This is a genomic window from Microvirga soli, assembly GCF_016734765.1.
GTDB classification, from domain to species: Bacteria; Pseudomonadota; Alphaproteobacteria; order Rhizobiales; family Beijerinckiaceae; genus Microvirga; species Microvirga soli.
This window is the reverse complement of the sequence record NZ_JAERQE010000028.1, coordinates 1-56,541: the sequence shown is the minus strand read 5'-3', so window position 1 is coordinate 56,541 and position 56,541 is coordinate 1. Positions and strand designations below refer to the sequence as shown.

Genomic DNA, 56,541 nt, shown 5'->3' with positions numbered 1-56,541 from the left:
GAAGGTAAATCGAGGGTGGCGCGTCGGGCAGCCCGGCTCGATGTGTGATGGGAAAGGTGAGAGCCAGACTGCTCGTCACGCGCGGTTTGTTTTAGCGGACCTGGAGGCATGCCAGATCGGCCCCCTGCGATCACAGGCGTGCGAGGCCTGCGGCAGGACCGCTCCCCGTCCCACTCTTGCGACGCCTCGCGAGCGCGCCCCTCATCGGACGAGGATGTCCTTAGCTATAGCCGAGGTTAGGACCAAAGTCAAGAACAAAATAAGAACAAAGATCCTCTCGCGTCATGGCCGGGCTTGTCCCGGCCATCCACGTCTTGGGGACCACAGCGGTGCAAAGACGTGGATCCCCGGAACAAGTCCGGGGATGACGCGGGAGGGCTGTGGTACAATGTCATTTCCCCGGAAGCATGCGTCTCAAAGGAGATCCTCATGCAAGCCATTTCATCCCTGTCCCTCAACCTCGCCCTTTAGGGCATTTGCAGCACCCACGCGTCCCGGTATTGTCCCGCGCAATTCGCGCAGCCCTTCTCCGGACGAGGCCCCCATGGACGATCTCTCTCTCGCCGCCGACTTTCCGCAAGCGACCCGCGAGCAGTGGCTCAAGCTGGTCGAGGGCGTGCTGAAGGGCGCCGACTTCGAGAAGAAGCTCGTCTCCCGCAGTCATGACGGCATCGTCATTCAACCGCTCTATCCGAAGGCGGAAGGAGCGGCGCCGATTGCGCGCGAGCAGGCCGGACGCTGGCGCGTCTCGCAGCGCGTCGATCATCCCGATCCGGCCAAGGCCAATGAGCTGGCGATTGCCGATCTCGAAGGTGGCGCCGATGCCCTGACCCTCGTCACTCCAAAAGCGCTCGCGGCCCGGGGCTTCGGGGTAGGGATCAACTCCATCGAGGATCTCGAGCGGACGCTCGGCGGCGTGATGCTCGACCTCATCCATCTGCGCATCGATGCGGGCGGACACGGCCGCCAGATGGCCGCGCTGGTGCTGGCGCTCGCCGAGCGGCGGGGCCACAAGCTGTCCGAGCTTTCCCTCGATCTCGGCCTCGATCCAGTCGGCGCCATGGCAGCCCAGGGCCGGATGTCGGCGTCCTGGGACGCGATGGCGCAACGCATGGGCGACACCCTCGCCCATCTGACATCCAAGGGCTTTGCCGGCCGTGCTTTCCTCGCTGACGGGCGCGTCTATCACGAGGCCGGCGCGAGCGAGGCGCAGGAACTTGCGGCCGTGTCGGCGACCGGCTTGAGCTATCTGCGCGCCCTTGAGACTACAGGGCACTCGCTCGATGCGGCACGGCGAGCGCTGTCGTTCCTGCTCGTGGCCGATGCGGATGAGTTTCTTACCGTCGCGAAACTCCGGGCGCTGCGCCGCCTCTGGGCCCGTGTCGAGCAGGCCTGCGGCCTTGAGCCTATGCCGATCCGCCTCCATGCGGAAACCGCCTGGCGCATGACCACACGGCGCGATCCCTGGGTGAACATGCTGCGCAGTACGGTGGCGGCGTTCTCGGCCGGAATCGGCGGGGCGGATGCGATTACGGTGCTGCCTTTTACAGCCCCCCTTGGTCTGCCCGATACTTTCGCGCGCCGGGTTGCGCGCAACACGCAAGCCATCCTGCTCGATGAATCCAACCTCGCCCGCGTGGCCGATCCTGCGGCCGGCGCCGGCGGGTTCGAGGCGCTCACCGATGCGCTGTGCGAAAAGGCCTGGGGGCTGTTGCAGGAGATCGAGAGCGAGGGTGGCATTCTGGAGAGCCTGAAGGGCGAAACGCTCCAGGGTCGGATTGCGGCCGTGCGCGCCCAGCGGGAGAAAGCGGTCGCCACCCGTAAGGAACCGATCACCGGCACGAGCGAGTTTCCGAACATCAACGAAGCGGACGTGACGGTTCTGATGCCCATGCCGGGAGCTGAAGAGAGCAAAGGTTCTGCTCCGGCGCTTTCTTCCGCACCTATAACCGAAACCTCCTTCGCCTCCCTCGTGCAAATGGCGGCCGAAGGAGCGACGCTGCCGCAGCTTGCCATCACGGCAGCAGGCTCAAGCGCCGTGGCGGTCGCACCCCTGCCCTCGATCCGTGTTGCGGAAGCTTTCGAACGCCTGCGCGACATCTCCGATGCTTATCGGGCCAGAACGGGTGCAAGGCCGCAGGTCTTTCTCGCCAACCTCGGATCCGTTGCCGACTTCACCGCTCGCGCAACCTTTGCCAAGAATTTATTCGAGGCAGCCGGCATGGAAGTCATCATGAACGAGGGATTAACGGACCAAGATAGCCTGCAGAAAGCCTTCTCTGACAGTAACGCCAAGATCAGCTGCATCTGCTCTACTGACGAGATATACAAGCTGCACGCCCCTGCGACCGCAAGGACCTTGCGTGGGGCAGGCTCAAAACTTATCTTCCTGGCTGGCCGCCCCGGGGAAGATCAAAAAGATCTGTCCGAGGCTGGCATCACAACCTTCATTTTTTCCGGGTGCGACACCCTCAAGGTTCTCGGCGAAGCCCTCGATAAGGCTTGTGCCGAGGCGTGAGGCTTTCCTCCCGGCTATGGACCGGGAGGACCACGGTTATGACTTTCACGAAGATGACGGCTGCGGCCCTCAGCCTCGGCATGGTTTGCACCAGCGCGGCTCTGGCCGCCCCCAAGAACGCGCACGACGGCACCTGGCAGGTGCAGATGGTGACCGAATCCGGCATCTGCGGCACCAACAGCTACGCCATCACGGTCGAGCAGGGGAACGTCCGCTACCATGGCACTCCCGGCGAGACTCCAGCACAGATTAGCGGACAGATCGCCACCAACGGCTCCGTCAGCCTCGACATCCGCCGCAGCTCCGCCCAGGCCCAAGCCTCGGGCAGCCTGGCAGGCCAGTCGGGCTCGGGCGTCTGGAAGGTCGCTTCTTACGGCTGTTCCGGCCGCTGGAATGCCCAGAAGCGCTCCAGCGTCGCGCAGGGCTGACCGCCCTCGCTTCTCTCAAGCCGCCATCGTCGATGCAGCGGCTTTTTCGTGTCCGGCTGCGGCGGAACTCCACAGGAACCTCGCTTGAAACACCCACGTTGGTTCAACCGACTCATCATGTTCAGGAGTGTTTGATGCGTGTTCTTTCCTGGCTTGGCGGCGCCACCATGGCAGCCCTCGTGATGGCTCCCCAGGCCCAAGCCCAAACGAACCGTTTCGACGGCAACTGGAGCGTGGAGGTGGTCACCGAGCAGGGTGCCTGCGACCGGGCCTACCGCTATGCGGTCGTCGTCCAGAACGGTCAGGCGCGCTATGGCGGACCGGAGAACTTCAACGTGAACGGTCGCGTGCAGCAGAACGGCTCCGTCTCCGCCAGCATCTCACGCGGGCAGGACCGGGCCAACGTCTCGGGCCGCCTGTCCGGTGCTACGGGTCGTGGTACGTGGACAACCTCCGGCGGACGCGTCTGCTCCGGTTACTGGAATGCTGAAAAGCGGGGGTGACGGCTCCGACCTTGCGCCGATAGCCTCCAGCCAACGGATGCCCTAGAATGCACCTCATTCGATCCGTTTCCACCGGCAAGGGCATCCGCTTCATCCCATGACCAGCATCCCGGATTTCACGAGCGTCGCTTTTACCGATGCTCCCCTGGCATCCTCCGCAGCACAGAAGGCCGAGCCCTGGCTGACGCCGGAAGGCATTGCGGTGAAGGGATCGTACGGACAGGAGGATCGCGCCGGGCTCGACTTCCTCGACACGTACCCTGGCATCGCGCCCTTCCTGCGTGGCCCCTACCCTACCATGTACGTGAGCCAGCCCTGGACCGTGCGCCAGTACGCTGGCTTCTCCACAGCGGAAGATTCCAACGCCTTCTATCGCCGCAACCTGGCGGCCGGCCAGAAGGGCCTGTCGGTGGCCTTCGATCTCGCCACCCATCGCGGCTACGATTCCGATCACCCGCGGGTCTCGGGCGATGTGGGCATGGCGGGAGTGGCCATCGATTCCATCTACGACATGCGCACGCTGTTCGCCGGCATCCCGCTCGACCAGATGAGCGTGTCGATGACCATGAACGGCGCGGTGCTGCCGATCCTGGCGCTCTACATCGTGGCCGCTGAGGAACAGGGCGTGCCTGCCTCCAAGCTGTCCGGCACGATCCAGAACGACATCCTCAAAGAGTTCATGGTGCGCAACACCTACATCTACCCGCCCAAGGGGTCGATGCGCATCATCTCGGACATCTTCGCCTATACGTCGGCCAATATGCCGAAGTTCAACTCGATCTCGATCTCCGGCTATCACATGCAGGAGGCGGGCGCGACGCAGGATTTGGAGCTCGCCTACACGCTCGCCGACGGCGTCGAATACATCCGCGCCGGCATCGCGGCCGGCCTCACCATCGACCAGTTCGCGCCGCGCCTGTCGTTCTTCTGGGCGGTCGGCATGAACTTCTTCATGGAGGTGGCCAAGATGCGCGCCGCGCGCCTGATCTGGGCCAAGCTCGTGAAGGGCTTCAACCCGCAGAGCGAGAAGTCGCTGCCGCTTCGCACGCATTCGCAGACCTCCGGCTGGTCGCTCACCGCGCAGGACGTGTTCAACAACGTGACGCGCACCTGCATCGAGGCGATGGCGGCGACGCAGGGCCACACGCAGTCGCTGCACACCAACGCGCTGGACGAGGCGCTAGCGCTGCCGACCGACTTTTCGGCCCGCATTGCCCGCAACACGCAGCTGTTCCTGCAGCAGGAGAGCGGCACCACGCGCATCATCGATCCGTGGGGCGGCTCCTATTATGTCGAGCGCCTCACCTACGAGCTGGCGCAGAAAGCTTGGGCCCATATCCAGGAGGTCGAGGAGTTGGGTGGCATGGCGAAAGCCATCGAGGCTGGCATTCCGAAGCTGAAGATCGAGGAGGCCGCGGCGCGGACGCAGGCGCGCATCGATTCCGGCCACCAGAAGATCATCGGCGTGAACAGCTTCAAGTCGACGGACGAAGCCTCCATCGACATCCTGAAGGTCGACAACGCCGCCGTGCGCGCGAGCCAGATCGAGAAGCTGAAGCGCCTCAAAGCCGACCGCAATCAGGCCGATGTGGATGCCGCACTCGCTGCCCTGTCGCAGGGTGCTGCTGGCAACGGCAACCTGCTCGACCTCGCCGTGAAGGCGGCCCGCGCCAAGGCGACGGTGGGCGAGATTTCCGACGCGCTGGAAAAGGTCTGGGGCCGTCACCGGGCCGAGATCAAGGCGATCTCGGGCGTGTACAAACGGGAGGTCGGCATGGCGTCTCCTGCCGTGGAGAAGATCCGCACTCTGGTCGAGCAGTTCGAGCATGACGACGGACGCCGCCCGCGCATTCTGGTCGCCAAGATGGGCCAGGACGGGCACGACAGGGGCCAGAAGGTGATCGCCTCGGCCTTCGCCGATCTCGGCTTCGACGTGGACATCGGCCCGCTCTTCGCCACGCCGGGGGAGGCCGCTCGTCAGGCCGTTGAGAACGATGTGCATATCATCGGTGTTTCGTCCCTGGCGGCAGGACATCTGACCCTGGTGCCGGAGCTGAAAAGCGAACTCGCGAAGTTCGGCCGCGACGACATCATGATCGTGGTCGGCGGCGTGATCCCGCCGCAGGATTTCGACGCGCTGTATCAGGCTGGCGCCTCGGCGATCTTCCCGCCCGGCACCGTGATTGCCGATGCCGCCGTGAACCTGATCGATGATCTCAATCAGAGACTCGGCTACGGGCCGAAGCAGGCGGCGGAATAACCCCGCCTCACATCTCTCCTAGAAGGGGCATCGTGACGCCCGCAATCGACGCGGATACATGCCTGACCAATATTAGCTATGCATTAAGCATGGCGTTGAAATAGGTGGTTCTACGGATTGTGTCCGCCCTGCCGTACAGGAAACATCCCTCAAAGATCTTTTTCAGATAATTTCTTTGAGGATTGTTCATGACATTTAATCTGGACGACTACAGGCTCACCTTTTCTGACGAGTTCACCGGCATCTATCTCGACACTTCGATCTGGGGAACGAAATACTGGTGGGGCGGGCGCAGTCTCGCGAGCAATGGCGAGATGCAGTACTTTGCCGACCGCTCGACGGCAGTCATCCAGCGAAACCCGCATCTCGACCCGTTCAGAATTTCGGCCGATCCCTTCGGGGCCGGCGACGGCATTCTGACGATCACAGCCCAGCCCTCCCCTGACACGAGTCTGACGGACGGTCTCCCTTACGTGTCGGGGCTCATCAACACCCACGGCACCTTCTCGCAGACCTACGGCTATTTCGAGATCTCGGCCCAGGTGCCCTCGGGCCAGGGCCTGTGGCCCGCTTTCTGGCTGCTGCCGCAGAGTGGCAACTGGCCGCCGGAGATCGACGTGCTGGAGCTGCTCGGCCATGATCCTTCAACCTATTACGTCGGCTCGCATTGGACCGATGCGGCTGGCAGCCATGCCTTCGATACGCAGGGCATTTCAGCAGGCATCGATCTCTCCCTCGGCTTCCACAGCTACGGGACCCTGTGGACAGCGGATTCGATCACCTATTACCTCGACGGCATGGAGGTTTACTCCATGGAGACGCCCGCAGGCATGGACGAGCCGATGTATCTGCTCGCCAGCCTCACGGTTGGCGGCAACTGGCCGGGTGTGCCGGATGAAACAACGCAGCTTCCAGCAGAATTCCAAATCGACTACATCCGCGCCTGGGCGCTCGATGAAACTCCTGAGGTGGCGATCCCCCCGGCGATATCGGGCGGATTGAAGGCCGACACTCTCGTGGGTGACATCCGTGCGGGCATCGTCGATGACGCGATCTATGCCTATGACGGCAACGACACGCTCGAAGGGCTGAAAGGGAACGATACCCTAGTCGGCGGCAGCGGTGCGGATACCTTCATCTACCGGACCGGGCCGAGCGGCCACGACGTGATCCTCGACTTTGACCTTCTTGGCGGGGACGTGGTGCGCATCACGAAAGCGATTGCCGGCCAGAAAAACTTTGCCGGCCTCTACAAGCAGATCAAGGACGATGCCGCCGGCGATGCTGTTCTGAAGCTTGCTGACAGCGGCTCCATCACCTTCGACGGCATCAGCAAGGCGCAGCTCAAATACGACGACTTCGTCATCATCTGAGAACCCATGATCGAGCGGTTTATTTAGGACCGCTCGATCGCCCGCTTCACCACCTGCTGCACTTCCTTGTTCGATAGGAACAGGTCGTGGTTGATGATGCCGCCGCCGAACTCGGACGCATCGGCCACGCGCACGCCCAGAGCCTCCAGCCGCTCGCGATCCGCCGCCCCTGCCCGCACGATGCCGCCGGCGAGGCGGCTCGAGACGGCGAGCGCCCGGTCGTTGGTGGAGCTGATCACGGTGATCTTCCTCGCATCCGATCCGAGACGCTCCAGGCCGCGGGCGAACAGGTCGATGTCGATGTCGGGGGCTGCCAGCACCACCGCGCCGATGCGCTCCATGGCGCTCTCGCCGCCAGAGGCGCGCACCATGCGCAAGGTCTCCAGTGTCAGCAGCGTGCCCATGCTGTGCGCCACGATGTGGATGCGCCCGCCGCTCGGGGTCTTGGCGATGGCGGTCAGCAGATCCTCAAGGGAGTCGCGGGACCACATGGCGCTCTCGCGGTCGGCCACGTAGCTGAAGGTCGAGGCGGCGGACGGCCAAGTGAAGAGACCGGTCACGCCCGCGAACTTGATGCCCTCCGAGAGATCGACGGTCGAGGTCGCAGCCGTCTCGAAGCTCTCCTTGTACCCGTGGATGTAGAGCAGCAGGTCGCGGCCGAAGGCGGCCTGCGCGAAGGCCTGCGCGGCGTTGCTGCGGTCAACGTTCTCCACTTTGGCGATATTCCAGCTGCCGCTGCCGAGGAGCGAACCCGACGGCGGCGTCAGGCGCGCCTCCGCGAAAATCATGTCCGCCGAGCGTTCGCTGCTGAACCATGGCTTCTTGGGCGGATCGCCCACCGGGAGCCGCGTGGTCGCGACAAGCAGTTTCGGGTCCTTCTCCAGGCCGATCTTGAAGGCGGCGGGGCTGACGAGCGCCGAATCCTCTCCGACGCAGCCGGACAGGGCAATGCCGGCAAGGCACACGATGGCGAGGCGGGACAAGGAGAAGCGCATGAGGTCCGGGATTCGACAGGAGACAAGGAAGGTCATGCTGTTTTGCCCTCGATCATGGCAGGCGCAAGGCGAAAACCCTGCTGCAGACCCCAGTGGTGCCGGATTGCGGTAAAGCATTGGTGAACGTGAGCATAGGGCACGGTGCCTTGATGCCGGCGGGAACGGACCGTACCTTCAGCCCATGCTCGCCGCCCTCGCCCGGACTCTCCTTATCATCGTCGCCCTTTTCCTCATCCCCCTGGGGGCTCATGCCGCCTGGTGGGCCATGCGGGACGACGTCGCGCCGAACTGGGGGGCGGCCGACTGGTCGAGCGCAAAGCTCCTGCCGGCGGCGTCCGAGGCGCCTCAGGCCATCGTGGCGGTCTATGCCGCGCGGGTCGGGCGCTGGCGCGGCATCTTCGCCCACCACACCTGGGTGGTGGTGAAGGAGGCCGGCGCCCGCACCTATACCCGCTACGACAAGGTCGGCTGGGGCAGCCCCGTGCGCACCAACGGCTGGGCGCCGGACGGGCGCTGGTTCGGCAATGCTCCCCATCCCGTGGTGGTGATCGGGGGCCCCGAGGCCGAGCGGCTGATCCCGCAGGTGCGCCAAGCCGTGGCGAGCTATCCTTATTCGACCTTCGGGGCCTACAACGCCTGGCCGGGCCCGAACTCCAACACCTTCGTGGCCCACGTAATGCGCTCGGTCCCCGAACTCGCCGCTCCCCTGCCGCCCACGGCCCTTGGCAAGGACTGGCAGCCCTGGCGCGACATCGTGGGCCTCACCCCGAGCCGTACCGGCATCCAGATCTCGCTCGGCGGCTATGCCGGCATTGCAATCGGCTGGATCGAGGGCATCGAGATCGACTTCATGGGCCTCGTCGCCGGCCTCGACCTGCGCCGCCCCGCGATCAAGATTCCCGCCTGGGGACGATTCGGCATGGACCCGATCACGTGGTGAAAGCCCAAGAAGGCGAGATCGGGTTAGGAGAGCTCCGGCCTAGAAAGTTGTGAGATTCCTAGATTGAATCGGGCCGCACGTCCCGCAGGGTGTAGTACCGTTGCACTTTCCTCTTACAGATGGTGCTATGAGCGAATTGAAGATTGCCTTGGCGCAGACATTGGTAACGCCAGATGTCGAAGCGAATGCCTCTCGAATGCGGGAGCTCATGCATCGTGCCAAAGCAGAAGGAGCAGATCTCATCCACTTCACCGAAGGTGCCCTGTCCGGATACGGAAGAAAAGAAATAGTCCCCTTCGAGTGCTGGACTACCGCGGATTGGAACCGGCTTCACGCCAAGTCCCAGGATATCGCAGCTCTCGCCGGAGAATTAGGCCTTTGGACTGTATTCGGGAGCGTTCACCGACTGGATGATGGACAGCCACCGCATAATTGCCTTTACGTGATCGGATCTGACGGAAAGCTAATCACACGATACAATAAACGACTTTGCTCTCATTCGGAGATCAACGGCCTCTACACTCCTGGCTTCGACCCTGTGGTATTCACGGTGAACGGAGTTTGCTTTGGATGCGTAATCTGTATCGAGATACGGTTTCCTGAGATTTTCGAACAATATCAGGAACTCGGAGTCCAATGCCTTCTATTCTCAACCTTCACAGCGGGCCGGTATAGCGATCAGGATGCTCGACAGGATGCGATCTTTGGCATCACGGCCCAGGCCCACGCGGCCAACAACTCCTATTGGATCAGCATGGTGACTCCAGCAAACCCAGTCCAGGGCTCCTCCACGCAGTTCATTGATCCGCTCGGCAATGTGGTTGTATTAGCCACTCGTCATAACAATGAGATTGTCATTGGCCGCATTAGCTTAGAGGCTGGGAGTGCCTGGGCGGCAACCGAGCGAGCCCGCATAGGGCGGGAGGAAGCTCGCCGTGGCGATATTTACCGCTCGAGGGCAAGCAAGTCAGCACGGTCGTTCGCACGGGATGCTTTTTAGACCCATCGCTCTCTCAGGAGAGAAAGTAGGCGGTATAAGCGCTTCAAAAACTGAATCCACTTTTCCATACGATGCGCTAAAGCTCTCCTATGACCGGGGGCTCACAGAAGACAGCAGTTTCGGCCGAGACGGTCGCCAGCGGCGACCGGGCCGCGTTGGCGCGCGCCATCACGCTCATGGAATCGCGCCGCCCCGATCACCGGGAGGCGGCCCGCGCTCTCCTTCAGGAGTTGATGCCCCGCACCGGCAAGGCCGTGCGCATCGGCATCACCGGCGTTCCCGGCGTGGGCAAGTCCACCGCCATAGATACCCTGGGCTCCATGCTCACCGAGAAGGGGCACAAGGTGGCGGTGCTTGCCGTCGACCCTTCCTCCACCCGCACCGGCGGGGCGATCCTCGGCGACAAGACCCGGATGGCGCGGCTGGCAGTTGATCCCAATGCCTTCATCCGCCCCTCGCCCTCCTCCGGGACGCTCGGCGGCGTCGCGGCCAAGACCCGCGAGACCATGCTGCTCTGCGAGTCTGCCGGGTTCGACGTGATCCTGGTGGAGACCGTGGGCGTCGGGCAGTCGGAGACGGCGGTGGCGGACCTGACCGACTTCTTCCTCGTCCTCATGCTGCCCGGTGCGGGCGACGAGTTGCAGGGGATCAAGAAGGGCATCCTGGAGCTGGCCGACCTGATCGCCGTCAACAAGGCGGACGATGCGGGTGCCAAGGCGAAAGCCGCTGCTGCGGAGTACAAGGCCGCCCTTCACATCCTGGCCCCCGCCTCAGCCACCTGGACGCCTCCCGTGCTGACCGTCTCAGGGCTCACCGGCCAGGGGCTTGATGAGCTCTGGACCAAGGTGCTCGACCATCGCAAGCGCCTGGAGGCGACCGGGGAACTTGCCGCGAAGCGGCGCGACCAGGATACGAAATGGATGTGGGCACTTGTCCACGAGCGCCTGCACGAACGCCTCACCCACGATCCGGCCCTGCGCCAGCGCGTGCCGGAGATCGAGCGGGCCATCGCCGACGGCGCCCTGTCGCCCAATGCGGCGGCAAGCGAGATCGTGAAGCTGCTGGGAATCTAGCGCATCGTGCGGACCCATCGGGCCGCACGATGCGCCAGTATAAAGCATAAGCATCGGATGGATCCCAAAAGTGCAAATCCACTTTTGGGATCCATCCGATGCTGTAGCACCTATCCGCAATTGCACCTGATCCGGGCTCGAAAACCCGCTTCAATCCTGAAGCGCCTCTATGGCCCGCCAGGACAGGAGTGGATCGCATCGTGATCGACCGGCTGCATCAGCTGCCCCTCCTGCTCGGCGGCGCCATCGTCTGCCTGATCTTCGTGGTGCCGACCCTGATCGGCTCGGCGCTGCTGCAGCCCGTCGTCAGCCGTCTGCTGCGCGGAGAGAAGGACGCGAATACGGTTGTCGGCCTGCTCCTGAACGCCTTCTCGCTCTATTATGGCGTCCTTCTGGCCCTGCTCTCCATCGCGGTCTTCGAGAATTACAACAAGGCCCAGGATGCGGTTGGGCGGGAGGCCTCGAGTGCGGTCGCTCTCTACAACGTCTTCAGCGGCTATCCGGAGCCTGTCCGCACGTCACTCTCGGAGGCCTTGCTCAAGTATGTCGAGGAGGAGACCGGCCCCGGCTGGGCCTTCCAGCAAGGCAATCAGGTCTCCACGCCGGGCACGCAGCTGGTCGATCGCTTAAGCCGGGAGCTTCTCGGCTTCAGGCCCGACCGGACCACCGGCGAAGACCTGCTTCACGGCGAGGCCTTGAGAACCTTCGCCGAGTTCATCGAGCAGCGGCGTCTTCGGGTGCAGGCGGCGGGAACAAGCATTCCGAGGGTGATCTGGGCCGTCGTCATGGTCGGCGCGGCGCTCAACGTGTTCACTCTCTGGCTGTTCGATCTGAAGCGGACGACCCACTTCATTCTCGGCGGCGTGCTGATGGCCTTTATCGGCCTCGTCGTCTATATGGTCGCCGTGCTCGACAGGCCGTTCCACGGCGCGCATGGCCTTCGGCCCGACGACCTCATCCAGGCCCGCCAGCAGATGCAGCCACGGGCCTGAAAAGACTTTGAGCATCTTTCCACGCAAAACCGGTACCCACTTTTGCGTTCGATGCTCTAGGCCGCGCCCGTGATCTCCGCGGTCGGCCGGATCTGCCCGAGTTCGATGCCGTTCCAGTTCTTCAGCACGGGCTGTGCCAGGGCCTCGACCGCCTTGCGCTCATTGTCGCTCAAGGGGAGGAAGCGAAGAACGAGGCCGGCCATCATGGCCTCGGCCGCACGGCCATTGCCGTCCTCGGCCTTCAGGGCAATCCCGTAGCCGAGTTCCGGGAACGAGGCGCAATAGACGCCCTCTGCGCCCACCTTCACGAAGGCGCGTTCGCCGAGGCACTCCATCAGCTTCGTGTCGAAGCGTCCGGTGCCGGCAACCATGAAGGGATGGCGGGCCACGGCCTTGCGGATGCGGGCGGCGGCTGCCCTGCCCTCGCCCGGCAGGCCGATTCCGGTGCCGAACCGGGCGAACCCGAAGGCAAGCGACGGAAGCGGGATCGCATAGGTGGGGATCGAGCAGCCGTCGATGCCGCTCTTCTCGACCGTGTGGCAGGCGCCGGTGATGTCCTCCAGGGTCTCGCGCACGATCCGCTGGACCGGGTGGTCCGCCAGCACATAGCCCTTCGGGTTCTCCCCCTGGCCGCAGGCGAGGCAGATGAAGCCCGCATGCTTGCCCGAGCAGTTGTTGTGCAGGGCGTTGGGGCTTCCTCCCGAGGCTGCCAGAGCGCGGTTTGCAGCCTCGCCCATCGGCCAATGGGTGCCGCATTCGAGGCAGCCCGCATCCTGGCCCGCCTTGGCCAGCATGGAGCCGGCTGCCGCTGCATGGGCCGGCTCGCCCGAATGGGACGCACAGGCCAGCGCGATCTCATCGTCGGTGAGGCCGTATTTGTCCGCGATCCCGCTCTCGACCAGCGGCATGGCCTGGAGCGCCTTGATGGCGGAGCGCGGAAAAACGCGCCGGTCCACATCACCGATCGACAGAACCGTGGCCCCTTCAGCGTCCACCACGGAGACGCTGCCCCTGTGGCGCGACTCGACCAGATGGCCGCGAGTGACCTCGACAAGAAATGGATTGTGCATCAATGCCCCGTTTGAAAAGCGGCGGTGTTGTGGAGGCACTCATGGCAGAAGTCAAAGGGGACCTTGTTGCAAAATAGCAGAAAACCACCACGAAATCGCCGCAGGGACCGGCTTGCGGCAGAGCCCAGGTCACCCTAAACCCAAGGCTCGAACAAACGGGGAGCGCCTGGATGCATGTCGCGATGATCGGAGCAGGCTATGTGGGCCTGGTCTCCGGCGCCTGCTTTGCGGATTTCGGCCATGAGGTCTGCTGCGTGGACAAGGATCCGGCCAAGATCGAGGCCCTCAACCGGGGCGAGATCCCGATCTTCGAGCCGGGGCTGGCGGAACTCGTCGCCAAGAACGTACGCGAGGGGCGGCTCACCTTTACCACCGACCTACCTCAGGCGGTCAGGAGCGCCGAGTCGGTATTTATCGCGGTCGGCACGCCCTCCCGGCGCGGCGACGGTCATGCGGACCTTTCTTACGTCTATCAGGCCGCCCGCGACATCGCCGCTTCCATCGACGGCTACACGGTGATCGTGACGAAATCCACCGTGCCGGTCGGCACCGGCGATGAGGTCGAGCGCATCATCCGCGACACCCGGCCCGACGCGGATTTCGCCGTGGTGTCCAACCCGGAATTCCTGCGCGAAGGCGCGGCCATCGCTGACTTCAAGCGCCCGGACCGCATCGTGATCGGTACCGATGACGAGCGCGCCCTGAGCGTCATGAACGACATCTACCGGCCGCTCTACCTCAACCAGTCGCCGGTGCTCGCCATGTCCCGGCGCACCGCCGAGTTGACGAAATATGCCGCGAATGCGTTTCTCGCCACCAAGATCACCTTCATCAACGAAATCGCGGATCTGTGCGAGCATGTGGGCGCCAACGTGCAAGACGTGGCCCGCGGCATCGGCCTCGACAACCGCATCGGCTCCAAGTTCCTCCATGCCGGTCCCGGCTATGGCGGCTCGTGCTTCCCGAAGGACACGCTCGCGTTGATCAAGACCGCTCAGGATCATGAGGCGCCGATCCGCCTCGTGGAGACGGTGGCGGCGGTCAACAGCCAGCGCAAGCGCGCCATGGGCCGCAAGGTGATCGCGGCCTGCGGCGGCTCCGTGCGCGGCAAGACGATTGCGGTGCTGGGCCTGACCTTCAAGCCGAACACCGACGACATGCGCGACGCACCCGCCCTCGACGTGATCACCGCCCTGCAGGATGCCGGCGCCCGGGTGAAGGCCTATGACCCGGAAGGCATGCAGGCGGCCAGTTCCATGCTGACGGACGTGACCTATGCCAAGGATGCCTATGACTGCGCCCGCGATGCCGATGCCCTGGTGCTCGTGACCGAGTGGGACATGTTCCGGGCGCTCGACCTGCGCCGCCTGAAGGTTGCCCTCGCCTCCCCGGTGGTGGTGGACCTGCGCAACGTCTACCGTCCTGACGAGATGCGCCGCCACGGCTTCACATACGTCAGCATCGGGCGGCCGTAACCTTGGTCTGGGGATCGGCTTGCGCGCCGGTCCCGCCGATGCCATGAGAGAGGCATCGCAAAGACAGCGCCACCGGGAGCGGCCCATGCAGACCTTCTTCGTCGAGATCAAGTGCAAGCTCGGCAAGACCTACGCCGTCGCGAACGCCCTTGCCGACCGGGAGATCGCATCCGAGATCTACTCGACCGCCGGCAACTACGACATTCTCGCCAAGTTCCACGTGGACGACGACGTCGATATCGGCCACTTCATCGCCGAGAACGTCCAGAGCATCCCCGAGATTGCCGACACGCACACGATCATCACCTTCAAGGCGTTTTGAAGCGTCCTGACCCGTATGTGATCCAGGTCACATCAGAGACAGCCGGCATGGCCTAACATCGGATTTCCTTGAGGGAGAAACCGATGTCATCTCGCATGGACTGGCAACAGGTCTACCGGTTCTGGTTTCCCGTCGACCTCTCGAATGCCGACGTCGCCGCCCATTGGCAGATGCTCGCCTGGTGGATGCGCGGCGGCGCCAATGCGGAGCTGGTGCGCTTTGCCCCTGTGGTGCAGGCGGCACGAGCCGGTGAACTGGAGCACTGGCTTGAAACGCCGCTCGGGCGCCTCTCCCTCATCGTCGTTCTGGATCAGTTTCCGCGCGGCCTGTTCGCCGGGACAGCCGAAGCCTATTCGTCGGATCCGGATGCGTTGAGCATCGCCGAGGATGGCCTCCGGAACGGGCACTACGATGCCCTGCAAAGCTCCTTTGAGAAGTTCTTTCACTTCCTTCCCCTCGCTCATGCAGAGGGGCCTGATCATCTGGAGCGGATGAGGCGCATCGTTGCCATCTCGGAACAGGCCCTTGAGGAAGCCCCGGAGCAGCTCAAGCCCGTCTGGCAGTTCTCGCTCGGTCAGGCCCGGTCCAACCTTGAGGTGATCACCCGGTTCGGCCGGTTCCCGCACCGCAATCCGGTGCTGGGCCGCGCTTCCACGCCCAAGGAGCTGGCTTATCTGGCCAAGGGAGACTTCGTGCATACGCGGACGCTGCCGGCCTCAGCCCAGTCGGCGATCAGCGCGGTCGGGTGAGTGGCCCCAGGTCTTCCTTCTTGTTGTTCAGCACGACAGAGAGGCGGAGTGTAACTAAGGAGTATTCGACGCGTGAGGTCCCGAATTAGGATCCCGACGCTCTTGCTCACAGTACTGAGGCTAACGTTCACAGGGTGCGGCACATGTATCTTTACCTCAGGCATAAGATCTTATACGTTACAAAGTTGCATATAAGCCTTTATAGCCTATAGGGGATTTATGCAGATAAGGAATGTGACGTGAAGATTAAGAAACCTGAGAAGAAGCCTGCAATCGTTTTGACAGACAAAGAACTTGCAATTGTCACAGGTGGCCGTGGCCTTGGAGTAGGCAAAGTAAGTTTGCAAGACTTTAACTAAGCTAGGCCAACGGCTGCTCAACTATTTACAATATAATATGTTGTAGGAAGCCACCAGTTCCATGAGCTGGTGGCTTTAAAACGACGGTCTCGAACTATTATTGCACGACGGCCGCTTCGGCCGTGCGCTCGGCCGGACGCGCGATCTCCGCGAGATACGGGCCGATGCCCTCGTAGCGGTCGAGGCGTCGGACGATCTTCGTGTCGATCTTGTCGTAGAGTTCGGCGACGCTCACGGGACGGCGCTTGCGGCCCTTGCCGTCCATGAAGAGCCCGGCGTTGGCGCGGGCGGCCTTCGGGAAGAGCTTGGAGGCCTTCATGTTCGGGTCCTGATCCAGCACCTCGAGGAACCGGACGGCACTGGAAGCGCCCAGGAAGTGCGCGAGGTAGAGCTCGGCCTCGGCCAGCTCCCGCTCGCCCTGAGCTTGCAGAGCCCGCTCCACATCCTTGATCAGCTCGCCGGCCATGAGCGCCGAGAAATAGGGGTCCGTGCGCAGGCTCATGACCCAGTCGCGGTCCTTGGACTCGACGGTGAGTTCTCCGTTGACATAGCGGATCGCCTCGGCGGCTGCCTTGAAGCCGTAATCGGCGGCGTGGTGATAGACGGTCTCGATCCAGGTGCTGTCGATGAACTGGAACAGACCCTGGGCCGAGGAGGTGCGGGCCTTGGCTTCCGGCGAGAGGCTCGATTCCACATCGGCCAGGGTCATCATGTAGACCGGGTCGGCGCGTGTGACCTGAGCGGCCTTGAGAATCGAATGCACCAGCCAGCGCGGCACGGTACGGCCGTTGAAGGGGATCAGTTCATCGGGATCGCCGACTTCCGTCTCCGAGATCGTGGGGGATGCCGGCTTCTCGGCGCGGGGCTTGGTGAAGGAGAAGGCGCCGTCGAGGATGGCCTTGAACAGACCCGGATCCTTGGCAAGCTTCGGGGTGTAGGCCACGGATGCCGTCACCACCGAACCGGTGATGCCCTCCCGCACCTGCGGGGCGGCGGCAGGCCGTGCCAGCAGGCCGGTGGGAATGGTGGCTACGGCGGCCGGTCCGGCTGAGAGGCCTTGGAGGCCCATGATCAGGCCTGCGGCCAGGGCAACGTGGAGTGAGCGGCGGCTTCCGGTCTTGCGCACGTCCGCAACAGGCTGCGGTACTGCGCATAGCAGCGTTCTCGCGTTACTCATCATCACTTATCCCGCATGACCCGACCAGACGATCAGGCCTTCCCTTGTGTTATTCTGGAGACAGGGTTGACGGGTAGATGTGTCGAGAATCGGTCAGCTTGGCCATAAGAGGTAGGATTTTGCTAACCTTGACTGGCTTTTCCCCGGGAAAAATTCAGGTTTTTTCCGGAAATTTAGGATGAGGATTGTGCGACAAGCTGCGCATTGGTCCGCTCGAGACGCTTGGCCAGCTCCCGCATGATGGCCAGGGACATCTGGGGGAACTGCGCCAGGAGCTCCAGGAACACCCGCTTGTCGATTCGCAGCGCCGTGGTCGGCTCGGCCGCCATGATCGTGGCTGAGCGCGGGGTGTCGGACAGGATGCCCATCTCGCCCACGAGGGCGTTGCCCCCGAGTTCCGCCACCTGAATTTCCCCGCCGGGGGTGTTGAGCAGCACACTGGCGCGGCCGTCGAGGATCACATAAGCGGCGTCGGACGGATCCCCTTGGGAGAAGAACCGCTGCCCGTCGGCGAACTGCACCCGCTCGCTGGTGAAGGCGAGGAGCTTGAGACGAGCGGGGTCCACATCCCGGAACATCGGGACCTGCCGCAAGGACTGAACTTCCGTCTCAAGGGTCATGCCACCTCTCCTGCTATCCTCTGGGGCGCGTCCGGCTCAGGGCTAGGGGCCCTCGAGGCCGGAGCGGCCGTCTTGTCGGTTATGATCTGTCCATCGCGGAAGCGCATCTGAACATCGAAGTCGCCGGCCTGTCGATCATTCGGCAGGACCATGAACAGGCTTTGTTGATCGAACATGTCGAGAAGCAGCTGCATCAGCTGCTGGCTGCGCGCCTCGTCGAAGGGAGCGAACGCTCCGTCGATCACGAGAATGTCCGGCCGCTTCACCAAGCAGCGGACCAGGTTGACGCTCGCCCGCTCCTGCGGCGAGAGGAGCCTGCCGGCCGTGCCGACCTGATACTCCAGGCCGACTCGATCGACCTCCTCCTGAAGGTCGAGCTCGCGAACGACGGCGGCAACGGCTTCGCCGACCCGCGCCCGGGCATTGGCCACCTGATAGCTGACACGCCCGAACAGGAGGTTGTCCCGCAAGGGGGCGGCCGTGCAGATCCCTTCCGGATCGTAGAACTCGACGCCAGCCGATCCCGACTTTTCGAGCACCTCGCGCACAAGCCCCCGCGCCTCGACGATCCGGCCGGTCATGGCCTCGTCGAGAAGGCCCAGACGGTGCCGGGCTTCGATATAGGCGAGCGGCAAGGACAGGAGCCGTGTGCGGTCCTCCCGCTTCAGGTTGCCCTCCCCGCGGCTGCGGCGGCGCAGGATGGCCTCGAACTCGGTCAGCTCGTCGGCCCCGATGAAGGAGAACTGCTCGAACAGGGAATGCCCCGGCGGCAGCCCTTCGAAGATCTCGGTCATGGTCTCGGCGATCTGCAGGCCCATACCGACGAGGTCGTCCGTCATGCCGGCCCTGTCGATGGCGCTGCGGAACTGGGCATTGTCCGCGAGATTGCGCCCCCTGAACTCGTCGGAGATCGGCACGCCGAAGAGAAGGTTCTCCGCAATCGTCGCCTGGCTGTTGTAGCGCGCCGGATCGAAGGGTTCGACCAGATCGGCCATGCCGTTGGACTGGAAGGTGTCGCGAAGGCGGTGCCGTGCTTCGACGAGGCGCTCGGCAAGGCTCGCATGGCGTTCCGGATCGATCCTGCCGGCCAAGCCGAACAGGTAGATCGTGTCGCCCATGCCGACCTTGTCGAGGAGATCGAGGAGAATGCGATCCAGCTCGTCTTCGTCCTTCACGCCGAGACGTTCGTAATCGACCCACTGATCGGAGATGCTTTCAATGGGATTGCCGGTTCTGAGCGCCTCCGCGATCCGGCGGTCCATATCCTGCCTGTCCTCCCTCTGCCGGCCCAAAGGCTTGGAGCGGAGGCCATAGACGAGGTTGTCGCGGATGCTGCCGGGAAAGAGAATCGGATCCACGCCCGCATAGGCGATCCTACGCCCGGTCACGTAGACGGGAAGCTGCGTCAGGTCGCGTTCGCCGATGCGGATGCGGCCGCTGAATTCCAGGCTTCGACGGGCCAGGATGCGCGCCAGGAGGCTGGCGGCCGCACCGCCATTCGAGATCAGCGCCACATGGGCGGGCAGTTCGACCGTAAAGGCGCCTCCTTCGAGGATCAGGTCTCCATGGGGTCCCGCCACCCGGATCTCCTCGCCGACGAGGGTACCGATCAGGGGCTGATCCGCCTCTGCCACCTCACGCATCTCGATCATCGGGCCGAGCCTGTCCTCGGCAAAATGCTGCGTGACCTGATCGTATTTCACCTGAACGTCGAGGCGCTGCTGGTCCCAATCGATCAGCTCTTTCAGGGGTGGCGGCAACTCGCGGTAAGCGGCGATGACGGCGACGAGCTGACCGATATCGAGGGTGCCGCGCAGGGCGAAGTAGCCGCCGATGGCGTAGAAGAAGAACGGCGTCAGCTGGGCCAGGAAGTTGTTGAGAGTTTTGACGAAGAATTTCCGGTTGTAGATCTTCAGGCGGATGGAGAAGAGATTGAAGAGGCGGTGCCCGATCTCGGCTCTTTCCCAGCCATAGGCATTGTGAACATGCACGACCTCGATTCCGTCGAGGACCTCCGCGATACGCCCGGCCAACTGGCGGGATGCCAGCTGGCGCTGCTTGCCGAGGCGCAGCAGCTCGCGCCGCAGACGGGGGATGATCGTGAACTGCACGGCGATCACGGAGAGCGCGATCAGGCCGAGCCAGACATTCTGCACCATGATGAACACGAGCGCCGTGATGGCCTGCGTGCCCAGGAATACGGGCGTGATGAAGGCATCGCCGATGAAGCCGCCGATCGGTTCGACCTCGTCCTTAACGATCGTCGCGGTCTCGGAGGACTTGACAGTTCGCAGGGCGTCCGGGGTGAAGCGCAGCACCATGGCGAACAGGTCGAAGCGCATACGCCGGAGCATCCGCTCGCCCAACACACCCTTGGAGACATTGATCCAGTACTTGAAGGCCCCGTTCACGATGACGAAGAACAGGAAGATGAACGACAGGCCCATGAGCAGGCCGACCCGGCCAACCTCGAAGCCCTTGAAGATCTCCCATGAGCCGCCCCCCAGCCAGCCCGGCCAGTCGAACGACAGGTTGAGGAAGGGAGCCGTCGCGTTTCCGTCGCGGAAGGCCTCACCCTGGATGGCCTGGTTCACGATCTGGCGAGGCAGATCGAGGGACATGAAGTAAAATGGCAAGGACGCCAGCACGACGGCGCAGATGATCATCTGGTCGCGCTTCGAATGGGTCCAGATATAGCGGAAAAGGCTCTTTTCCATTAGCGCTGTGATGCCATCTTCATGTGCCTGTGATCCCTCTTTCCGTTCTGCGGCATCGCCATAGTTTGACGAGGGGGGCTATTGCAAGGGTAGAGATAGCTGGCCTAACGTCAATAAACGATACGTCATTTTCCTTTTCTTGCCCACCAAGGGATGCCTGCATGGCAGAGGCGGTCATGGAGCCGAAAACAGAGTCAGGCCTGCCCTTGGTCAAGTCCCATTCGGGCGCAAGGATCCTGATCTACAGCCACGACACGTTCGGGCTCGGCCATTTGCGCAGGTCTCGAGCGCTGGCCAATGCCATCGTGGAGGCGCAGCCGGGCACCTCGGTGATCATCATCTCGGGCTCGCCCGTCATCGGGAACTTCGAGTTTGAGAGCGGGGTCGACTACATCCGCATCCCGGGGGTCACCAAGCTTCCCGACGGGGATTACCGCAGCCTCAACCTCAATGTGAACCTGGATGAAGCCGTGGGCCTGCGCCAGGCCCTGATTCTCCAGGCGGCCAAGGCTTTCCAGCCGGACGTGTTCATCGTCGACAAGGAGCCCACAGGTTTTCGCGGCGAGGTCGTGCCGGCTCTCGATTATCTCCAGGCCGCAGGATGCCGGCTCGTGCTCGGCATCCGCGACGTCATGGACGAGCCTGCGCTTCTCGTTCCGGAGTGGGAACGCAAGGGCGCCAGGACGGCCCTGATCCGCTATTACGACGAGATCTGGGTCTACGGATTGAGGGATGTCTATCAGCCCCTCAAGGCGCTCGACCTGCCTCCGGAAGTGGAAAGCCGGATCACCTATACCGGCTATCTGCGCCGGGACGTGCCGCCGACACCATCCCTGACCAAATATCCCAAGATTACCAAGCAGCCCTTCATCCTGGTGACCACCGGCGGCGGCGGCGACGGGGACGATCTGATCGACTGGGTGATCTCGGCCTACGAGGCGGAGCCGAATCTCGATCAGCCTGCCCTGATCCTTTTCGGGCCGTTCATCGACAGGGACCAGCGCCGCTCCTTCGTGGAACGCATCGCCCGGCAGCCGAAGCTCGACGTGATGTCCTTCGACAATAAGATCGAATGGCTCATGAAGAAGGCCGACGCGGTGGTGGCGATGGGGGGCTACAACACCTTCTGCGAGGCCTTGTCGTTCGACAAGCGCACCCTCATCGTCCCACGCACCCGGCCGCGGCTGGAGCAGTACATCCGGGCCGTGGAGGCCGAGCGGCTCGGCCTCTTGCGTATGCTGAGCGACTACAAGAAACCGCGCACGCCGGAGCGCATGGCGGCGGCCTTGCGGGCCCTCTCGACCCAGCCACGCCCATCCGAGGTGGTGATCCCGGACCTTCTCGACGGGCTTGACCGGGTGTGCGAACGGCTCAAAGTGCTGACCCAGTCCCGACCACGGTTTGCCCCTGCTTATCATCAGGCGGCCGAGTAGCCTGAAGAATGCTTCCCTCAACGACAGCCCGACGCATCGCCATCGTGGTGAACGGTTATCCACGCCTTTCTGAAACCTTCATCGCCCAGGAGATCCTGGCTCTCGAGCAGCGCGGCCTCGACCTCCAGATCTGGTCGCTTCGGCACCCGACAGAGCGGGCCGTGCATCCGATGCATAAGGCGATTCAAGCGAAGGTCAGCTATCTGCCGGAATATCTATATGAAGAGCCCCTTCGCGTGCTGCGCGGCGCTGCCTGGAGCCTGGGCCAGAAAGGTTTCGCGGCCACGATCAAGGCATTCTGGCGCGATCTGAGGCGCGATTTCACCGCCAACCGCGTGCGCCGCCTCGGCCAGGCCTTCGCGATGGCCCGGGAGCTGCCGGCGGACGTGCGGCACCTGCATGTGCATTACCTGCACACGCCCGCCTCAGTCGTCCGCTATGCGGCGCTCCTGACCGGCCGGACCTGGACCTTCTCGGCCCATGCCAAGGACATCTGGACGACGCCGGATTGGGAGAAGCGTGAGAAGATGGCCGAGGCCCGCTGGGGCGTGACCTGCACGGCCCAAGGAGCAGCCCATCTGCAATCGCTGTCGAGGCCGGAGCAGGTGTCGCTCGTCTATCACGGGCTCGATCTCTCGCGCTTTCCGTCACCGCCCGTGAGCCGCCCTGCCCGCGACGGCTCGGACCCGCTCGATCCGGTGCGCATCGTCTCCGTCGGGCGGGCCGTGGCCAAGAAGGGCTACGGCGACCTGATCCAGGCGCTCGCCGCGCTCCCGCCCGATCTGCACTGGCGCTTTGCCCATGTGGGCGGCGGCGAACTTCTCAACAGTCTCAAGAAGCAGGCCGAGCAAGCCGGCATCGGCAGCAAGGTGGCGTTTCTCGGTTCCAAAGCGCAGCCCGACATCATCAATCTCCTTCAAGAGGCGGATCTCTTCGTCCTGCCGTCCAAGGAGGCAAAGTCCGGCGACCGGGACGGCCTGCCGAATGTGATCATGGAAGCGGCAAGCCAGGGGCTTGCCATCGTGGCGACGGACTTCGCCGGGATCCCGGAATTCATCCGCAGCGGCACCGAGGGGGAGTTGGTGGCACCGGGCGATTGGGAGGCCCTCTCCAACGCCCTCAACCTGCTTGCCCGCGAGCCTGAACGGCGGCGGATTCTCGGCTCCGCAGCCTTCACGCGCCTGCGCCGGGATTTTTCCATGGAGGGTGGGATCGACGTTCTGGAAGAGCGCCTGCGCACTGTGACCGACAATCCGCACAGAGAACCGGAGCGGGTGTGACCCACACGCGGCCAGTGGCGTTCTACGCCCCGTTGAAGAGCCCGAACCATCCGCTTCCATCGGGCGACCGCACCATGGCGCGACTGCTGATGAAGGCCCTCGACCGGGCAGGCTACGCGCCATATCTTGCGAGCGAGTTGCGCACCCTCGACAAGACAGGCGATCCGCTGCAGCAGGAACATATCAGGCAGCGATCGCTCGAGGAGGCCTCACGCCTCATCGAGCACTACAAGGCTCTGCCGGAGCATAGCCGCCCCCGCCTGTGGTTCACCTACCACGTTTACTACAAGGCACCGGACTGGATCGGCCCCTGTGTGGCTCAGGCCCTGAACATTCCCTATGCCGTTGCGGAAGGTTCGCGGGCTGCAAAGCGGGCGCACGGATCCTGGGCTCTGGGGCATAAGGGAGCGGAGACTGCTCTCGACAAGGCCGATGCGATCTTCGTCATGACGGCCCATGACCGTGAGGCCTTGGAAGCGGCACGGCCACCGCATCAGGTTTTGGTCGATTTTCCGCCGTTTCTCGACGTGCAGGATTGGCCAGCACCGAGCGCTCTCCCCTCGCCCGGCAGCGAACCGCGCCTGCTCACCGTTGCCATGATGCGAAAGGGCGACAAGCTCGCCTCGTACAGCATTCTCGCCGCCGCTCTCGAACGGATCCAGCATCTGCCCTGGTCGCTCGACATCGTTGGAGATGGCGAGGCCAATGAAGACATCGCCGAGCTTTTCTCGTCACTCGCTAGCCGAGTGCGCTATCACGGCCGGATCGAGAACCGGACCGATCTGAGAGCGCTTTATGAAAGCGCCGACCTCTTCGTCTGGCCCGCCGTCAACGAGGCCTACGGCATGGTGCTGCTGGAGGCTCAGGCGCTAGGCTGCCCGGTGCTCGCCGGAGCCTATGGCGGGGTGGCCAGCGTGGTGAAGCATGGCGAAACCGGCATGCTGACACACCCCGGCGACATCGCGGCTTTTGCCGATGGCTTAAGCAACCTCCTGCAGGATCGAGACCTCCTCCGGAGCCTAGGGACCAATGCCCAGCGCTTCGTGCGCCAGGAGCGCGACCTCGATCATGCCGCTTTGCGATTGCGCAATGCGCTCGAACCGCTCACAGCTCGAGTGGGAGCATGACATTGCGCGTGTTGATCGCCGTCACGCATCTGCTGGGCGCAGGCCACCTGACGCGGGCGGCAGCCCTGGCGCGTGCCTTCGCCCGCAAGGGACATGAGACGATTCTCGTTTCGGGAGGAACCCCAGCCCGACTGGCGGATCTCGGCGGAGCGAAGTTGGTTCAGCTGCCGCCGGTGCGCACCATCGGGACTGATTTCAGGACGCTTCTCGACGAGAGCTTTCAGCCGGTCGATGCGGCCTATCTCGAACAGCGCCAGGCGATCCTGCTCGATACGCTTCGCAGCACCCGGCCCGACATCCTGATCACCGAACTATTCCCGTTCGGGCGCCGCGTGCTGGCGGGCGAGTTCATGGCGCTGGTCGAGGCTGCTCATGCCCTGAACCCGCGCCCGCTCGTCCTATCCTCGATCCGCGACATTCTCGTGGCCCCTGCAAAGGCGGAGCGCATTACGGAGGCGCATGAGCGTATCCTTCGCCACTACGATACCGTTCTCGTCCACGGCGATCCCGACCTCGTGCCCCTGGAGGCCTCATGGCCGCTGGATGAGAAGATCAGGCCGCTCATCCGCTACACCGGCTACGTGGACGAGAATGAGGATCCAGTTCCGCAAGGTCACCGGCACGGCATCGTCGTCTCAGGTGGATCGAGCGCCGCGAGCCTGCCGCTCTACCGTGCCGCTCTCGACGCCGCGCCCCTCATCGCTGATCGCCCTTGGCACATCCTCATCGGGCGAGGAGTATCGGAAGAGAATTTTCAAACGCTTCGAAACAATGCTCCGGCCCATGCCGTCATCGAACGGGTGAGACCTGACTTCCGGGCGCTGCTCGCCCGCGCCGAGATCTCGGTCAGCCAGGCCGGTTACAACACGGTGGTGGACCTTCTGCGCTGCGGCGTGCGGTCGGTTCTCGTTCCCTTCGAGGCGGGCCACGAGACGGAGCAGCGCCTGCGGGCCGAGCGCCTGAAGAGCATGGGACTCGCCAACATCGTCCCGGAGGGTGAGCTGTCCGGAGTGCACCTGGCGGAGGCGATCCGCCAAGGGCTGACACAGCTCTCATCTTCACCCCCTGCCGTCGCCATCAATGGAGCACGGCAAAGCGTCGCCATCGCGGAAAGCTTGATTGCCCCCAAGCCCGCCCTGCATCCGACCATCGACTGGTCGCCTCTGAACACCGCCTTGGAGCGGGCCAGGGATGGGGGCTACACGGTTCGTGTCTGGTGGCGGGATGATGACGCGGTCGCCGACACCCCTGCCCTCGACCGCCTTCTCACGCTGGCCCGCCGCTACAATGCCGGGATCGGCCTCGCTGTCATACCGGAGGGCCTTCAAACGTCCCTGGCCTTGCGGTTGTCGGATGAAACCTCGGCGTTTGCTCTCGTGCATGGCTGGAGCCACGCCAACCATGCCCCTCCGGAGGCCAAGAAGGCGGAGTTCGGCGCCCATCGCCCGGTGGAGACCATGGCGGCGGAAGCACAGCGTGCTCTGCGGACGGCGAGCGCGCATCTTGGAGCGAAGCTGCTGCCGGTCTTCGTGCCGCCCTGGAACCGGATCTCCAGCGAGTTGATCCCGAACCTGCCGCGCCTGGGGTTCAGTGCATTGTCCACGTTCACCGATCGGCGCGTAGCTTCCCCCGCTCCAGGGCTTCTCCAGATCAACACCCATCTGGATCCCATCGACTGGCGTGGCGCCCGCAGTGCGGTTGAGCCACGGCAGATCGTTGCCGGCCTCGCAGGAGCCATCGAGCGGCGCATCGCCGGCGCGGCCGACCGGGATGAGCCCATCGGGCTCCTGACGCATCATCTCGTTCATGATGAAGTCATCTGGGTGTTATCCGAAAGGCTTATCGCGCACCTCGCCGAACGAGACATCTATTTCCTTCCGCCTGATGCATGTTTCGGAATAGAAACAGGGTCACATTTGCGATCTAATGGGATCTGAAGCGTTATGCTCGTAGACTTGGAGGAGCATATGGAAGCGCCCATCCTGTCGGTTCGTCAGTTGACGGTCGACTTCAGCACCGACGCCGGGAACTTCCGGGCTGTCGATGGAGTGACCTTCGACATTCCGAAGGGCAAGACCGTGGCGCTTGTCGGCGAGTCCGGTTCCGGCAAGTCGGTGACCGCGCAGGCCATCCTCCAGATCCTGTCGAAGAAGGCCAGGATCACGAACGGGTCGCTGCTCTTCAACGACCCTTCGACCGAGGGGAGCATCGATATCGCGGCGCTGCCGGCTGAAAGCGATGCCATGCATAGCTTACGCGGCGGACGCATCGCCATGATCTTTCAGGAGCCGATGACCTCCCTGTCGCCGCTCCACACCATTGGCGACCAGATCTCCGAAGCCCTGATGATCCACGCGGACGTAGATCAGGCCACGGCCAACCAGCGGACCATGGACGTGCTGAACAGGGTCGGCTTTCCCGACCCGAAGCGGGCGCTCAGAACCTACCCGTTCGAACTCTCCGGCGGTTTGCGCCAGCGCGCCATGATCGCCATGGCGCTCATCACGCGGCCGGCCCTCCTGATCGCCGACGAGCCGACGACGGCGCTAGACGTCACGACGCAGGCGCAGATCCTCGACCTCATCAAGGAATTGCAGGTCGAAACGGGCATGTCGGTGCTCCTCATCACCCACGATCTCGGCGTGGTGGCCAACGTGGCCGACGAGGTGGTGGTCATGTATCGCGGGCGGATCATGGAGGCCGGCTCGCGGGAGGAGATCTTCCGCAATGCCCAGCATCCGTATCTACAGGCGCTCATGCGTGCGGTGCCGCGCTTCGCCATGGCGGAGAACGAGCGCCTGACGCCGATCCGCGAGGTGAAAAGCGCGAGCCTTGCAACCGCCGATGCGCCGCAGCGCGTTCAACCGGCGGGCCCGATCCTGAAGGTGGAGCGCCTCACGAAATCCTTCACGCTCCGGTCCGGCTGGTTCTCCGGCAAGGCGCGGGAGATCCGCGCCGTCAGCGAAGTGGACCTCTCCCTTCCGGCGGGCAAGACCCTGGGACTTGTGGGTGAATCCGGTTGCGGCAAGACCACCGTGTCCAAGATGATCATGCGGGCGATCCCGCCCAATTCCGGAAAGGTTCTGTTCGACGACGGCACCGGTCCCAAGGATGTGCACAAGCTCGAAGGCGAGGCGCTGACCACCTATCGCCGTTCGGTGCAGTTCATCTTCCAGGACCCGTTCTCGTCCCTCAATCCGCGCATGACGGTCTATGAGTTGCTTACCGAGCCCCTGCGCATTCACGACATCGGCACCTCGGACGAGCGCTACGAGCGCGTGAAGCATCTTCTCGAGATGGTGGGGCTGGATCAAGGGGCGCTGCGGCGCTACCCGCATTCCTTCTCCGGCGGCCAGCGCCAGCGTCTCGGGATCGCGCGGGCGCTCGCGCTCGAACCGCGCGTCCTGCTCTGCGACGAACCGGTCTCTGCCCTCGACGTGTCGGTGCAGGCGCAGGTGCTGAACCTGCTCAAGGATCTGCAGGCGGCGCTCGGCCTCTCGTACCTGTTCGTGTCGCACAACCTCGCTGTGGTGGATTACATCGCCGATACCATCGCGGTGATGTGCCGGGGTTACATCGTCGAGGAAGCTCCGAAATCGTCACTGTTCCGCAATCCGGTTCACCCCTATACTCAGGCACTGCTCGCGGCCGTGCCGGATCCGGACATCGACCGGCCTCTGGATTTCACCAAGCTGCGCACGGGCGGCTTCTCGCAGCCCTCCGCGTGGCCGGAGCCCTTCCGCATCGAGCCGGGCGAGTTCGGGGTCATGAAGGAAATCGAGCCCGGCCATAAGGTCCGCATGGGGCGCCTGACAGCCCGGGAGGCTGCATGATGCTCAGTATCCGCAAGACCACGCTCGCATTAGGCCTGGCGCTCGGATCGCTCGCCCTGCCTGCCGCAGGCCAGGACTACAAGGAACCGCCCTTCTTCGCCGACCTGCCGCAGGACAAGAAGCTCCCGCCCATGGCTGAACGGCTTCCGAAGACACCCATCGTGGTCGGCTCATCCGGCCAGTACGGCGGCGATATGGTCACCCTCGTGCCGCGCCCACGGGATATCCGCTACATCTCGACCTTCACCTATACGCGCCTCGTGGGCTACGACCGGAACCTGGACCTCCAGCCCGACCTCCTGGAAAAGCTCGAGAACGACGGCGACCGGGTGTTCACCTTTACCCTGCGCGCAGGCCACCGCTGGTCCGACGGGTCGCCCTTCACGGCTGAGGACTTCCGCTACTACTGGGAGGATGTGGCGCACAATCTGGATCTCTCGCCCGCCGGTCCGCCCGAGTTCATGCTGGTGGACGGAAAGCCTCCCCGCTTCGAGGTGCTCGACGAGCGCACATTGCGCTACAGCTGGGACAAGCCCAATCCGCGCTTCCTGCCGCAGCTCGCGGGTCCGCTCGATCCCGGCATCTACCGGGCCTCCGCCTATCTCAAGCAGTTCCACGCCAAGTACGCAGACAAGGCCTCTCTTGAGGAGAAGGCCAAGCAGCAGAAGCTGAAATCCTGGGCGGCGCTCCACAACCGTATGGACGACATGAAGGAGCAGACCAATCCGGCCCTGCCGACCCTCATGCCGTGGCGCGTCATGAATGCGGCGCCGGCGAACCGCTTCATCTTCGAGCGCAATCCCTACTACCACCGCGTCGATGCCGAGGGGCGGCAGCTGCCTTACGTCGACCGGATCATCATGGACGTGTCCGCCAGCGGGCTCTTCGCGGCCAAGGCCAATGCGGGCGAGGAGGATCTGCTGTTCCGCGGCCTGAACATGGGCGACATTCCCGTGCTGAAGCAGGGCGAGAAGGCGAAGGGCTACACGACTCTCCTCTGGCCCTACGCTCGCGGCACGGAGCTCGCGCTCTATCCCAACCTCAACACGGTAGATCCGGTCTGGCGCCAGCTCAACCGGGACATCCGCTTCCGGCGCGCCCTGTCGCTCGGGATTGATCGCAAGACGCTCAATAACGCGCTGCTCTTCGGGCTCGGCGTCGAGGGCAACAACACCATCGTGGCGGAAAGCCCGCTCTTCATGCCGGAGCTGCGGACGCAGCACGCCACCTACGATCCCAATCAGGCCTCGCGCCTCCTCGACGAAATCGGCCTCACCAAGCGCAACGGCGCAGGCATCCGCCTGCTGCCGGACGGGCGCGAGCTGGAGGTCATCGTCGAGACCGACGGTGAGAGCAGCCTCGTGGTGGATGGGCTCACCCTCATCGGCGAGTTCTGGCGCGAGATCGGCGTGCGGCTTTTCGTGAAGCCGCAGGACCGGACGGTTCTGCGCAACCGCTCCTATGCGGGACTGACCGTAATGGTGGCTGCCCCCGGCCTCGACAATGCAATCCCCACCGCCCTCATGCCGCCCACCGAACTCGCACCCATGCGCCAGGACAACTACGCCTGGCCGAAATGGGGACAATATATCGAGACCCAAGGCAAGATGGGAGAGGCGGTCGACATTCCGGAGGCGGAGCACCTTCTCAAGTCATACGAGACTTGGATGAACACCGGAGACCGGCAGGTACAGAGGGCAGCCTGGCACGAGATGCTGAAGAATCACGTCGAAAACCAGTGGACCATCGGCACCATTGCCGGCGCCCTGCAGCCCATCGTGGTGCGAAACGGCCTTCAGGGACTTCCCGCCAAAGCGCTCTACAGCTGGGAGCCGACTGCGATGCTCGGGATCTACCGGCTGGATGAAATCCACTGGAACAAAGCCGCCGGCAAAGAGGCCCGTCGATGATCCGCTTCCTGTTGCGTCGCACCGTCACCATGGCGGTGACCCTGCTGATCATCTCGGCCCTGGTGTTCTTCATCATCAAGCTGCCGCCGGGCGACTTCCTGACCAACCAGATCGCGGAACTGCGTGCGCAAGGCGAATCCGCCTCTATCGCCAAGGCCGAATTCCTCATCCGGCAATACGGGCTCGATAAGCCGGCCTGGCAGCAATACCTGGTTTGGCTCGGCGTGATGCCGGGCCCGAACGGCTTTTCCGGCCTGCTGCAGGGCGACTGGGGCTGGTCCTTCGAATACGACAAGCCTGTGGTGGACGTGGTGGGCGATGCCCTGTGGCTGACGCTCCTCGTCAACTTCGCCGTGGTGATCTTCATCCACCTGATCGCGATTCCGATCGCCATCTATTCGGCCACGCGGCAATATTCCGTCGGCGACTACATCGCCACCTTCATCGGCTATATCGGCCTTGCAACCCCAAGCTTCCTGCTCGCGCTGATCCTTCTCTATTACATGAACCGCTGGTTCGGCATCTCCATCGGCGGCCTCTACGATCCGCAATATGCGGGCGAATCGTGGACCTGGGCCAAGGTCCAGTCCCTCCTCTCACATCTCGTGGTTCCCACGGTCGTCATCGGGCTCGGCGGAACCGCCGCCATGATCCGGCGCATGCGCGCGAACCTCCTCGATGAGCTGGGCAAGCAGTATTACGTGACCGCGAAGGCAAAGGGTCTCGGCCCCACCAAGGCCCTGCTCAAATATCCCTTCCGCATGTCGCTCAACCCGTTCATCGCCGATATCGGCAATCTCCTGCCACAGCTTGTCTCGGGCTCGGTGCTGGTATCGCTGGTCCTGAGCCTGCCGACAGTGGGGCCGATCCTGCTCAGCGCGTTGAAGAGCCAAGATCAGTTCCTGGCAGGCTTCATCCTCATGTTCGTCGCCGTGCTCACCGTCGCCGGCATGCTGGTCTCCGACCTCCTTCTGGCGTGGCTCGATCCGCGCATCCGCATGGGAGGCGCACGATGAACACGGCCATCACGTCGAAGCGACACTATGTCGATCCCGCGCCCTTCGATCCGGGCGCCACGGAGCCCGTGGGCGCGCAGAGCGAAAGCTTCTACCGCGCCTCGTCATGGCAGCTGATGTGGTGGAAGTTTCGGCGGCACAAGGTGGCGCTCGCCGCCGCCTTCGTGCTCCTCGCCTTCTATGCCATCGTGCCCTTCGTCGAGGTGATCGCGCCCTACAACCAGACCAAGCGGCACGGCGATTTCCTCTATGCGCCACCGCAGGGAATTCACCTGATGCACGAGGGGCAGCTTATGCGTCCCTTCGTCTATCCCTATACCTATAGCTTCGATCTGGAGAACTTCCGCCGCGTCTACACGGTCGATAGCTCAAGGCCGCAGCCGATCCGCTTCCTCTGCCGGGGCGACGACTACGAGTTCTGGGGGATGTGGCAGACGAATTTCCACCTGGTCTGTCCGCCGGAGAACGGAACGATGTTCCTGCTCGGCACGGACAGGCTCGGGCGAGACCTTCTCTCGCGCATCATCTATGGCGCGCGCATCTCGCTCACCATCGGCATCGTGGGCATCGCGGTCTCGTTCACCTTAGGCCTCTTCTTCGGCGGCCTTGCCGGCTATCTCGGCGGCTGGGTCGATCACGTGATCCAGCGCACGATCGAGATCCTGCGCTCCCTGCCGGAGCTGCCTCTATGGCTCGCCCTCTCCGCAGCCCTGCCGCCGAACTGGAGTCCGATCCTCGTGTTCTTCGGCATCACGATCATCCTCGGCCTCCTCGACTGGCCGGGCCTCGCCCGCGCAGTACGTTCCAAGCTGCTGTCCCTGCGCGAGGAGGATTTCGTGAAGGCCGCGGAGCTGATGGGCGCCTCCAAGCAGCGCGTGATCGCGCGCCACCTCATCCCCAACTTCATGAGCCACCTGATCGCCTCGGCAACGCTCTCGATCCCGTCCATGATCCTCGGCGAGACCGCCCTCTCCTTCTTAGGATTGGGCCTGCGGCCGCCGGTGACGAGTTGGGGCGTGTTGCTCAACGAGGCGCAGAACCTCGCGGCCGTGCAGCTGCACCCCTGGCTTCTGTTCCCGATGGCCCCGGTGGTGATCGTCGTGCTCGCCTTCAACTTCATGGGCGATGGCCTGCGCGACGCGGCCGATCCGTATCATTAGACGCGAAGCCTGTTGTCCTGGAAGCGAGGGAATGCGAGACATCCTGCATCAATGACGATGGCAGAGGTGTTTCGTGGCCGAATACCGGATTGATGCATCCCCGGAGAGTGTTCACTGGGGCTATTTCGATGCGGGCATTCCCCCGCTTCTCACGGTGGACTCAGGCGACACCGTCACGATCTCGACCGTGTCGGGCGGTCCCGAGGCGATGCCGAAGGCGCCCTTCGTCATCCCTCAGGCGCTGTCGGACATTCATGCGGCTCACAAGCCAAAGTTGCCGGGCCACATCTGCACAGGCCCTGTCGCCGTGCGAGGCGCCAAGGCCGGTCAGGTGCTCGAAGTCCGCATCAAGGACATCCAGCTGCATTACGACTGGGGCTTCACCTATTCCGCCCCGCAGAAAGGCGCCCTGCCCGACGACTTCGATGAGATCCACTTCATGACGCTTCCGCTCGACCGCGAGCGGATGACGGGCAAGCTGCCCTGGGGATTGGAACTGCCCCTGAAGCCGTTCTTCGGCGTGATGGCCGTGGCGCCGCCGGTCTCTTGGGGTGCACTCAGCACCCTGCCCCCCCGACGCAATGGCGGCAATCTCGATAACAAGGAGCTGGTGGCCGGCACCACGCTCTACTTGCCGATCCATGTGGACGGCGCCCTGTTCTCCGTTGGCGACGGGCATGGCGTTCAGGGCGACGGCGAGGTCTGTGTCACGGCTATCGAGACCGGCCTCATCGGCACCTTCGAGCTGCACCTGCGCGAGGATATGAACCTCACCTGGCCCATGGCCGAGACGCCGACCCATGTCATGACCATGGCGTTCGATCCCGACCTCGACGACTGCGTGGTCATCGCGCTGCGCTCCATGATCGACCTGATCGTCGCCCGCGCCGGCATCACCAAGGCTGAGGCCTATGCCCTGTGCAGCCTCGCGGCGGACCTGCGCATCACCCAGGTGGTCAACGGCAACAAGGGCGTCCACGTGATGCTCGACAAGAGCCTGCTGCAGAAGGCGCAGCGCTAAACATTCTCAGGTGGCGGCTCCTCGCCGAAGATGGAGCGACCGCCATAGGCATGGGATTTCGCCCGCTCCTGCCTGATGTGGTCCTCCACATCGGGGCCGGTGGCATGCCGCTCGAGCGCGCGAGCCTGATCGTCGAGCCGTTTCAATGCGAAAAGCTCCTCCTGCTGACCGAGCTTCGCCTTCTGGACGGCCGATTTCAGCACGCGGATCGTCTCGTCATAGACCCGCACAGGCACCGGATATGGGTGCCGGTCCTTGCCGCCATGGGCAAAGGAAAAGCGGGCCGGGTCGCTGAAACGGCAGGGCGTGCCGTGTACGACTTCCGCCACCATGGCAAGTGCCTGCACGGTGCGCGGGCCCACGCCTGGTGTCATCAGGAGGTCGGGGAAATCCTCCGGCCCGCGATCCGCTGCAGCGGCGAGGGTTCCGTGGAGGCGGCGCAGCAGCACGTCCTTTGCTCGCACATCGTGATGCTCGGGCATCACCAGATGCGGCAGCAGGGGCTGCGGGCTCGCGGCCGGGGCCGCTTCGCGCCCTTCGAGGGCCAGGAACTTGCGGGCGATGTTGTCAGGTCCCAGCGAGCTCAAGAGATCGATCTGCGCCTTCCGTGAGGCGGCTGCCCGGCGGTCGGTGAGATTGACGATGGTGCCCTGCCCTTTGCCGTCGATGGCCGTATGCGGCTCGTCGACGAAGCTCTTCAAATCTTCGGACAGCCAATGGTACCGGCGTGCCAGCCGGGACGTGTCGTTCATCCCCTGCTGGACCACCGCCCATTTTCCGTCATCAGTGACGATGAAGCCATGAAGGTAGAGGTCGAACCCGTCCTGGATCGCCGCGCTGTCGACCTTGGCCACGAGGCGGCTGGCATTCGCAAGAGCGGCGCCGTCGAATCCGACTCGCTCACCGATGGCGACCAGCTCGTGCGGCGTTTGCCGCGAGTGCTTTCCGCGTCCGCCGCAGACATGAATGCCGAGTTCCTTCGACAGCGGCGTGAGCCCGCGCTTCAAAGCCCCGGTGACGCTGGTGGTGATGCCGGAGGAGTGCCAGTCCATGCCCATCACGGCACCGAAAGACTGGAACCAGAACGGATGGGCAAGCCGGCGCAGCAGTTCGTCGCGCCCGTAATGGTGCACGATGGCCTCAGACATCACGCCGCCGAGACGCGTCATGCGATCCGCCAGCCATTTCGGCACGTGGCCGGAATGGAGCGGCAGATCGGCGCTTCCGGCGCGCTTGGCCATCGGATGTTCTCTCCTCGAAGCCTGAATGTAACAGCAGGGTTCATGCCATGAACCAACGCGGCGGACCATGGCGCAAGAAAAAGGCGCCCGAAGGCGCCTTAAACTGTCTTAGCGACGGCGGGGGCTCTTTTCGAGCCAGGCCACCTGGGCACCATCGCCGCGGCGCCCTTCTGAGCGCTGCCCGGCGGGCTTTGCTTGTGCGGGCCGTTGGCCCTGCGCAGGCCGTTGCCCCTGAGCCGGACGCTGTCCTTGTGCAGGACGCTGCTGGTTACCAGCAGGCTGGCCGCCCTGCGGCTGACCGTTGCCCGCAGGCTTGCCACCGCGACCGCGACGACGCTTCGGCCCCCGGTCGGCATTCGGATCGGCGCTGCGCGGCTGGCCATGGCCCTGATGCCCACGGGCATGAGGAGCGGCGCGGCCCCGCGGCTGACCGTTGCGCCCGGACTGCTCGCGGCGCGGCTCGGAAGCCTCGGACACGGCAGAACCAGCGGGAAGACCCTCCGGCAGCGGCATGACCGGCACCTTGAGGCGGGTCAGCTTCTCGATGTCCTTGAGATAAGCCTTTTCCTCGTCGTTGCAGAACGAGATGGCGGAACCGGTAGCGCCTGCGCGGGCCGTGCGGCCGATGCGGTGAACATAGGATTCCGGCACATTCGGCAGGTCGTAGTTGATGACGTGGGACACGCCATCGACGTCGATGCCGCGGGCCGCGATGTCGGTTGCCACCAGAACACGGCACGAGCCGTCGCGGAACCCTGCGAGCGCACGCTCGCGCTGCGGCTGGGATTTGTTGCCGTGAATGGCGGCGCCCGCGATGCCGGCCTTGTCGAGGCCGCGCACCACCTTGTCCGCCCCGTGCTTGGTGCGGGTGAAGACGAGAACGCGGTCGATGCTGGGATCGCGCAGGAGCGTTTCGAGCAGGACCTGCTTGCGGCCGGTCTGCACGAAGATCACGCTCTGCTCCACGCGCTCGGCAGTGGTCGCCACCGGGGTGACGGCCACATGAGCGGGGTTGCGCAGGAATGACTCGGCGAGCGTGGAGATCGTCTTCGGCATGGTGGCCGAGAAGAACAGGCTCTGGCGCTCCTTCGGCAGCAAGGTCACGATGCGCCTCAACGCATGGATGAAGCCGAGGTCGAGCATCTGGTCGGCCTCGTCGAGGACGAGGATCTCGATGTCGCGCAAGGACAGGGCCCTGCGGTCGATGAGGTCGATCAAGCGGCCGGGCGTGGCGACGAGCACGTCGACGCCGTTGATCAGCGCCTTCTCCTGGCGGGAGATGGTGACGCCGCCGAACACCACCTCGGTGGTGAGACGAAGGTTGCGGCCATAGGCCTTGAAGCTGTCGGCGATCTGGCTCGCCAGCTCACGGGTCGGGCTGAGCACGAGCACGCGGGGGCTCTTCGGCTTACGCGGCTTCGGGCTCTCGGACAGGCGGTGCAGGATCGGCAGCGCGAAGGCAGCCGTCTTGCCGGTGCCGGTCTGGGCGATACCGCATACGTCGCGACCTTCCATGGCGTACGGAATGGTCTGGGCCTGGATCGGCGTGGGCTTCTCATAGCCCTCGGCAGTCAAAGCCTTCAGGATCGGCTGGGCCAATCCGAAATCGGTAAAAAGTGTCAAAGGAGGTGTCTTTCGAACGGATACAGTGAGCCGGAAAGCAGGTTCGGCTTCATAAAGCAAAGGCGCTTCAGGGCTCTTTGGGAAACAGCCCGCGTGATGGGGCCGTCTTATGATGGAGCGATTGAAGAAGGGAACCGGGGTCTTCGCTCATGCGAATATCCGTCACGCAGTTCCGCTCAAGCTGCTCGATGATCGAGCGCCGTCGCCTGCTGTGCATATGGGGGCTAAAAACCTATCCGTCAACCGCCAGGCCTGACATAAAGCAGGAATGTCACCCTCCGGCTCCATGTCCTGGCGCATCGTCTCGACCCTTTCGATCACCCATCTGATCTCCTACGGGACGCTGTTCTATGCCTTTGCGCTCCTCATCGAACCCATGGAGCAGGATCTCGGGTGGTCGAAGACCGCCCTGACCGCCGCCTTCTCGCTCGCCCTCATTTCCTCCGCCTTCTTCGCCGTGCCGGTCGGGCGGCTGATCGACCGAGGCTACGGGCGGGCCGTGATGACCGGGGGCTCGGTGCTGGCCGCCCTCCTCCTCGCCCTTTGGGCCTATACGGACAGCTATCCCGTCTTCCTGCTGATCTGGGTCGGCCTGGGCGCTGCCACGAGCGCCCTCTTCTACGAGGCGGGCTTCGCGGTTCTCGCCCTGAACCTCGGCCTTCTGGCCCGTCGAGGCATCACCATCATCACCCTCGTGGCCGGGTTCGCCAGCACGGTGTTCATCCCGCTCCTCCACGTGCTCATCGACCGCTATGGCTGGCGCGACACGATCCTCGTGATGGCAGCCCTGAACATCGGCATCTGCGCCATTCTTCATGCCACAGGCATTCCGGCCGCTCCTGAAAAGCCGACTCATCGGGATGAGAGCCGCACCGTCGCTCCCTCGACCTCGAACCCGCGTCGCGTTCTCGCAAAGCCTGCCTTCTGGCTCTTCGTAATCACCAGTGTTCTCCAGGGGATCATCTCGGTCGGGATCCCCGTTCACCTGATCCCGATCCTCCTCGAGCGGGGATTTTCCATCGAGGCAGCCGTGGCCGCATACACGGTGATCGGACCTGCCCAGGTAGCCGCACGGTTCCTGACCGGTTTCGGAGAGCGGGCCATGAGCCTCAAGGGCATCGGGGTCGTGACCATGGCCATGAGCACCCTCGGCTTCCTGCTGCTCCCGTTCATCACCACGGGATCATGGCTGATTTTCGTTTTCGCCGCTCTCTATGGCGGCTCCAACGGGATGCTGACCATCGTCAGAGCCCTGCTCCCGCCGGAACTGTTCGGGCGTGAGGATTACGGCGCGATCCAGGGCATGATCGCCATGCCGGTCCGGATCACCATGGCCATCGCACCCTTTGCCTTCGGCGCCCTCTGGGCCTGGTGGGGCAGCTACGATGCCGTGATCATCCTGTGCCTGGGCATGGCGGCGTCTTCCCTGGTGGCGTTCGTGCTAAACCTCGCCCTGGTGAAGGAGCCTTGAACAAGTTCAAGAATTCGCTTGCCTTAGGCGGCTAAAGAAACCATCTGCAGGGCACCGGGACGGCCCGGCATGAAGGAAAGACGCATTCCGTGACGACAGTGACAGATCTTCTGATTGTAGGCGGCGGCATCAACGGCGCCGGCATCGCGCGCGATGCCGTGGGCCGGGGCCTTTCGGTGGTGCTCTGCGAGCAGGGCGATCTGGCCGGCTACACTTCTTCCGCCTCCACCAAGCTGATCCACGGCGGTCTGCGCTACCTTGAGTATTACGAGTTCCGGCTGGTTCGGGAGGCCCTGTTCGAGCGCGAGCGGCTGCTGGAATCCGCCCCTCACATCATCTGGCCTCTGCGCTTCATCCTGCCTCATGAGAAGGGCATCCGCCCGGCCTGGTTCGTGCGCCTGGGCCTATTCATGTACGACCACCTCGCACCCCGCAAGAAGCTGCCGGGCACGGAAGGCATCAAGCTCACCCGGCATCCCGCTGGCCAAGCCCTCAAGCCCGGCTTCGACACGGCCTTCGTCTATTCCGACTGCTGGGTCGAGGACAGCCGCATGGTGGCCCTCAATGCCATCGACGCATTCGAGAAGGGCGCCGACATCCGGGTGCGCACCAAGCTCACCACGGCCCGCCGCGACGGCCAGACCTGGGTCGCCACCCTCCAGAACGTGGAGACCGGCGAGACGGAAGAGGTGCGCGCCAAGGTCATCGTCAATGCCGGCGGCCCCTTCGTGGCCGACGTGCTCAACGCCAAGCTGGGCCTCAACACCACCAAGAACGTCCGCCTCGTGAAGGGCAGCCACATCGTGGTGCCGAAGCTCTTCGACACCAAGGAAGCGTTCATTCTCCAGAACACAGACAAGCGGATCGTGTTCGCCATTCCGTATCAGGAGAAGTTCACCCTCATCGGCACCACCGACATCCCGGTCGAATCCGTGCCGGACAAGAAGGTGGAGATCACCCAGGACGAGATTCAGTATCTCTGCAATGTGGTGAACCACTTCTTCAAGCGCGAGGTCACCCCGGCCGAAGTGGTATGGACCTATTCCGGCGTGCGCCCGCTCTTCGATGACGGCTCGAGCAATGCCTCGGCGGTCACCCGAGACTACGTGTTCGACATGGACGCGCCGCAGGGCCAGGCGCCGGTGCTGTCGATTTTCGGCGGCAAGATCACCACCTTCCGCAAGCTCTCCGAGCACGCTCTCGAGGAGCTGAAATCCTACTTCCCCAACATGAAGCCGTCCTGGACCGAGAAGGCCAAGATGCCCGGCGGTGACATGCCGGACGCCGATTTCGACCGCTTCTTCGCCACCATGCGCCAGCGCTGGCCCTTCCTGCCGGAACACCTCGCCCATCGCCTCGCCCGCGCCTACGGCACGCGGATCGAGGAGCTTCTGGGCTCCGCCAAGTCGATGGCCGATCTCGGCGAGGATTTCGGCGCCGGGCTGACCGCCGCGGAAGTCGATTACCTGGTGCGCCGCGAATGGGCGCGCACCGCCGAGGACATCCTCTGGCGCCGCTCCAAGCTCGGTCTGCATGTGCCGGTTGACGCTCCGGCCAAGATCGATGCCTATTTGGCCAGAACAAAAACCGCGGCCGTCGCGGCTCAATAATTCGGGGCAAATTCGGGGAACGTCATGGCTCAGTACGTCGGTGCCATCGATCAGGGCACGACCAGCTCGCGCTTCATCGTGTTCGACAAGGCCGGGAGCATCGTCTCGGTCGGGCAGAAGGAGCACGAGCAGATCTACCCCAGGCCCGGCCATGTGGAGCACGATCCGCTCGAGATCTGGCGCAACACGCAGGCCGTGATCCAGGAAGCCTTGGCGAAGAAGGGGCTGAAACCCCAGGACCTTGCCGCCATCGGCATCACCAACCAGCGCGAGACGACGCTGATCTGGGACAGGCGCACCGGCAAGCCGCTTCATAACGCGCTTGTCTGGCAGGACACCCGAGTCGATGCGATTGTCGAAGAGTTCGCCCGTGACGGCGGCAACGACCGCCTGCGCGAGAAGACCGGCCTGCCGCTGGCGAGCTATTTCTCCGGCCTCAAGCTGCGCTGGCTCCTCGACAACGTACCGGGCGCCCGCGAGAAGGCGCAGGCCGGGGACGTGCTGTTCGGCAACATCGACACCTGGCTGGTCTGGAACCTGACCGGCGGCGTAAATGGCGGCTGCCACATCACCGACGTGACCAATGCCAGCCGCACACAGCTCATGAACCTGGCGAGCCTCGAGTGGGACGATGAGATCCTGAGCCTCTTCAACATTCCGCGCGCCTGCCTGCCGCAGATCCGCTCGTCGAGCGAGGTTTATGGTGAGGCAACCGACAATCTGGCCGGCGTGCCGATTGCCGGCATTCTCGGCGACCAGCAGGCGGCGCTGGTGGGACAGGCCTGTTTTAAGCAGGGCGAGGCCAAGAATACCTACGGCACCGGGTGCTTCATGCTCATGAACACCGGCGAGACCCCCTACCCGTCGAAATGCGGCCTGCTCACCACAGTGGGCTACCGCTTCGGCCAGGCAAAAACCGTCTATGCCCTGGAGGGCTCGATCGCGATTGCCGGCGCCCTCGTGCAGTGGCTTCGTGACAATCTCGGCATGATCGAGAAGAGCCCCGACATTGAGACCCTCGCCCGCAGTGTCGAGGACAATGGCGGCGTGACCATCGTGCCGGCCTTCTCCGGCCTCTATGCCCCGCACTGGAATTCCCATGCCCGCGGCCTCATCGGGGGTCTGACGCGCTACGCCACCAAGGCGCACATCGCCCGCGCGGCGCTCGAGGCTACGGCCTTCCAGACCCGCGAGGTGCTGGACGCCATGACCAAGGATACGGACATCACCGCAACGGAGCTGCGCACGGACGGGGGCATGGTCGTCAACGAGCTGCTGATGCAGTTCCAGGCGGACATTCTCGATGTGCCGGTGGTGCGCCCGAAAGTGATCGAGACCACGGCTCTCGGTGCCGCCTACGCGGCGGGTCTGGCGACGGGTTTCTGGAGCGGAACGGACGAGCTGGTGCGCAACTGGGCCGTGGACAAGCGCTGGACCCCGGCTATGGAGGCCTCCCGCCGGGAGCGCCTGAACGCCCTCTGGAACAAGGCTGTGTCACGCTCCCTCGACTGGGCAGACTGAAATTCCCGAAAACGAAGCGGCAGGTCCAACCTGCCGCTCATGGCATGAGGCTCAAGCCAGGGCCGCGCGGATCTTCTCAGCCATTGCTGCGAGCACGTCCGGCTTCTCCATCTGGCCCGTATGGGGCTTCAGCGCCACGCCCTCGAAGCGGGGGATGACGTGGAAGTGGATGTGGAACACCACCTGCCCGCCTGCGCTCTCGTTGAATTGCTGGACCGTCAGCCCATCGGCCGAGAGCGCAGCCTTGGTCCCCCTGCCGACGACCTGCACCGCCTTCGCGAGCTCCGCGAGATCGTCCGGCTGAATGTCGAGGATGTTACGCGCTTTCACCTTGGGGATGACCAGAACATGCCCGTCGCCGCGGGGCATAACATCCATGAAGGCCAGGACCCGGTCCGTCTCGTAGACCTTGTGGCACGGCAGCTCGCCGCGAAGGATCTTCGCGAACACGTTTTTGTCGTCGTAGCTCATCCCGTCCTCTAATTCTTCGCCGTTTCTTCAGAGCGCTCGGAGCAGCGCCCTGTCTCTTATACCGGGGCAGGCAACCAGATCGCCACTCCCCCACCCGCACAATCATGAATTCCAGGACGATTCGAATTCGTGCCGCGGTTTGGGCTCGAGCAGACGATCTTCTATGACTTACCTTCGATCACCCATCTATTGGCAAATATAGATGCGTTTCCCCACCTGTATCGGGGCAAGCACCTTCTTAGCTCTTATTCCTATCGACAAGATGTTGCCTTGTTTCCAGAGGCCCAACATTTGCCGCAAGCAGGCCAATTCGTGAGGCCGGAATTATTTCGCAAAATTTTTTGCAAAGGTTGGCCCTTCCTAACCGGAACCATCGATTCAGCGAGCGGTTGATGATGCACGAACACCACTCGATTAGGAGGCATAAATGGCAGGTGGTTCGACCTCGAAGCGTGGCTTCGCGTCGATGGATTCCGACCGGCAGCGTGAAATCGCCAGCAAAGGCGGCAAGAGCGTTCCCGCCGAGAAGCGGTCTTTCTCACAGGACCGTGAACTCGCCTCGGAAGCTGGCCGCAAAGGCGGTCAGGCCTCGGGCAACACCCGTGGCAATCAGGAATAACGCTTTCATCAGCTGAAATCATCAAAGGGGCCGCTCAGCGGCCCCTTTACTTTTATTGATCAATTGAAACAATTATTTACTGATGTCTGAAGCTGAATTCAGCACGCGTCAAAGCTGTCTCCACGAGAACTTCTTCAACTTCTCCAATGCCTGTGATGGCTCGGAATTCGGAAAGCCCCGGAACTTCGAACGCCACGGCACCGAGATCGATCTGCCGCACCAGATCTCCTGCCAGGGCCGCCATGAAATCGAGCGACACGATGTCGAGATAACGAGCAGCCTCGAGCGCCACCTCCGAGGACGGATCGCGTGAGGCGCCAATCAGGGTTAGGAGAGAATACTCGTCCAGGCTTCCATGCCTGGAGCCAACTGGCCTGTGGATGAACGATCGTCCACGCTGCCGGGTGAGCGCAAAGGCGAGAAGGAGCGCGTCCGAGACAATTCCTTTTGCAGTTTCGGCCTGGGTATAGGTCGACAGCGCCTGCTCAGGTCCATCGAGCATGGCCAAGTCGTAATGGTCCTCGAGGCGATTCAGCGAGCGGAACACATCGATGACCGGAACGACGCTCGGGTGGAGCAGAACCGCCACGGGACCGGCGGCAAACGGGATGGACGATACTTCAACCATAAAGGAAAACCTTAGAACTGCTGATCGTTCAGATGCCTGAACTAACCCCGGTCGGCACCACATGCGGCCAAGCGGGGACAACGAGATGACGCCTCAGCATCAGGGGACAGGTCACATCGTCCTGGTGACAGACGGAAATCATGCCGCTGAGCATGGAGGCTACCGACAGCTTGTCCCTGGATGGAGAGCTTGAAGTCAGCCTGGAGAACTCATCCGGCAGTTCTTCCTGGCATAAGACGGCATCCAGTTCGTTCGTCGCAGTCATGGTTTCCTCCGCATCCTGCTTACGGCAACGTATGCCTCGAACCCCGGTTCCTTGTGCGTCAACAGGTCTGGATCGCCGCGGAAGATCGCGCTGAAAGAGGCGAAAGATTTTTTGAGTTTCCTTGGAACTGGATAAGACCGGGGCCGTTATGCTGGTAACCGGTCCGAATGCCCCCTTGGACTGGCACCTTTAAGGCGCAGCTTTATGGCTGCGCCTTTTATTTTGCCCTAGCGCTTGGCAGTCACAGACATGAAAGCGGCGCCTGGGTTTCCCCAGACGCCGTTTCGGTCTTCAGCCAAGCAGCAGATTACTGCTTAGGTGCCGTCGTGGTTCCCGACTGGCCGGCAGAACCGGTGGTCGAGTTATTGCCATCCTCATCAAAGGCAGGAGCGGCCTGCAGCTGATCCTTCGTCATGCGCAGAACCACACGCTCAGGCTGGTTCTGGTTGCTCGAGGCGTTGCTGGCCGTCATGTTGGTCGAAGCAGCTGTGCCGGATCCAGCCGTACCGGCGCCGGTCGCAGTGGTGTTGCCCGTCGTGGTCGAGCCTGTCGTCGCGACGCTGTTGTTGTTGCCACCAGCGCTGCTGTTCGCGGCCTGAGCCTGCTGGGCGCTCTGGAACTCGAGGGCGTTGAACGGAACGGCTACATCCTTCTCGCCGATGCCGAGGAAGCCGCCGACGCCAACCACGGCCGCCATGATCTGGCCGTTGCGGTCCATAATGACGTCGTTGATGTCGCCGATCGATTCGTTATTGGAGCCGACCACCTTGGTGCCGATCAGATCGGACGCCATGACATGATTGGACTCCATCTTGGTCATGAATTGACCCTGCATGCCGCCGCTCTGGCTCATGGTCGATGAGGACTGGCTCATCGTCGACGACGAACCCGAGGCACCGGGCTGCATGGCCGGCGAGCCGGTCGACGTGGTGCCGGTGCCGGATGCAGCCGGACGGTCAGTCGGGGCCGAGGGAGTGGTGGAGGTCTGTGCAAAGGCGGGCGCAGCCGCGAAAGCCGTCACTACAAGGCAAGCTGCCATATGCTTCTTCAGCATTGCTTATTTCTCCTGAGAGTACATTAAATCGCGTTAAGCGCCAAAGTGCGCGAGGGTTAAACGCCCGGCATGAGCAACCGTTCCGAACATTGTCTTATTCAAGGCAATGTGAACGGCCCGTTCAACATTACAGCTTAATGTGAATACTTGTTAATATTTGTTATAATAACAAATCTTCTTTGCCGCCTCTTGGGGGAAGCAGCAGCACCAAGCCTAATAGTGGGAACCACCGCGGAGACATTTGGTTCCTCGGCTATACAGCCAAGACCTGCCATGAGGATCCATTGCCTTATGTGGCGCCTGTCTCATGATGCGGAAGGCTGCGTCTTGTAAGGGCGCTTCACTCTTCCGCGCTTGTCAGGAGAGCGACTGCTGCAGCGACACCAAGCAGAGGCTCGGCATCCGGTCGGCGCTGGCCTTTGCCAGGGGACTGACATCGCCGAGGCAGCCGACCGGCTTGCGGGCTTTCGGCTTCTGCTCACGGGGAACTTCGATGCCCTCCCGCTGGCTGACCGGATGCTGGGCAGCGGGAGCCCGGACGTTTTCCTTGAGAGTGACCACAGGCAGGTCCGTATCGCGGGCGTAGGTGGTCGTGCCGGAATGAGGATCGGACTTATAGAGCACCTTCCCGTCCCGGTCGCGAAGGATCACCGTTGCCTGGGTGACGCCGACGAGCTCAACGATCGACACGGTTGCGGGATTTGTGCTCGGAACCGGGGCAATCATACGATCACCCTTGGTTGATGCGTTCATGCCCTGGGGCAGCGCAGCATCGGCCAGAACTTCGGATTGCGCCTGATAGGAAGCAGGAACGAAGCTTCCTGCAACGAAGAAAATTCCAGCCAGTCCTACCAGTGCTACAGGGATACGGAACATCCCTCTCTCCTGCTCTTCAAACCTCGACGCTTCAAAAATTCAACGCGACCGTATCTTTGATGTTCCTGCATCCTTCCGTAGGAGAGGAGAATAAAAAGAGGGATAAAAAGCCTGGAACCTTTGTTTTCGATAGGACGTTCTTAAGGTACCGGCCTCCTGGTCCTCCCCGCATTCCCCTTGTGCATTGGCCGGCACCTTAGACGGGCTTTAGAGCCCGTCTTTTTTTGCGTCCAATACATCAGCACAAAAGAATAGCCCGGCCTTTAAGCCGGGCTATTACTATTCAGGTTGGTATCCGTTTGGTCTTATGCCGTCGCAGCGCGCGCCTCGCGCCTGCGGGCGCTCTGCTGGAAGAACAGGGCTTGGCTGATGACGGCGGATACGTTCGCCGGCTGGAACGGCTTGGCAATCAGGAACGCCGGCTCAGGGCGTTCGCCCGTGAGGAACCGCTCCGGATAGGCCGTGATGAAGATGACCGGGACCTCGAAGGACTTGAGGAGGTCGTTCACCGCGTCGAGGCCGGAGCTTCCGTCTGCCAGCTGAATGTCGGCTAGGATCAGGCCGGGCTGCTTGGCGGCAGCCAGCTTGACGGCTTCCGTCCGCGTGCGGGCGACGCCAGTGACGTTGTGGCCCAAGCCTTCGACAAGAGCCTCAAGATCCATAGCGATCAGCGGCTCGTCCTCGATGATGAGGATGTCGGTCGCCATATCGGCCGCAAGCTCACGGCCCGCTTCGTCGACGAGGTCGCGCACGGTTCGCGTGTCGACATCGAGGATCTGGCCGACTTCCTCTTCTCCAAAGCCTTCGAGGCAGGAGAGAAGAAAAGCCTGACGGGGAAGCGGTGTGATCTGCCCGAGGCGGACCTCAGCCGGCAGGTCGCGCTGAATCTGCTCGCTCCGACCGTTCACCGACAGGGAGTTCCAGATCCGGGTGAACACCTGGAAGAGCTCGACCTTCACGTTTCCGGAAGGGCCGATGGTCTCAGGCTCGCTCACAAGCGTCTCGAGGGTGGCAGCCACATAGGCATCACCGGCCATCTGACTGCCTGTGAGTGCGCGCGCGTAGCGACGAAGGTATGGTAAGTGCTGGACGACAAGCTGGGCTGTCGACATTCGCTTCCCCTTAAACTGTGCTTTTGACTCGTTGTACCGATGGTTCGTTCAACGCGGCAAAGCTGCAAAAGTTCCGTCGAATGGAACCGGGTGCAGCAATGAGCGTTATTGCTCGAAAACGAATATATGGATACTGCCAAGGTTGGCTACCCCGGATAAACGAGGGGTGGCAAGGGGACGAATATGACGGTTGATAAGGGGAACAAGCTTGCTCGGGCCGGTCTCGAAAACGGCCCAGATGGAACGCTTGCAACCGATCCTAAACTCGACAGCGGCAGCCAGAAGCGCATCGGCGACCAGCTCCGCGCCATGTACGACGAACTCATGCAGCAGCCTGTGCCCGACCGTTTCAGAGACCTGCTCGACCAGCTGGACAAGAACGGACAAAAGGACAGGTCTCAATGACCTCAGAGCCTGAACCCGAATTACGGGAGGCTCTTCTCGCGGCGGTCCCCAGCCTCCGCGCCTTCGCCATCTCACTTTCGGGTCAAGTCGACAGGGCCGATGACCTTGTTCAGGACACGCTCCTGCGAGCCCTCTCCAACCTGCATCGGTTCGAGCCCGGCACGAACTTGAACGCGTGGCTCTTCACCATCCTGCGCAATCTCTTCCACTCCGAATACAGAAAACGCCGACGTGAGGTCGAGGACCCTGACGGCTCCTATGCCGGACGGCTGAAGGTTCAACCCGAGCAAGGCTCTCACCTTGATTTCGAGGATTTCCGCAGCGCCCTCGCCCAGCTTCCCTCCGACCAGCGCGAGGCCCTGCTGCTGGTGGGAGCATCGGGCTTTTCCTATGAGGAAGCCGCGAACATCTGCGGCTGCGCCATCGGTACCGTCAAGAGCCGCGTCAACCGGGCGCGCCTGCGGCTCGCCTCAGTGTTGAATGTCACTGACATCGACGATCTTGGCCCCGACAGCATGACCCGGGCAGCCCTGCAGGGCTGATCCAGATAGACCCCAATGACAAACGCCGCCTTTGAAGGCGGCGTTCGACGTCAATTATGCCGTAGCGGCATCACATAGGGCTGCGCCCACGCAGCAGACCGATGACGGCCGAGATCGCGAACAGCACGATGGCAACGAAGAAGATCAGCTTCGCGATTTCCACTGCGGTGCCGGCGATGCCCCCGAAGCCGAACAGAGCTGCGACGAGAGCGATGATGAGAAAAGTGACTGCCCAACCGAGCATGGTGTTACCTCACTAAGATGACAATCGACTGTAAGCCGACGATGTTCAAATAACGCCAAGCGCGACTGTAAGGTTCCACCGTAAGCGACTTATCAAACCCGTTCATCAGTCGTTCAAAAGTAATCCTCCAGGCTTTTATTCGTATGGAACTCGGCTTCCCGCCACACGTTTTTAAAAACACTTGGGAGAGATGACCAATGAATCGTCCTGTTGCCCTTCGTGCACTTTTCATCTTTGCAGTTGTTGCTGTCTTTGCAGCGATCACCGGCGTGGCTTCTCATGTCGAGATCGCGGAAGTTCTGTTTCTGATTGGTGGCTCCCTCTCGGCCATCATGTTGCTCTTCGTGCTCATGACGCCTTCGCATAGCCCGGTTCCGGTGCGCGTGCGCCGCAGACGCTGACCTCTCCCACAGCGCCACAGAATTGGGCGGCTCGAAAGAGCCGCCCTTCTTGTTTCAGGCCTCTGTGGGATCGCCGCCATTCGGGTGCAGGACCGAGCCAGTGATGTAGGAAGAATCCTCGGACGCCAGGAACAGGTAGGACGGCGCCACCTCATTCGGCTGGCCAGGGCGCTTCATGGGCGTATTGGCGCCGAACTGCTTCACCTTCTCGGCCGGGAATGTCGAGGGGATCAGCGGCGTCCAGATCGGGCCCGGCGCCACGCCGTTCACGCGAATCCCCTCCCCGGCGAGCTTCTGTGCCAGTGAACGCGTGAAAGCGACAATCGCGCCTTTGGTGGCGCTGTAGTCGAGGAGGTCGCCGCTGCCGCGATAGGCCGTCACCGACGTGGTGTTGATGATGGCGGTTCCCTTCTTGAGATGTGGCATCGCCGCTTGAACCATGTAGAAATAGCCGAAGATATTGGTGCGGAAGGTGCGGTCGATCTGATCGGGCGTGATCTCCTCGATCTCCTTCTTCGGGTGCTGCTCTGCGGCGTTGTTGACCAGCACATCGAGCTTGCCGAAGCGCTTGATTACCTGATCCACCGCCGAGCGGCAGAAGCCGGGATCGCCCACATCACCCGCGATGGTCAGGCACGAGCGCCCTTCCCGCTCCACAAGGCGCTTCGTCTCCTGCGCATCCTCGTTCTCGTTCAGGTACATGATCGCGAGATCGGCGCCCTCGCGGGCAAACAGAACGGCCGTCGCGCGCCCGATGCCGCTGTCGCCGCCGGTAATGAGGGCAACCTTGCCCTGCAGCCGGTTGCTGCCCGGATAGCGCGGCTCGTAGTCGGGCCGCGGGTTCATCTCGGTCTCGTGGCCGGGCTGCTGGTCCTGTACCTGAGGCGGCAGGGTCTGTTTCTGGTCGGAGCTCATGTGACATCCCTAGTGCGGAAAGAATGCGAGCCGCCGCCGGCCATCATGGAACAGGCCGGACTAAATGAGGAAGCCCGCGTTGAAGCTCAACGCGGGCTTTAAAAGCGTGTTCCTGGGATTGCTGGCTAGTGCACGGTCTCGGTGCGTTCTGCCGTGCTCGATGTCATGTTCAGGAGATGGTAGAGGATGATGGCCCCGAAGGTCGCCGTCCCGATGCCGTCCAGGGTGAAGCCAGCCACGTTCAGCTTGAAGTTGCCGGCGCCCAGGACCAACGCCACCGCCACCGTGATCAGGTTGCGCGGGTTCGAGAAGTCGACCCGGTTCTCCACCCAGATCCGCCCGGCGGTCGCGGCGATGAGGCCGAAGACCACAATGGAGAGGCCGCCGAGCACAGGCCCGGGGATCGTGCCGATAAAGGCGCCGAACTTAGGGGAAAGGCCGAGCAGCAGCGCGAAGGCCGCGGCGATGAGGAAGACCAGCGTGGAATAGATCCGGGTCACGGCCATCACGCCCATGTTCTCGGCATAGGTGGTCATGCCCGTGCCGCCGGAAGCCCCTGACAGCATGGTGGCAATGCCGTCGCCCATGAAGGCGCGGCCGAGATAGGGATCAAGGTTGCGACCCGTCATCGCCCCGATAGCCTTGATGTGTCCGAGGTTCTCGGCAACCAGGATCACCGCCACTGGGGCGATCAGGCTGATAGCGCGCACGTCGAAGACGGGGCTCTGGAAGGATGGCAGGCCGAACCAAGCCGCCGCCCCGATCTTCGCAAAGTCGATCGGCTGGCCGAGGCCCAGCAGGTTCGCGCAGATGAAGTAGATCAGGTAGCCGAGCACTCCGCCGACCAGCACCGGCAGGCGGCGCCACATCCCGGGGGCATAGACCGCCACGAGACCAACCGCCACCACGGTGGCAAGCGCGATCCAGCGGGCGAAGTCGCTGCCGTTCTGGTTGTCGGGCGTAACCCCAGAGGCGCTGTTGATCGCAATCGGCGCAAGCACGAGACCGATGGCGGCCACGATGGCACCCGTCACCACCGGCGGCATGAGGCGCTCGATCCAGCGGTGTCCCGCCATTTGCACCACGAGGCCGATGAGGAAATAGAGCGCACCGGCCGCGATGATGCCGCCGAGCGCCAGGGGAATGTTGGGATTGGGGCTGCCCACGCTCGCGCCGGTCGCGACGAGGACGGGACCGATGAAGGCGAAGCTAGAGCCGAGATAGCTCGGCACGCGGCCACCGACCACGACGAAGAAGATCAGCGTCGCAATGCCGGAGAACAGGATTGAGACGTTTGGATCGAAGCCCATCAGGATCGGTGCCAGCACGGTTGCGCCGAACATCGCCACCACGTGCTGCAGGCCGACGACCACCATCTGGCCGGTCGGCAGCCGCTCGTCCGGCATGATGACCCCTTCGGTCTTCAAGCTCCATCGCGGCAGGAAACTGTCGGTCATGATTACACCCCCAAGTATGACGTCTTCACTCTGTTACCTGGGGCTGCACCGTAGACTTAGCGCCTGTGGAATGGCTAGGTGCGATAAGGACTTATTAACCGGCGCGATGACCCAGATTCTGGACAAGTGCCGTTTTGAACGGCAAATCTCGGACAATAAACCTCGCGAGGGATCACGATGCGCAGGGACCATGACTTACCCACAGGCACGGTGCACAGCCTCTGGATCGAGAGCGATTGCCTTAAAGGTAACCTGCTCGGTGATCCCTCCCGGCGCCGGATAGACGTCTATGTCCCTGCGGGCCACGATGGCCGGGACCTGCCGCTCCTCGTCGATCTCGTCGGCTATACGGCTGGCGGCCCCGCCCACACCAACTGGAAGAACTACGGCGAGAGCGTGCCCGAGCGCCTGGACCGGCTGATCGGCACCGGCGCCATGCCGCCGGTCGTAGTGGCCTTCCCCGACTGCTTCACGCGCCTTGGCGGCAACCAATATGTCGACAGCTCCGCCATGGGCCTCTGGGAGACTTTCCTGATCCGCGAGATGCTGCCCCTCGTCGAGGAGCGCTTCAGCTGCGGCGGCAACGGACATCGGGGCGTGTTCGGCAAGAGTTCGGGCGGGTACGGCAGCATGGTGCATGCGCTTCGCCATGGCGGCTCCGTCTGGTCAGCCGCGGCCTCGCATTCAGGCGATGTGGGATTCGAATACCTCTATCACCTGGGTGAATTCGCCGGAGCGCTCCGCCATCTGGTCGATCACGGCATGTCCATCGAGGCCTTCATGCACAAGTTCGAGGCCGGACCCAAGGCAAAGGACAAGGACTGGCACACCCTGATGCTGCTCGCCCAGGCGGCGAGCTTCGACCCCGACCCGAGCCAGTTCTACGGCATCCGCCTGCCGGTCGATCTTGAGACCTGCGAGATCATCGAGGAGCGCTGGGCCAATTGGCTGCGCTGGGACCCGCTGCGCATGGTGGACGACGCGAAGCACCAGGCGAACCTGCGCGGACTCAAGGCCTTCTACATCGATTGCGGCGACATCGACCAATACAACATGGTCTATGGTTCACGGATCATGCGGCGGAAACTTGAGGCCGCAGGCATCACCCACACCTACGAGGAATTCCACGACGACCATTCCTCTGTCGATTACCGGATGGACATCAGCCTGCCGCTTCTGGCGAAGGCGCTGACTTAAGGGCGGGGCTTACGCGCCGCCGGGCTCGTCCTCGGTGGGCAGTTCGCAATGGTTGTGAACGTGGGTGGCCGCCACCGCCGCATGGCTCATGCCAACCACGATCTGGTCGAGCCCCCGCACAATGTCACCGGCCGCATAGAGGCCTTTGACCGTGGTCTGGCAATGGCTGTCGACGATCAGGCTGCCCGTCGGGTCGTGCTCGGCGCCTAAGGCGATGGCGAGATCTGAGCGATACTTGAGCCCGAGTGCCGAATAAAGCACGTCGAAGCGATGCTCCTTGCCGGCGACATTCACGGCGGAGATCCGGTCGTTCTCTAGGGCAAGAGACTCGACCGGAGCCTCGACCACCTTGATCCCGTGCTCTTCGAGCCTCCCCTGCTGCTCAGGGTCGAGTTCCAGGTTCTGACCCAACGTCAGCAAGGTCACATCCTGGGAATAGGTGCGGGCGATGAAGACCGCCTCCCCGATGCCATGAGCCCCATAGGCGATGACGGCGATCTTCCGGTCGCGGGATTCGTAGCCGTCGCAGATTGGGCAGTAGCGGACGAGGCCGCGCTGGACGGCATTGGGCACGTCCGGCAGGTCGGGCTCGATATCGACCGCTCCCGTGGCGAGCACCACCCGGCGCGCGGCGACCTGGGCCGTGGAGCCGTCATTGCCCTCCACCACGGCAATGAAACGGTCGGGCTGCTTGCTTAAGCCTGTGACACGCCCCGCCTGGATTCTGGCTCCATACTGCTCGAGATTGGCCTGGGCTCGGGCGAGGATATCCCTGCCGGAGATCCCCTCAGCGAAAACGGGAATGTTGTGGCTCGTCGGGATCCAAGCCGCCCGGGGCGTCCCGCTGTCCACCACTGTGAAGCGGCGCTTGAAACGAGCCAGATACAACGCCGTCGTCAGCCCCGCCGGCCCGCCGCCGACGATCAGACAATCCAAAATATCCCCGTTAGCCGCCATTCCCTCTCCGATCTTCCTGCTGGTGCCACCGGAGGCACAACACGTAAGCCGAAGAAAAGATCAGCTGGGTTCAGGCATTGCAGCATGTCGAATCACAGAGTGACCACGGCAGGTGCATTTGGCTTCGTTCTGCCAAAACCGGTTTACGATCTCTCAACGCACAACAACGAGATCAGGCACTCAGAGGCAAGAAGGCAGGAGCCTCCATCGGCTCAACGGAACCTTTCACCCGACCGGCAGTTGACGTAACGTCAATTAACGTTATATCGTTAATTATCTGTTTGGGAGGTTCCAGCATGAATGATGGTCGAGGTCCATCCACTCATCCCTTACATCTACATACTGAACTTCGGTATGCCATCCGCTCGGCTCGCGCCGTTGTTGAGGCTCTAATTGCCCGTGACAGCAACGCCGCCGAAGACGCGGCTCTGCGCACATGCCGCGATTGCGATCTCCTGATCCGCCTGATCCGGGACCTTGCGCTGTTGCTGCAGGATCCGCTCACCCAGCGCTTCGGATTGGATCCCAGAACGACGGCTGATCTCGTCCGTCGTGCAGACCGCGTGCTTGACCTTGTGGACGCTTGGCCGTCTCGGGAGCTGCCTTCGGCCCCACCGGGCAGGGACCAGGACGGCGAAACCGGTCAGGCTCGTCAAGAGTGCGATGGCCCCTCTGCAAGCCAGACCCTCGATGCCGCGTTGCTGTCCGCGCCTCATGCCTTCCCAGGGCTCACCGTCGCCTCAGTCGGGCTGCGGGTTCGGCTCGTTCCGTATGAGGTCGATGGCAGCACCAGCTCACTGGCCGAAGAGCAGAAGGACAGCGCACCGGCCCTGGCAGCGGACAAAGCCCCTCCTGATGCCGTCAACGACTGAGGATTGTGGGGATGCCTCTTGTTGAACCATCAGAACTCGGGACGACCCAAAGGTCTCGGCTCTCGCCACGAGTGCGGCTTGCCATTTGGGAAAGGGCCAAAGGGATCTGTGTGCTCTGCGAGCGACGCATTGATGGTGTTCGCGAGCGCTGGATCATCGAGCACATTCGGGCGCTGGAACTGGGAGGCGCGGACGAGCCCGACAACATGGGCCCTGCGCACGAGTCGTGTGCAGCGGCCAAGACGCGCAACGATCATCATCGTGCTGCCAAAGCCAAACGGCAGAAGATCCAGCATCTGGGCGCTGCAAAGACCAAACGCCCCCTCCCCTGCGGAAGACAGAGCCGTTGGAAGAAGAAGATAGACGGTACCATCGTGCCACGGCGATAACGCTCCGTCTCATCAACAGGTTCGCCTGCCGCAATCCCACGAGCGCAGCGGCAATCCCAGACGATTATCCCTTAGCCCAGTTTTCGATTGTGAGGCCATCCACCCGCTGAAACTCCTTCTCATTGTTGGTAACCAAGATCATCTCGAGGCTCTTGGCATGGGCGGCGATCCAGAGATCGTTGTTGCCGATCAATTCGCCGCGACCAGCCAGATCGGATCGGATGGTCCCATAGGTCTCGGCCGCATCAGCGGCCATCGGCAGGACCGGGATCAGGGCTATCAGCTCTTCCAAGATCATCATGGCCTTGTGGGGATCTGGGCTTTTCCGAACCCCATAGGCCAGTTCACCGAAGGTAATGACGGAGATCGCCGTCGAGCCGGGAGGCAGTATCTTAAAGCGCTCCATGACAGCTTGCGGCCGCTCCCGGCGAATGTAGATGCAGATGTTGGTGTCGAGAAGATAACGGGGTCGAGCCATCAGAGCCCCTCGCGCTCCTGCGGCGGACCATCCTCACGCTCGACGTCCGGAAGATCACACAGCAATTCGAACGCGCGGGCCAGAGTTCTGGGTTTCTCCCGCAGGACGATTTCGTCGCCCCGCCAATAGATCTCGACCTCATCACTGGTCAGCCGAAACTGCTTTGGTAATCTAACAGCTTGACTGTTGCCGGACTGGAAAACCTTTGCAGTGGCCATCTTGACCCCCCGTATATACACATAAGTATATACCTCTTTCAGTGCAGTTCAAGATGCGCCTGGTGCTGGTCAATGCATGCTCTCGATCCACGGGGCGCCGGGGCGGGTTCGGCAATGCCTCAGGCCGGACTCCGGCTCAGGAGCCGCCTGCCTTCGGCGGCAGCGGAGGAGGACACCGACGGCTCACTCAAAGACCTAGTCAGATCACGCACCGCGAACTTGCGGCGTGAGAGGGCGCGGCGCTCGTAGCGATCGGCACGGTTCAATTGGTCCAGCAAGGCCGCCACGCACCCATCGGGAGCGTCCTCCTTCATCTGGTTCACAAGATCCTGCAGCAGGCTTGCCCGGATGGAACGCGCACGCAACAGGTCGATTTCTGCTTCGATAATCGGGAGAAGTTCCGGCGACTGCTCTTGGGTTGTCTCCAACTCGCCGAGCAGATCCTGCACGAGCTCTCCGACGATGCTGGCATGGGTAGGGTCCCGGCCTGCGGCCGCGAGTCCATGCTTAAGGGCGTTGCGGCTTGCGCGAGCGCGCCCGGTTGGACTGCGGGGACCGGTGCTGTTCTGGGCGTTGCGCCGGTTGGCCTCTTGTTTCCGGATTGATCCCATCGACTGTAACCTCAGTAAACTCGGCGTCCTCAATCTCCTCCTCCGCATGGTGCAGGGTTGAGTTCCGGTACCATTCAAGATCTCGGATTGCTGCGTCGCGCAGAGCCTCGGCGCGGGTTCGCTGGCGAACAATCTGTTCCAGGGACGCGCCGTGCTTCTGATAGGAAGCGAGAAGCGTCGTCCGTGCTGCAGCGCGATCTGCCTCGGATGCCGATATTGGCTTGCTACGGCGCGGTGCTGTGCCCTGGCCTTCGGGTAGCCCGGCGGGTTGGCGGATAGACGTCAGCATGGCTGTCGCGGTTTGGCTCGCATCTTCCTGTTTGGGACCCGCCAACAGGCACGCCTCGATCATCCGGCAACGTTGGATCTTCCAGATCTCATCGATGATGGTTTGAACGAACGAAGTCTCGATGGCATCACATGGCCTGGTATCGGCAGTGATCGCTTGGTGAAGCGCCTGATAAGCCTTGTGATCCTCGCCCTGGGCGAGCGTCAAGCCTGCTGCAGATGCCACGGATCTCCGCCAAGGGTTGGTACGCAAACGGGTGCGGGTCATCGGGAAGGCTCTCGTGCTGTACCATCTGCCGTCATTACGACGCGGCAGGTTCCATGGATGAGGCGCGGCTTCTCCCTGCCTTGCGGGCTCAAACGCGTCGGGCCGCGCGGTACTGCTCCAGTTCCTGGAGAACCGATCGGCGTCGGGCTTCCAAGATCGCGATTGTGCGCCCGATCCGATCAAGCTCGGCGCTGTGGTGGATAAAGGACTGAGCGATGTCATTCGGATCGGCTGGACGACTTTGTGAGACTGAGCTCTGAGGATCAGTGGCAAGGTACTCCTCTACGATCTTGGCAAATTGTGCCCTGATCTCTGGAGTATTCGTCCGGTGGTCTAGCCCCCGCTCCTGAGCCCAGCTATAAATAGCAAGGCCGGCATATGCCTCTGCCAATTGCCTCTCGATTGCGTCGTGGGTGCGGTCCGCATTACGAGCGTGCGCCTCAAGAAGTCCGGCCTCAACCTGCCTTAGCCGCTCGATCTCTAAGGTCTGATCGACGAGGTCCTTGGCCCAGAATGCCTCGATCGAATCCTTTGGCTTCAAGGTTGCGAGCATATCGGCGAGATGCTGCCTGTATGAGTGCTCGTCATCCCCAGCGGGCGTGGGAAACCGCTCGAAGAGCTTGCGGGCCGCAGTTGGAAGCGAGGGAGGCAAGACGAGAGGGTTGCGCTTTGAACTCATATGCCACCTCGGAAACAAGGCTCAGGTCTCGTTTAGGCTGATAAACGCGCAAGTTCGATCTTTGTTCTGATTTTCAGGAGACAGATCATGTGACCGGCGGAGCACAGTGTGTCTCGAGACATGCCCAAGGAAAGCCGCGAGCTATTCGTCAACCGGACCGGAGACAGCCTTGATCCGGGACGTCAGCACCAACTTATAGTTTGATACAGCGTCGAGCGGCCGGCTCCTAAGCAACGTGGGACCGCCAGAATTTCCGTGTATGGGCCGGGTTCATCATCTCAGCCTGAAACGGCCTTCGAAGAGAATGGCAAACTGGGCTTTCGCCATGCTCCACTCCCGGGGCGGCATCTTCCACTCTTTCTGGGTCTGCCTCAAGACCAGGAACACCAGCATCTGCTCCACATAAGCCTTGAAGATCTCGCCCCGCATGGGCCCGTCCACGACGAGTGGAGCGACGATCCCGCTCTCCCGCAGGCCCGCCACAAAGGTTGTGATGAGCCAATGTCCGTGCGGCACCGCATCGACCACCCGCTGCCTGCGCGGCGCCCTGCCGTAGCGCCGGGTCATGGTGGTGGCCGTGCCCGTCTCTTCCAGGAACACAAAGCGGCTGGCATCCATGAAACGCTGCCACACCCGAAAGCGGCGGCGCTCCTGGGCTATATCTGTCCGGTCTTGCTCGACCGCCCGGAGCGTCTTTTTTTCTAGGACGGCAAAGCTAGCTGGCAGGCCTGCTGTTCGAGAGCCGCCAGGTAGGCAGCGGGATCGTGTCGAAAGCGGG

Annotated in this window: 52 protein-coding genes and 1 pseudogene; 31 read left to right on the top strand and 22 right to left on the bottom strand. The window is 62.9% G+C overall.

Annotation, left to right across the window (positions count from 1 at the left end; translation table 11 throughout):
• The first annotated feature begins 544 nt into the window (after positions 1-544).
• From JKL45_RS20100 to JKL45_RS30530, 5 genes are all read left to right on the top strand, one after another.
• Positions 545-2,518, top strand: coding sequence for a methylmalonyl-CoA mutase family protein (locus JKL45_RS20100; protein WP_201863359.1), 1,974 nt, complete (start codon positions 545-547; stop codon positions 2,516-2,518).
• A 38-nt stretch (positions 2,519-2,556) separates the two neighbouring features.
• Positions 2,557-2,946, top strand: a complete 390-nt coding sequence (locus JKL45_RS20095; protein WP_201863358.1) for a hypothetical protein — start codon at positions 2,557-2,559, stop codon at positions 2,944-2,946.
• A 134-nt stretch (positions 2,947-3,080) separates the two neighbouring features.
• Positions 3,081-3,449, top strand: a complete 369-nt coding sequence (locus JKL45_RS20090; RefSeq protein WP_201863357.1) for a hypothetical protein — start codon at positions 3,081-3,083, stop codon at positions 3,447-3,449.
• A 97-nt stretch (positions 3,450-3,546) separates the two neighbouring features.
• Positions 3,547-5,709, top strand: a complete 2,163-nt coding sequence (scpA, locus tag JKL45_RS20085) for a methylmalonyl-CoA mutase (RefSeq protein ID WP_201863356.1) — start codon at positions 3,547-3,549, stop codon at positions 5,707-5,709.
• Positions 5,710-5,897: 188 nt separating this feature from the next.
• Complete coding sequence (locus JKL45_RS30530; protein ID WP_281401779.1) at positions 5,898-7,082, top strand: family 16 glycosylhydrolase; 1,185 nt, start codon at positions 5,898-5,900, stop codon at positions 7,080-7,082.
• A gap of 23 nt (positions 7,083-7,105) precedes the next feature.
• On the opposite strand, the gene JKL45_RS20075 is transcribed toward JKL45_RS30530, so the two are convergent.
• A complete protein-coding gene (locus JKL45_RS20075) occupies positions 7,106-8,113 on the bottom strand; it encodes an alpha/beta hydrolase (RefSeq protein ID WP_246498713.1) in 1,008 nt (335 codons plus the stop codon).
• A gap of 145 nt (positions 8,114-8,258) precedes the next feature.
• Between JKL45_RS20075 and JKL45_RS20070 the strand changes: the two genes are divergently transcribed.
• The 4 genes from JKL45_RS20070 (at position 8,259) to JKL45_RS20055 (ending at position 12,082) form a co-directional block, all read left to right on the top strand.
• Positions 8,259-9,017, top strand: coding sequence for a DUF3750 domain-containing protein (locus JKL45_RS20070; protein WP_201863355.1), 759 nt, complete (start codon positions 8,259-8,261; stop codon positions 9,015-9,017).
• Between the two features lie 127 nt (positions 9,018-9,144).
• Positions 9,145-10,017, top strand: a complete 873-nt coding sequence (locus tag JKL45_RS20065) for a carbon-nitrogen hydrolase family protein (RefSeq protein WP_201863354.1) — start codon at positions 9,145-9,147, stop codon at positions 10,015-10,017.
• 89 nt (positions 10,018-10,106) lie between these two features.
• A complete protein-coding gene (gene meaB, locus JKL45_RS20060) occupies positions 10,107-11,090 on the top strand; it encodes a methylmalonyl Co-A mutase-associated GTPase MeaB (RefSeq protein ID WP_201863353.1) in 984 nt (327 codons plus the stop codon).
• Positions 11,091-11,278: 188 nt separating this feature from the next.
• Positions 11,279-12,082, top strand: coding sequence for a bestrophin-like domain (locus JKL45_RS20055; protein WP_201863352.1), 804 nt, complete (start codon positions 11,279-11,281; stop codon positions 12,080-12,082).
• Between the two features lie 56 nt (positions 12,083-12,138).
• Here the strand turns inward: JKL45_RS20055 and JKL45_RS20050 are convergent, their stop codons facing one another.
• Positions 12,139-13,152: an asparaginase gene (locus JKL45_RS20050; RefSeq protein WP_201863351.1), complete on the bottom strand. Its 1,014-nt coding sequence runs from the start codon at positions 13,150-13,152 to the stop codon at positions 12,139-12,141.
• A gap of 170 nt (positions 13,153-13,322) precedes the next feature.
• Between JKL45_RS20050 and JKL45_RS20045 the strand changes: the two genes are divergently transcribed.
• From JKL45_RS20045 to JKL45_RS20035, 3 genes are all read left to right on the top strand, one after another.
• Positions 13,323-14,627: a UDP-glucose dehydrogenase family protein gene (locus tag JKL45_RS20045; RefSeq protein ID WP_201863350.1), complete on the top strand. Its 1,305-nt coding sequence runs from the start codon at positions 13,323-13,325 to the stop codon at positions 14,625-14,627.
• A gap of 85 nt (positions 14,628-14,712) precedes the next feature.
• The gene (locus tag JKL45_RS20040) at positions 14,713-14,949 is read left to right on the top strand and encodes an Lrp/AsnC ligand binding domain-containing protein (RefSeq protein ID WP_201863349.1); all 237 of its coding nucleotides are present in this window, start codon (positions 14,713-14,715) and stop codon (positions 14,947-14,949) included.
• 83 nt (positions 14,950-15,032) lie between these two features.
• Complete coding sequence (locus JKL45_RS20035; protein WP_201863348.1) at positions 15,033-15,698, top strand: DUF924 family protein; 666 nt, start codon at positions 15,033-15,035, stop codon at positions 15,696-15,698.
• A gap of 456 nt (positions 15,699-16,154) precedes the next feature.
• On the opposite strand, the gene JKL45_RS20030 is transcribed toward JKL45_RS20035, so the two are convergent.
• The 3 genes from JKL45_RS20030 to JKL45_RS20020 all read right to left on the bottom strand — a co-directional run bounded on the left by JKL45_RS20030 (position 16,155) and on the right by JKL45_RS20020 (position 20,571).
• Complete coding sequence (locus JKL45_RS20030) at positions 16,155-17,237, bottom strand: transglycosylase SLT domain-containing protein (protein ID WP_201863347.1); 1,083 nt, start codon at positions 17,235-17,237, stop codon at positions 16,155-16,157.
• A 170-nt stretch (positions 17,238-17,407) separates the two neighbouring features.
• On the bottom strand, positions 17,408-17,854 hold the full coding sequence (locus JKL45_RS20025; protein ID WP_201863346.1) for a Crp/Fnr family transcriptional regulator: 447 nt from the start codon (positions 17,852-17,854) through the stop codon (positions 17,408-17,410).
• Positions 17,851-20,571 (bottom strand): ABC transporter transmembrane domain-containing protein, encoded by a 2,721-nt coding sequence (locus JKL45_RS20020; RefSeq protein ID WP_201863345.1) that lies wholly within the window; start codon positions 20,569-20,571, stop codon positions 17,851-17,853. Before JKL45_RS20020 ends, JKL45_RS20025 begins: the two co-directional genes overlap by 4 nt.
• 176 nt (positions 20,572-20,747) lie before the next feature.
• Between JKL45_RS20020 and JKL45_RS20015 the strand changes: the two genes are divergently transcribed.
• From JKL45_RS20015 to JKL45_RS19975, 9 genes are all read left to right on the top strand, one after another.
• Entirely contained in the window at positions 20,748-22,004 is a 1,257-nt protein-coding gene (locus tag JKL45_RS20015; protein ID WP_376771053.1) for a glycosyltransferase family protein, read from the top strand.
• An 8-nt stretch (positions 22,005-22,012) separates the two neighbouring features.
• The gene (locus tag JKL45_RS20010) at positions 22,013-23,284 is read left to right on the top strand and encodes a glycosyltransferase family 4 protein (RefSeq protein ID WP_201863343.1); all 1,272 of its coding nucleotides are present in this window, start codon (positions 22,013-22,015) and stop codon (positions 23,282-23,284) included.
• On the top strand, positions 23,281-24,411 hold the full coding sequence (locus tag JKL45_RS20005) for a glycosyltransferase family 4 protein (RefSeq protein ID WP_312896995.1): 1,131 nt from the start codon (positions 23,281-23,283) through the stop codon (positions 24,409-24,411). The genes JKL45_RS20010 and JKL45_RS20005 overlap by 4 nt, the downstream gene beginning before the upstream one ends.
• Complete coding sequence (locus tag JKL45_RS20000; RefSeq protein ID WP_201863342.1) at positions 24,408-26,348, top strand: glycosyltransferase; 1,941 nt, start codon at positions 24,408-24,410, stop codon at positions 26,346-26,348. The genes JKL45_RS20005 and JKL45_RS20000 overlap by 4 nt, the downstream gene beginning before the upstream one ends.
• Before the next feature lie 30 nt (positions 26,349-26,378).
• Positions 26,379-28,244: an ABC transporter ATP-binding protein gene (locus JKL45_RS19995; RefSeq protein WP_201863341.1), complete on the top strand. Its 1,866-nt coding sequence runs from the start codon at positions 26,379-26,381 to the stop codon at positions 28,242-28,244.
• Positions 28,241-30,154, top strand: a complete 1,914-nt coding sequence (locus tag JKL45_RS19990) for an ABC transporter substrate-binding protein (protein WP_201863340.1) — start codon at positions 28,241-28,243, stop codon at positions 30,152-30,154. The genes JKL45_RS19995 and JKL45_RS19990 overlap by 4 nt, the downstream gene beginning before the upstream one ends.
• The gene (locus JKL45_RS19985; protein ID WP_201863339.1) at positions 30,151-31,170 is read left to right on the top strand and encodes an ABC transporter permease; all 1,020 of its coding nucleotides are present in this window, start codon (positions 30,151-30,153) and stop codon (positions 31,168-31,170) included. Before JKL45_RS19990 ends, JKL45_RS19985 begins: the two co-directional genes overlap by 4 nt.
• A complete protein-coding gene (locus tag JKL45_RS19980; RefSeq protein ID WP_201863338.1) occupies positions 31,167-32,330 on the top strand; it encodes an ABC transporter permease in 1,164 nt (387 codons plus the stop codon). Before JKL45_RS19985 ends, JKL45_RS19980 begins: the two co-directional genes overlap by 4 nt.
• Positions 32,331-32,403: 73 nt before the next feature.
• Positions 32,404-33,351, top strand: coding sequence for an acetamidase/formamidase family protein (locus JKL45_RS19975; RefSeq protein WP_201863337.1), 948 nt, complete (start codon positions 32,404-32,406; stop codon positions 33,349-33,351).
• Here JKL45_RS19975 and JKL45_RS19970 read toward each other — a convergent pair.
• Together JKL45_RS19970 and JKL45_RS19965 are read right to left on the bottom strand one after the other, a co-directional pair.
• Positions 33,348-34,592, bottom strand: coding sequence for a DUF763 domain-containing protein (locus tag JKL45_RS19970; RefSeq protein WP_201863336.1), 1,245 nt, complete (start codon positions 34,590-34,592; stop codon positions 33,348-33,350). The two genes, JKL45_RS19975 and JKL45_RS19970, sit on opposite strands and share 4 nt — an antisense overlap.
• Before the next feature lie 108 nt (positions 34,593-34,700).
• Positions 34,701-36,215 carry a DEAD/DEAH box helicase gene (locus tag JKL45_RS19965; RefSeq protein ID WP_201863335.1) on the bottom strand — a complete coding sequence of 505 codons (1,515 nt, stop codon included), beginning with the start codon at positions 36,213-36,215 and terminating at the stop codon, positions 34,701-34,703.
• 268 nt (positions 36,216-36,483) lie between these two features.
• On the opposite strand from JKL45_RS19965, the gene JKL45_RS19960 reads away from it, so the two are divergent.
• From JKL45_RS19960 to glpK, 3 genes are all read left to right on the top strand, one after another.
• On the top strand, positions 36,484-37,686 hold the full coding sequence (locus JKL45_RS19960; protein WP_201863334.1) for an MFS transporter: 1,203 nt from the start codon (positions 36,484-36,486) through the stop codon (positions 37,684-37,686).
• Between the two features lie 89 nt (positions 37,687-37,775).
• Positions 37,776-39,296: a glycerol-3-phosphate dehydrogenase gene (gene glpD, locus JKL45_RS19955; RefSeq protein WP_201863333.1), complete on the top strand. Its 1,521-nt coding sequence runs from the start codon at positions 37,776-37,778 to the stop codon at positions 39,294-39,296.
• 24 nt (positions 39,297-39,320) lie between these two features.
• The gene (gene glpK, locus JKL45_RS19950; protein WP_201863332.1) at positions 39,321-40,817 is read left to right on the top strand and encodes a glycerol kinase GlpK; all 1,497 of its coding nucleotides are present in this window, start codon (positions 39,321-39,323) and stop codon (positions 40,815-40,817) included.
• A 51-nt stretch (positions 40,818-40,868) separates the two neighbouring features.
• Here glpK and JKL45_RS19945 read toward each other — a convergent pair whose 3' ends face one another.
• Entirely contained in the window at positions 40,869-41,288 is a 420-nt protein-coding gene (locus JKL45_RS19945) for an HIT family protein (protein ID WP_201863331.1), read from the bottom strand.
• Between the two features lie 427 nt (positions 41,289-41,715).
• Between JKL45_RS19945 and JKL45_RS19940 the strand changes: the two genes are divergently transcribed.
• Positions 41,716-41,907 carry a con-10 family general stress protein gene (locus JKL45_RS19940; RefSeq protein ID WP_009494027.1) on the top strand — a complete coding sequence of 64 codons (192 nt, stop codon included), beginning with the start codon at positions 41,716-41,718 and terminating at the stop codon, positions 41,905-41,907.
• A 76-nt stretch (positions 41,908-41,983) separates the two neighbouring features.
• Here the strand turns inward: JKL45_RS19940 and JKL45_RS19935 are convergent, their stop codons facing one another.
• The 4 genes from JKL45_RS19935 to JKL45_RS19920 form a co-directional block, all read right to left on the bottom strand.
• Complete coding sequence (locus JKL45_RS19935; protein ID WP_201863330.1) at positions 41,984-42,535, bottom strand: hypothetical protein; 552 nt, start codon at positions 42,533-42,535, stop codon at positions 41,984-41,986.
• Between the two features lie 572 nt (positions 42,536-43,107).
• Positions 43,108-43,854 carry a PRC-barrel domain-containing protein gene (locus tag JKL45_RS19930; RefSeq protein ID WP_201863329.1) on the bottom strand — a complete coding sequence of 249 codons (747 nt, stop codon included), beginning with the start codon at positions 43,852-43,854 and terminating at the stop codon, positions 43,108-43,110.
• 357 nt (positions 43,855-44,211) lie between these two features.
• Positions 44,212-44,730, bottom strand: coding sequence for a hypothetical protein (locus JKL45_RS19925; protein ID WP_201863328.1), 519 nt, complete (start codon positions 44,728-44,730; stop codon positions 44,212-44,214).
• A gap of 305 nt (positions 44,731-45,035) precedes the next feature.
• Complete coding sequence (locus tag JKL45_RS19920; protein WP_036347878.1) at positions 45,036-45,842, bottom strand: response regulator; 807 nt, start codon at positions 45,840-45,842, stop codon at positions 45,036-45,038.
• A 183-nt stretch (positions 45,843-46,025) separates the two neighbouring features.
• On the opposite strand from JKL45_RS19920, the gene JKL45_RS19915 reads away from it, so the two are divergent.
• Both JKL45_RS19915 and JKL45_RS19910 read left to right on the top strand, forming a co-directional pair.
• Positions 46,026-46,247 (top strand): NepR family anti-sigma factor, encoded by a 222-nt coding sequence (locus JKL45_RS19915; RefSeq protein ID WP_201863327.1) that lies wholly within the window; start codon positions 46,026-46,028, stop codon positions 46,245-46,247.
• The gene (locus JKL45_RS19910) at positions 46,244-46,789 is read left to right on the top strand and encodes a sigma-70 family RNA polymerase sigma factor (protein WP_201863326.1); all 546 of its coding nucleotides are present in this window, start codon (positions 46,244-46,246) and stop codon (positions 46,787-46,789) included. The genes JKL45_RS19915 and JKL45_RS19910 overlap by 4 nt, the downstream gene beginning before the upstream one ends.
• 70 nt (positions 46,790-46,859) lie before the next feature.
• Here JKL45_RS19910 and JKL45_RS19905 read toward each other — a convergent pair whose 3' ends face one another.
• Positions 46,860-47,033 (bottom strand): DUF1328 domain-containing protein, encoded by a 174-nt coding sequence (locus JKL45_RS19905; RefSeq protein WP_009494036.1) that lies wholly within the window; start codon positions 47,031-47,033, stop codon positions 46,860-46,862.
• Between the two features lie 197 nt (positions 47,034-47,230).
• On the opposite strand from JKL45_RS19905, the gene JKL45_RS19900 reads away from it, so the two are divergent.
• Positions 47,231-47,434 carry a hypothetical protein gene (locus JKL45_RS19900; protein ID WP_201863325.1) on the top strand — a complete coding sequence of 68 codons (204 nt, stop codon included), beginning with the start codon at positions 47,231-47,233 and terminating at the stop codon, positions 47,432-47,434.
• A gap of 54 nt (positions 47,435-47,488) precedes the next feature.
• Here JKL45_RS19900 and JKL45_RS19895 read toward each other — a convergent pair whose 3' ends face one another.
• Both JKL45_RS19895 and JKL45_RS19890 read right to left on the bottom strand, forming a co-directional pair.
• Positions 47,489-48,349 (bottom strand): SDR family oxidoreductase, encoded by an 861-nt coding sequence (locus JKL45_RS19895; RefSeq protein WP_201863324.1) that lies wholly within the window; start codon positions 48,347-48,349, stop codon positions 47,489-47,491.
• A 125-nt stretch (positions 48,350-48,474) separates the two neighbouring features.
• Positions 48,475-49,806 carry a solute carrier family 23 protein gene (locus tag JKL45_RS19890; protein WP_201863323.1) on the bottom strand — a complete coding sequence of 444 codons (1,332 nt, stop codon included), beginning with the start codon at positions 49,804-49,806 and terminating at the stop codon, positions 48,475-48,477.
• A 177-nt stretch (positions 49,807-49,983) separates the two neighbouring features.
• Between JKL45_RS19890 and JKL45_RS19885 the strand changes: the two genes are divergently transcribed.
• Complete coding sequence (locus tag JKL45_RS19885; protein ID WP_201863322.1) at positions 49,984-51,003, top strand: alpha/beta hydrolase; 1,020 nt, start codon at positions 49,984-49,986, stop codon at positions 51,001-51,003.
• 9 nt (positions 51,004-51,012) lie between these two features.
• On the opposite strand, the gene JKL45_RS19880 is transcribed toward JKL45_RS19885, so the two are convergent.
• Positions 51,013-51,960, bottom strand: a complete 948-nt coding sequence (locus JKL45_RS19880; RefSeq protein WP_201863321.1) for an NAD(P)/FAD-dependent oxidoreductase — start codon at positions 51,958-51,960, stop codon at positions 51,013-51,015.
• Positions 51,961-52,256: 296 nt separating this feature from the next.
• Between JKL45_RS19880 and JKL45_RS19875 the strand changes: the two genes are divergently transcribed.
• Together JKL45_RS19875 and JKL45_RS30840 are read left to right on the top strand one after the other, a co-directional pair.
• Entirely contained in the window at positions 52,257-52,832 is a 576-nt protein-coding gene (locus tag JKL45_RS19875; protein WP_201863320.1) for a hypothetical protein, read from the top strand.
• An 11-nt stretch (positions 52,833-52,843) separates the two neighbouring features.
• Positions 52,844-53,221: an HNH endonuclease signature motif containing protein gene (locus JKL45_RS30840; RefSeq protein WP_376771052.1), complete on the top strand. Its 378-nt coding sequence runs from the start codon at positions 52,844-52,846 to the stop codon at positions 53,219-53,221.
• Positions 53,222-53,285: 64 nt separating this feature from the next.
• Here the strand turns inward: JKL45_RS30840 and vapC are convergent, their stop codons facing one another.
• The 6 genes and pseudogenes from vapC to JKL45_RS19840 form a co-directional block, all read right to left on the bottom strand.
• On the bottom strand, positions 53,286-53,699 hold the full coding sequence (gene vapC / locus JKL45_RS19865; protein WP_201863318.1) for a type II toxin-antitoxin system tRNA(fMet)-specific endonuclease VapC: 414 nt from the start codon (positions 53,697-53,699) through the stop codon (positions 53,286-53,288).
• Complete coding sequence (locus tag JKL45_RS19860) at positions 53,699-53,917, bottom strand: antitoxin (RefSeq protein WP_201863317.1); 219 nt, start codon at positions 53,915-53,917, stop codon at positions 53,699-53,701. Before JKL45_RS19860 ends, vapC begins: the two co-directional genes overlap by 1 nt.
• Positions 53,918-54,036: 119 nt before the next feature.
• The gene (locus tag JKL45_RS19855; RefSeq protein WP_201863316.1) at positions 54,037-54,366 is read right to left on the bottom strand and encodes a hypothetical protein; all 330 of its coding nucleotides are present in this window, start codon (positions 54,364-54,366) and stop codon (positions 54,037-54,039) included.
• Between the two features lie 58 nt (positions 54,367-54,424).
• Entirely contained in the window at positions 54,425-55,042 is a 618-nt protein-coding gene (locus JKL45_RS19850; protein WP_201863315.1) for a hypothetical protein, read from the bottom strand.
• Positions 55,043-55,172: 130 nt separating this feature from the next.
• Entirely contained in the window at positions 55,173-55,763 is a 591-nt protein-coding gene (locus JKL45_RS19845) for a nucleoside triphosphate pyrophosphohydrolase family protein (protein ID WP_201863314.1), read from the bottom strand.
• 273 nt (positions 55,764-56,036) lie between these two features.
• Positions 56,037-56,541: pseudogene (locus JKL45_RS19840) on the bottom strand (hypothetical protein); the annotation flags it as partial.

Bases quoted from the DNA above. Each gene is read 5' to 3' on its own strand.
- JKL45_RS20100 (WP_201863359.1), top strand. From the start codon at position 545: ATGGACGATCTCTCTCTCGCCGCCGACTTTCCGCAAGCGACCCGCGAG.
- JKL45_RS20095 (WP_201863358.1), top strand. From the start codon at position 2,557: ATGACTTTCACGAAGATGACGGCTGCGGCCCTCAGCCTCGGCATGGTT.
- JKL45_RS20090 (WP_201863357.1), top strand. From the start codon at position 3,081: ATGCGTGTTCTTTCCTGGCTTGGCGGCGCCACCATGGCAGCCCTCGTG.
- scpA (WP_201863356.1), top strand. From the start codon at position 3,547: ATGACCAGCATCCCGGATTTCACGAGCGTCGCTTTTACCGATGCTCCC.
- JKL45_RS30530 (WP_281401779.1), top strand. From the start codon at position 5,898: ATGACATTTAATCTGGACGACTACAGGCTCACCTTTTCTGACGAGTTC.
- JKL45_RS20075 (WP_246498713.1), bottom strand. From the start codon at position 8,113: ATGACCTTCCTTGTCTCCTGTCGAATCCCGGACCTCATGCGCTTCTCC.
- JKL45_RS20070 (WP_201863355.1), top strand. From the start codon at position 8,259: ATGCTCGCCGCCCTCGCCCGGACTCTCCTTATCATCGTCGCCCTTTTC.
- JKL45_RS20065 (WP_201863354.1), top strand. From the start codon at position 9,145: ATGAGCGAATTGAAGATTGCCTTGGCGCAGACATTGGTAACGCCAGAT.
- meaB (WP_201863353.1), top strand. From the start codon at position 10,107: ATGACCGGGGGCTCACAGAAGACAGCAGTTTCGGCCGAGACGGTCGCC.
- JKL45_RS20050 (WP_201863351.1), bottom strand. From the start codon at position 13,152: ATGCACAATCCATTTCTTGTCGAGGTCACTCGCGGCCATCTGGTCGAG.
- JKL45_RS20045 (WP_201863350.1), top strand. From the start codon at position 13,323: ATGCATGTCGCGATGATCGGAGCAGGCTATGTGGGCCTGGTCTCCGGC.
- JKL45_RS20040 (WP_201863349.1), top strand. From the start codon at position 14,713: ATGCAGACCTTCTTCGTCGAGATCAAGTGCAAGCTCGGCAAGACCTAC.
- JKL45_RS20035 (WP_201863348.1), top strand. From the start codon at position 15,033: ATGTCATCTCGCATGGACTGGCAACAGGTCTACCGGTTCTGGTTTCCC.
- JKL45_RS20030 (WP_201863347.1), bottom strand. From the start codon at position 17,237: ATGATGAGTAACGCGAGAACGCTGCTATGCGCAGTACCGCAGCCTGTT.
- JKL45_RS20025 (WP_201863346.1), bottom strand. From the start codon at position 17,854: ATGACCCTTGAGACGGAAGTTCAGTCCTTGCGGCAGGTCCCGATGTTC.
- JKL45_RS20020 (WP_201863345.1), bottom strand. From the start codon at position 20,571: ATGGAAAAGAGCCTTTTCCGCTATATCTGGACCCATTCGAAGCGCGAC.
- JKL45_RS20015 (WP_376771053.1), top strand. From the start codon at position 20,748: ATGGAGCCGAAAACAGAGTCAGGCCTGCCCTTGGTCAAGTCCCATTCG.
- JKL45_RS20010 (WP_201863343.1), top strand. From the start codon at position 22,013: ATGCTTCCCTCAACGACAGCCCGACGCATCGCCATCGTGGTGAACGGT.
- JKL45_RS20000 (WP_201863342.1), top strand. From the start codon at position 24,408: ATGACATTGCGCGTGTTGATCGCCGTCACGCATCTGCTGGGCGCAGGC.
- JKL45_RS19995 (WP_201863341.1), top strand. From the start codon at position 26,379: ATGGAAGCGCCCATCCTGTCGGTTCGTCAGTTGACGGTCGACTTCAGC.
- JKL45_RS19990 (WP_201863340.1), top strand. From the start codon at position 28,241: ATGATGCTCAGTATCCGCAAGACCACGCTCGCATTAGGCCTGGCGCTC.
- JKL45_RS19985 (WP_201863339.1), top strand. From the start codon at position 30,151: ATGATCCGCTTCCTGTTGCGTCGCACCGTCACCATGGCGGTGACCCTG.
- JKL45_RS19980 (WP_201863338.1), top strand. From the start codon at position 31,167: ATGAACACGGCCATCACGTCGAAGCGACACTATGTCGATCCCGCGCCC.
- JKL45_RS19970 (WP_201863336.1), bottom strand. From the start codon at position 34,592: ATGGCCAAGCGCGCCGGAAGCGCCGATCTGCCGCTCCATTCCGGCCAC.
- JKL45_RS19960 (WP_201863334.1), top strand. From the start codon at position 36,484: ATGTCACCCTCCGGCTCCATGTCCTGGCGCATCGTCTCGACCCTTTCG.
- glpK (WP_201863332.1), top strand. From the start codon at position 39,321: ATGGCTCAGTACGTCGGTGCCATCGATCAGGGCACGACCAGCTCGCGC.
- JKL45_RS19945 (WP_201863331.1), bottom strand. From the start codon at position 41,288: ATGAGCTACGACGACAAAAACGTGTTCGCGAAGATCCTTCGCGGCGAG.
- JKL45_RS19940 (WP_009494027.1), top strand. From the start codon at position 41,716: ATGGCAGGTGGTTCGACCTCGAAGCGTGGCTTCGCGTCGATGGATTCC.
- JKL45_RS19935 (WP_201863330.1), bottom strand. From the start codon at position 42,535: ATGGTTGAAGTATCGTCCATCCCGTTTGCCGCCGGTCCCGTGGCGGTT.
- JKL45_RS19930 (WP_201863329.1), bottom strand. From the start codon at position 43,854: ATGCTGAAGAAGCATATGGCAGCTTGCCTTGTAGTGACGGCTTTCGCG.
- JKL45_RS19925 (WP_201863328.1), bottom strand. From the start codon at position 44,730: ATGTTCCGTATCCCTGTAGCACTGGTAGGACTGGCTGGAATTTTCTTC.
- JKL45_RS19920 (WP_036347878.1), bottom strand. From the start codon at position 45,842: ATGTCGACAGCCCAGCTTGTCGTCCAGCACTTACCATACCTTCGTCGC.
- JKL45_RS19915 (WP_201863327.1), top strand. From the start codon at position 46,026: ATGACGGTTGATAAGGGGAACAAGCTTGCTCGGGCCGGTCTCGAAAAC.
- JKL45_RS19910 (WP_201863326.1), top strand. From the start codon at position 46,244: ATGACCTCAGAGCCTGAACCCGAATTACGGGAGGCTCTTCTCGCGGCG.
- JKL45_RS19905 (WP_009494036.1), bottom strand. From the start codon at position 47,033: ATGCTCGGTTGGGCAGTCACTTTTCTCATCATCGCTCTCGTCGCAGCT.
- JKL45_RS19900 (WP_201863325.1), top strand. From the start codon at position 47,231: ATGAATCGTCCTGTTGCCCTTCGTGCACTTTTCATCTTTGCAGTTGTT.
- JKL45_RS19895 (WP_201863324.1), bottom strand. From the start codon at position 48,349: ATGAGCTCCGACCAGAAACAGACCCTGCCGCCTCAGGTACAGGACCAG.
- JKL45_RS19890 (WP_201863323.1), bottom strand. From the start codon at position 49,806: ATGACCGACAGTTTCCTGCCGCGATGGAGCTTGAAGACCGAAGGGGTC.
- JKL45_RS19885 (WP_201863322.1), top strand. From the start codon at position 49,984: ATGCGCAGGGACCATGACTTACCCACAGGCACGGTGCACAGCCTCTGG.
- JKL45_RS19880 (WP_201863321.1), bottom strand. From the start codon at position 51,960: ATGGCGGCTAACGGGGATATTTTGGATTGTCTGATCGTCGGCGGCGGG.
- JKL45_RS19875 (WP_201863320.1), top strand. From the start codon at position 52,257: ATGAATGATGGTCGAGGTCCATCCACTCATCCCTTACATCTACATACT.
- JKL45_RS30840 (WP_376771052.1), top strand. From the start codon at position 52,844: ATGCCTCTTGTTGAACCATCAGAACTCGGGACGACCCAAAGGTCTCGG.
- vapC (WP_201863318.1), bottom strand. From the start codon at position 53,699: ATGGCTCGACCCCGTTATCTTCTCGACACCAACATCTGCATCTACATT.
- JKL45_RS19860 (WP_201863317.1), bottom strand. From the start codon at position 53,917: ATGGCCACTGCAAAGGTTTTCCAGTCCGGCAACAGTCAAGCTGTTAGA.
- JKL45_RS19845 (WP_201863314.1), bottom strand. From the start codon at position 55,763: ATGAGTTCAAAGCGCAACCCTCTCGTCTTGCCTCCCTCGCTTCCAACT.